Origin of the sequence: Actinoplanes subglobosus (assembly GCF_042650585.1) — a bacterium.
In the GTDB taxonomy this organism is placed as follows: domain Bacteria; phylum Actinomycetota; class Actinomycetes; order Mycobacteriales; family Micromonosporaceae; genus Actinoplanes; species Actinoplanes subglobosus.
In genome coordinates this window covers 340,394-397,234 of record NZ_JBHSBL010000018.1, presented here as the reverse complement: position 1 = coordinate 397,234, position 56,841 = coordinate 340,394, and the positions used below count along the sequence as shown (strand labels likewise).

Annotated in this window: 52 protein-coding genes and 1 pseudogene (2 of these 53 only partly in view); 19 read left to right on the top strand and 34 right to left on the bottom strand. The window is 70.6% G+C overall.

The features are described from left to right. The 10 genes and pseudogenes from ACFO0C_RS23710 to rimP all read right to left on the bottom strand — a co-directional run. Positions 1-823: the 5' portion of an MATE family efflux transporter gene (locus ACFO0C_RS23710; RefSeq protein ID WP_378068848.1), read on the bottom strand. 509 nt of this gene lie to the left of the window's left edge; 823 of the gene's 1,332 nt are visible here — the first part of the coding sequence; the start codon lies at positions 821-823; its stop codon lies beyond the left edge, outside the window. Positions 824-1,247: 424 nt separating this feature from the next. Then, positions 1,248-2,261 carry a DHH family phosphoesterase gene (locus ACFO0C_RS23705; protein ID WP_378068847.1) on the bottom strand — a complete coding sequence of 338 codons (1,014 nt, stop codon included), beginning with the start codon at positions 2,259-2,261 and terminating at the stop codon, positions 1,248-1,250. Then, positions 2,258-2,731, bottom strand: coding sequence for a 30S ribosome-binding factor RbfA (gene rbfA, locus ACFO0C_RS23700; protein ID WP_378068846.1), 474 nt, complete (start codon positions 2,729-2,731; stop codon positions 2,258-2,260). The genes ACFO0C_RS23705 and rbfA overlap by 4 nt, the downstream gene beginning before the upstream one ends. 72 nt (positions 2,732-2,803) lie before the next feature. Next, the gene (locus ACFO0C_RS23695; RefSeq protein ID WP_378068845.1) at positions 2,804-3,097 is read right to left on the bottom strand and encodes a DUF503 domain-containing protein; all 294 of its coding nucleotides are present in this window, start codon (positions 3,095-3,097) and stop codon (positions 2,804-2,806) included. A gap of 33 nt (positions 3,098-3,130) precedes the next feature. Beyond that, positions 3,131-4,156, bottom strand: a complete 1,026-nt coding sequence (locus tag ACFO0C_RS23690) for a TRM11 family SAM-dependent methyltransferase (RefSeq protein ID WP_378068844.1) — start codon at positions 4,154-4,156, stop codon at positions 3,131-3,133. Between the two features lie 65 nt (positions 4,157-4,221). After that, positions 4,222-7,071 carry a translation initiation factor IF-2 gene (infB, locus tag ACFO0C_RS23685; RefSeq protein ID WP_378069135.1) on the bottom strand — a complete coding sequence of 950 codons (2,850 nt, stop codon included), beginning with the start codon at positions 7,069-7,071 and terminating at the stop codon, positions 4,222-4,224. Positions 7,072-7,175: 104 nt separating this feature from the next. Then, positions 7,176-7,326: pseudogene (locus ACFO0C_RS23680) on the bottom strand (translation initiation factor IF-2 N-terminal domain-containing protein); the annotation flags it as partial. Between the two features lie 107 nt (positions 7,327-7,433). Beyond that, positions 7,434-7,820 carry a YlxR family protein gene (locus tag ACFO0C_RS23675; RefSeq protein WP_378069134.1) on the bottom strand — a complete coding sequence of 129 codons (387 nt, stop codon included), beginning with the start codon at positions 7,818-7,820 and terminating at the stop codon, positions 7,434-7,436. Continuing rightward, entirely contained in the window at positions 7,798-8,814 is a 1,017-nt protein-coding gene (gene nusA, locus ACFO0C_RS23670) for a transcription termination factor NusA (RefSeq protein ID WP_378068843.1), read from the bottom strand. The genes ACFO0C_RS23675 and nusA overlap by 23 nt, the downstream gene beginning before the upstream one ends. Continuing rightward, the gene (gene rimP / locus ACFO0C_RS23665) at positions 8,811-9,431 is read right to left on the bottom strand and encodes a ribosome maturation factor RimP (protein ID WP_378068842.1); all 621 of its coding nucleotides are present in this window, start codon (positions 9,429-9,431) and stop codon (positions 8,811-8,813) included. The genes nusA and rimP overlap by 4 nt, the downstream gene beginning before the upstream one ends. A 140-nt stretch (positions 9,432-9,571) precedes the next feature. Here rimP and ACFO0C_RS23660 point away from each other — a divergent pair, with 140 nt between their 5' ends. From ACFO0C_RS23660 to ACFO0C_RS23650, 3 genes are read left to right on the top strand one after another with little or no spacing between them, the layout of a single operon-like run. Next, on the top strand, positions 9,572-10,021 hold the full coding sequence (locus ACFO0C_RS23660; RefSeq protein ID WP_378068841.1) for a twin-arginine translocation signal domain-containing protein: 450 nt from the start codon (positions 9,572-9,574) through the stop codon (positions 10,019-10,021). Positions 10,022-10,040: 19 nt separating this feature from the next. Continuing rightward, the gene (locus tag ACFO0C_RS23655; protein ID WP_378068840.1) at positions 10,041-10,466 is read left to right on the top strand and encodes a ferritin-like domain-containing protein; all 426 of its coding nucleotides are present in this window, start codon (positions 10,041-10,043) and stop codon (positions 10,464-10,466) included. Positions 10,467-10,492: 26 nt separating this feature from the next. After that, positions 10,493-11,218 carry a nucleotidyltransferase domain-containing protein gene (locus tag ACFO0C_RS23650; RefSeq protein ID WP_378068839.1) on the top strand — a complete coding sequence of 242 codons (726 nt, stop codon included), beginning with the start codon at positions 10,493-10,495 and terminating at the stop codon, positions 11,216-11,218. A 54-nt stretch (positions 11,219-11,272) separates the two neighbouring features. Here ACFO0C_RS23650 and map read toward each other — a convergent pair whose 3' ends face one another. After that, positions 11,273-12,130 (bottom strand): type I methionyl aminopeptidase, encoded by an 858-nt coding sequence (map, locus tag ACFO0C_RS23645; protein ID WP_378068838.1) that lies wholly within the window; start codon positions 12,128-12,130, stop codon positions 11,273-11,275. An 82-nt stretch (positions 12,131-12,212) separates the two neighbouring features. Here map and ACFO0C_RS23640 point away from each other — a divergent pair, with 82 nt between their 5' ends. Further along, the gene (locus ACFO0C_RS23640; protein ID WP_378068837.1) at positions 12,213-12,527 is read left to right on the top strand and encodes an STAS domain-containing protein; all 315 of its coding nucleotides are present in this window, start codon (positions 12,213-12,215) and stop codon (positions 12,525-12,527) included. Here the strand turns inward: ACFO0C_RS23640 and ACFO0C_RS23635 are convergent. The 7 genes from ACFO0C_RS23635 to ACFO0C_RS23605 form a co-directional block, all read right to left on the bottom strand. After that, the gene (locus ACFO0C_RS23635; protein ID WP_378068836.1) at positions 12,514-16,053 is read right to left on the bottom strand and encodes a SpoIIE family protein phosphatase; all 3,540 of its coding nucleotides are present in this window, start codon (positions 16,051-16,053) and stop codon (positions 12,514-12,516) included. The two genes, ACFO0C_RS23640 and ACFO0C_RS23635, sit on opposite strands and share 14 nt — an antisense overlap. A gap of 73 nt (positions 16,054-16,126) precedes the next feature. Beyond that, on the bottom strand, positions 16,127-16,861 hold the full coding sequence (locus ACFO0C_RS23630) for a gamma-glutamyl-gamma-aminobutyrate hydrolase family protein (protein WP_378068835.1): 735 nt from the start codon (positions 16,859-16,861) through the stop codon (positions 16,127-16,129). Next, complete coding sequence (locus ACFO0C_RS23625; protein ID WP_378068834.1) at positions 16,846-17,559, bottom strand: gamma-glutamyl-gamma-aminobutyrate hydrolase family protein; 714 nt, start codon at positions 17,557-17,559, stop codon at positions 16,846-16,848. Before ACFO0C_RS23625 ends, ACFO0C_RS23630 begins: the two co-directional genes overlap by 16 nt. Before the next feature lie 171 nt (positions 17,560-17,730). Beyond that, positions 17,731-18,495: a 3-oxoacyl-ACP reductase gene (locus ACFO0C_RS23620; protein ID WP_360324316.1), complete on the bottom strand. Its 765-nt coding sequence runs from the start codon at positions 18,493-18,495 to the stop codon at positions 17,731-17,733. Then, positions 18,496-19,857 carry an aldehyde dehydrogenase family protein gene (locus tag ACFO0C_RS23615; protein ID WP_378068833.1) on the bottom strand — a complete coding sequence of 454 codons (1,362 nt, stop codon included), beginning with the start codon at positions 19,855-19,857 and terminating at the stop codon, positions 18,496-18,498. A gap of 16 nt (positions 19,858-19,873) precedes the next feature. Then, positions 19,874-21,220, bottom strand: coding sequence for a glutamine synthetase family protein (locus tag ACFO0C_RS23610; protein ID WP_378068832.1), 1,347 nt, complete (start codon positions 21,218-21,220; stop codon positions 19,874-19,876). 13 nt (positions 21,221-21,233) lie between these two features. Next, the gene (locus tag ACFO0C_RS23605; protein ID WP_378068831.1) at positions 21,234-22,730 is read right to left on the bottom strand and encodes an amino acid permease; all 1,497 of its coding nucleotides are present in this window, start codon (positions 22,728-22,730) and stop codon (positions 21,234-21,236) included. A 586-nt stretch (positions 22,731-23,316) separates the two neighbouring features. Here ACFO0C_RS23605 and ACFO0C_RS23600 point away from each other — a divergent pair. The 6 genes from ACFO0C_RS23600 to ACFO0C_RS23575 all read left to right on the top strand — a co-directional run bounded on the left by ACFO0C_RS23600 (position 23,317) and on the right by ACFO0C_RS23575 (position 28,686). Further along, complete coding sequence (locus ACFO0C_RS23600) at positions 23,317-23,643, top strand: MerR family transcriptional regulator (RefSeq protein ID WP_378068830.1); 327 nt, start codon at positions 23,317-23,319, stop codon at positions 23,641-23,643. 33 nt (positions 23,644-23,676) lie between these two features. After that, complete coding sequence (locus tag ACFO0C_RS23595; RefSeq protein ID WP_378068829.1) at positions 23,677-24,921, top strand: sensor histidine kinase; 1,245 nt, start codon at positions 23,677-23,679, stop codon at positions 24,919-24,921. Further along, positions 24,918-25,580 (top strand): response regulator, encoded by a 663-nt coding sequence (locus tag ACFO0C_RS23590; RefSeq protein WP_378068828.1) that lies wholly within the window; start codon positions 24,918-24,920, stop codon positions 25,578-25,580. The genes ACFO0C_RS23595 and ACFO0C_RS23590 overlap by 4 nt, the downstream gene beginning before the upstream one ends. A gap of 50 nt (positions 25,581-25,630) precedes the next feature. Further along, positions 25,631-26,524, top strand: a complete 894-nt coding sequence (locus ACFO0C_RS23585) for an ABC transporter ATP-binding protein (RefSeq protein ID WP_378068827.1) — start codon at positions 25,631-25,633, stop codon at positions 26,522-26,524. Next, positions 26,521-27,588 (top strand): ABC transporter permease, encoded by a 1,068-nt coding sequence (locus tag ACFO0C_RS23580; RefSeq protein ID WP_378068826.1) that lies wholly within the window; start codon positions 26,521-26,523, stop codon positions 27,586-27,588. The genes ACFO0C_RS23585 and ACFO0C_RS23580 overlap by 4 nt, the downstream gene beginning before the upstream one ends. A 126-nt stretch (positions 27,589-27,714) precedes the next feature. Further along, positions 27,715-28,686, top strand: a complete 972-nt coding sequence (locus ACFO0C_RS23575; protein ID WP_378069133.1) for an LLM class F420-dependent oxidoreductase — start codon at positions 27,715-27,717, stop codon at positions 28,684-28,686. Between the two features lie 7 nt (positions 28,687-28,693). Here ACFO0C_RS23575 and ACFO0C_RS23570 read toward each other — a convergent pair whose 3' ends face one another. Together ACFO0C_RS23570 and ACFO0C_RS23565 are read right to left on the bottom strand one after the other, a co-directional pair. Next, positions 28,694-30,676 (bottom strand): PAS domain S-box protein, encoded by a 1,983-nt coding sequence (locus tag ACFO0C_RS23570; protein WP_378068825.1) that lies wholly within the window; start codon positions 30,674-30,676, stop codon positions 28,694-28,696. Between the two features lie 217 nt (positions 30,677-30,893). Further along, positions 30,894-31,508 carry a PadR family transcriptional regulator gene (locus tag ACFO0C_RS23565; protein WP_378069132.1) on the bottom strand — a complete coding sequence of 205 codons (615 nt, stop codon included), beginning with the start codon at positions 31,506-31,508 and terminating at the stop codon, positions 30,894-30,896. A 132-nt stretch (positions 31,509-31,640) separates the two neighbouring features. Here ACFO0C_RS23565 and ACFO0C_RS23560 point away from each other — a divergent pair, with 132 nt between their 5' ends. Then, positions 31,641-32,480 carry a GNAT family N-acetyltransferase gene (locus tag ACFO0C_RS23560; RefSeq protein ID WP_378068824.1) on the top strand — a complete coding sequence of 280 codons (840 nt, stop codon included), beginning with the start codon at positions 31,641-31,643 and terminating at the stop codon, positions 32,478-32,480. Positions 32,481-32,749: 269 nt separating this feature from the next. Here ACFO0C_RS23560 and ispG read toward each other — a convergent pair whose 3' ends face one another. Genes ispG through ACFO0C_RS23540 form a run of 4 tightly spaced genes read right to left on the bottom strand, consistent with a single transcriptional unit; the run spans position 32,750 to position 36,912 of the window. After that, complete coding sequence (ispG, locus tag ACFO0C_RS23555) at positions 32,750-33,922, bottom strand: flavodoxin-dependent (E)-4-hydroxy-3-methylbut-2-enyl-diphosphate synthase (RefSeq protein ID WP_378069131.1); 1,173 nt, start codon at positions 33,920-33,922, stop codon at positions 32,750-32,752. 5 nt (positions 33,923-33,927) lie between these two features. After that, positions 33,928-35,187 (bottom strand): M50 family metallopeptidase, encoded by a 1,260-nt coding sequence (locus tag ACFO0C_RS23550; protein WP_378068823.1) that lies wholly within the window; start codon positions 35,185-35,187, stop codon positions 33,928-33,930. Further along, entirely contained in the window at positions 35,187-36,395 is a 1,209-nt protein-coding gene (gene dxr, locus ACFO0C_RS23545) for a 1-deoxy-D-xylulose-5-phosphate reductoisomerase (protein WP_378068822.1), read from the bottom strand. Before dxr ends, ACFO0C_RS23550 begins: the two co-directional genes overlap by 1 nt. Before the next feature lie 34 nt (positions 36,396-36,429). Then, the gene (locus ACFO0C_RS23540; protein WP_378068821.1) at positions 36,430-36,912 is read right to left on the bottom strand and encodes a YcxB family protein; all 483 of its coding nucleotides are present in this window, start codon (positions 36,910-36,912) and stop codon (positions 36,430-36,432) included. Positions 36,913-36,962: 50 nt separating this feature from the next. On the opposite strand from ACFO0C_RS23540, the gene ACFO0C_RS23535 reads away from it, so the two are divergent. Both ACFO0C_RS23535 and ACFO0C_RS23530 read left to right on the top strand, forming a co-directional pair. Further along, on the top strand, positions 36,963-37,826 hold the full coding sequence (locus tag ACFO0C_RS23535) for a YhjD/YihY/BrkB family envelope integrity protein (RefSeq protein WP_378068820.1): 864 nt from the start codon (positions 36,963-36,965) through the stop codon (positions 37,824-37,826). Positions 37,827-37,837: 11 nt separating this feature from the next. Continuing rightward, positions 37,838-39,391, top strand: a complete 1,554-nt coding sequence (locus ACFO0C_RS23530) for a phytoene desaturase family protein (protein WP_378068819.1) — start codon at positions 37,838-37,840, stop codon at positions 39,389-39,391. Between the two features lie 24 nt (positions 39,392-39,415). Here ACFO0C_RS23530 and ACFO0C_RS23525 read toward each other — a convergent pair whose 3' ends face one another. Beyond that, positions 39,416-40,966 (bottom strand): Rieske 2Fe-2S domain-containing protein, encoded by a 1,551-nt coding sequence (locus tag ACFO0C_RS23525; RefSeq protein WP_378068818.1) that lies wholly within the window; start codon positions 40,964-40,966, stop codon positions 39,416-39,418. Positions 40,967-41,096: 130 nt separating this feature from the next. Between ACFO0C_RS23525 and ACFO0C_RS23520 the strand changes: the two genes are divergently transcribed. Then, positions 41,097-41,336 (top strand): DUF2631 domain-containing protein, encoded by a 240-nt coding sequence (locus ACFO0C_RS23520; protein ID WP_378068817.1) that lies wholly within the window; start codon positions 41,097-41,099, stop codon positions 41,334-41,336. Between the two features lie 52 nt (positions 41,337-41,388). On the opposite strand, the gene ACFO0C_RS23515 is transcribed toward ACFO0C_RS23520, so the two are convergent. The 7 genes from ACFO0C_RS23515 to rpsB form a co-directional block, all read right to left on the bottom strand. Next, complete coding sequence (locus ACFO0C_RS23515; RefSeq protein ID WP_378068816.1) at positions 41,389-42,627, bottom strand: DivIVA domain-containing protein; 1,239 nt, start codon at positions 42,625-42,627, stop codon at positions 41,389-41,391. 37 nt (positions 42,628-42,664) lie between these two features. After that, positions 42,665-43,843, bottom strand: coding sequence for a 23S rRNA (adenine(2503)-C(2))-methyltransferase RlmN (rlmN, locus tag ACFO0C_RS23510; RefSeq protein WP_378068815.1), 1,179 nt, complete (start codon positions 43,841-43,843; stop codon positions 42,665-42,667). Between the two features lie 43 nt (positions 43,844-43,886). After that, positions 43,887-44,885 carry a phosphatidate cytidylyltransferase gene (locus ACFO0C_RS23505; protein ID WP_378068814.1) on the bottom strand — a complete coding sequence of 333 codons (999 nt, stop codon included), beginning with the start codon at positions 44,883-44,885 and terminating at the stop codon, positions 43,887-43,889. Between the two features lie 233 nt (positions 44,886-45,118). Beyond that, positions 45,119-45,676, bottom strand: a complete 558-nt coding sequence (gene frr / locus ACFO0C_RS23500) for a ribosome recycling factor (RefSeq protein ID WP_378068813.1) — start codon at positions 45,674-45,676, stop codon at positions 45,119-45,121. Between the two features lie 64 nt (positions 45,677-45,740). Further along, the gene (gene pyrH, locus ACFO0C_RS23495) at positions 45,741-46,451 is read right to left on the bottom strand and encodes a UMP kinase (protein WP_378069130.1); all 711 of its coding nucleotides are present in this window, start codon (positions 46,449-46,451) and stop codon (positions 45,741-45,743) included. Between the two features lie 159 nt (positions 46,452-46,610). Then, entirely contained in the window at positions 46,611-47,441 is an 831-nt protein-coding gene (gene tsf, locus ACFO0C_RS23490; RefSeq protein WP_378068812.1) for a translation elongation factor Ts, read from the bottom strand. 29 nt (positions 47,442-47,470) lie between these two features. After that, positions 47,471-48,325, bottom strand: a complete 855-nt coding sequence (gene rpsB, locus ACFO0C_RS23485) for a 30S ribosomal protein S2 (RefSeq protein ID WP_378068811.1) — start codon at positions 48,323-48,325, stop codon at positions 47,471-47,473. Positions 48,326-48,659: 334 nt separating this feature from the next. Between rpsB and ACFO0C_RS23480 the strand changes: the two genes are divergently transcribed. The 3 genes from ACFO0C_RS23480 to dprA all read left to right on the top strand — a co-directional run bounded on the left by ACFO0C_RS23480 (position 48,660) and on the right by dprA (position 52,278). Beyond that, entirely contained in the window at positions 48,660-49,019 is a 360-nt protein-coding gene (locus tag ACFO0C_RS23480; protein ID WP_378068810.1) for a YraN family protein, read from the top strand. Then, positions 49,019-50,554, top strand: a complete 1,536-nt coding sequence (locus ACFO0C_RS23475; protein ID WP_378068809.1) for a YifB family Mg chelatase-like AAA ATPase — start codon at positions 49,019-49,021, stop codon at positions 50,552-50,554. The genes ACFO0C_RS23480 and ACFO0C_RS23475 overlap by 1 nt, the downstream gene beginning before the upstream one ends. A gap of 566 nt (positions 50,555-51,120) precedes the next feature. Then, positions 51,121-52,278: a DNA-processing protein DprA gene (gene dprA, locus ACFO0C_RS23470; protein WP_449191239.1), complete on the top strand. Its 1,158-nt coding sequence runs from the start codon at positions 51,121-51,123 to the stop codon at positions 52,276-52,278. Between the two features lie 315 nt (positions 52,279-52,593). Here dprA and ACFO0C_RS23465 read toward each other — a convergent pair whose 3' ends face one another. Further along, positions 52,594-52,779 carry an AlpA family phage regulatory protein gene (locus ACFO0C_RS23465; protein WP_052164533.1) on the bottom strand — a complete coding sequence of 62 codons (186 nt, stop codon included), beginning with the start codon at positions 52,777-52,779 and terminating at the stop codon, positions 52,594-52,596. Between the two features lie 1,116 nt (positions 52,780-53,895). Next, positions 53,896-54,357 (bottom strand): pyridoxamine 5'-phosphate oxidase family protein, encoded by a 462-nt coding sequence (locus ACFO0C_RS23460; RefSeq protein ID WP_378068807.1) that lies wholly within the window; start codon positions 54,355-54,357, stop codon positions 53,896-53,898. Positions 54,358-54,430: 73 nt separating this feature from the next. Here ACFO0C_RS23460 and ACFO0C_RS23455 point away from each other — a divergent pair, with 73 nt between their 5' ends. After that, positions 54,431-55,639, top strand: a complete 1,209-nt coding sequence (locus tag ACFO0C_RS23455; RefSeq protein ID WP_378068806.1) for a tyrosine recombinase XerC — start codon at positions 54,431-54,433, stop codon at positions 55,637-55,639. A gap of 18 nt (positions 55,640-55,657) precedes the next feature. Beyond that, positions 55,658-56,841, top strand: the 5' portion of a protein-coding gene (locus ACFO0C_RS23450) for an aminotransferase class V-fold PLP-dependent enzyme (protein WP_378068805.1). Its footprint extends 10 nt past the window's final position; the window shows 1,184 of its 1,194 coding nt (coding positions 1-1,184); it begins with the start codon at positions 55,658-55,660; the stop codon falls past the right edge of the window.

The window sequence follows — 56,841 nt, the reverse complement described above, 5'->3', positions numbered from 1 at the left end:
GCAGCCCGATCTGGTGGGCGCCCACGGCGGCGACCCCGAAACGGGAGGCGACCGCCGTCGCGGACAGGAAGCAGGCCTGGAAGGCCGCGCCCCGGATCAGCAGGTCACGGCCGAGCACCACCTGCCGCACGATGATCGACGGCACCGGCCGCAGCGCCCGGGTCTCGCGGATCAGCGCGGTCAGGAAGAGCGCGCCGCCGAGGGTCTGCGCGGTGACGTTGGCGATCGCCGAGCCGGTCAGGCCGAGACCGGCCGGATAGACCAGGACCGGGCAGAGGATCGCGGACAGCACGTTGGCACCGAGGACGATCCGGAGCGGGCGGCGGGTGTCCTGGACGCCCCGCATCCAGCCGTTACCGGCCGCGGCGAGCAGCAGGCCGGGCGCGCCCAGGGCGGCGATCCGCAGCCACCCGGCGGCGGCCTCGGCGGTCGCCGGGTCACCGGCCAGGAGGCCGGCGAGCGGCCCGGCAGCGACCGTGCCGAGAAGGGCGAGGAGCAGGCCGACGGCGAGGGCCAGCCAGGACGCCTGGACCCCCTCGGCGACGGCGGCGGCCCGGTCACCGGCGCCGAAGCGGCGGGCGGCACGGCCGGTGGTCCCATACGCCATGAGGGTGCCGAACCAGACCGCGAACGACATCACCGTCCCGCCGATCGCGACGGCGGCCAGTGGAAGCGAACCGAGATGGCCGACCACCGCGGTGTCGACGAGCACATAGAGCGGCTCGGCGGCCAGCACCACGAGCGCGGGCAGGGCCAGGCCGGCGATCCGGCGGGCCGTCGCGGTGCGCTGTGGCGGGGCGGGCGCATCGGCAGGCGGGCTCATGGATACCCATGATGCCCGCCCACTGGTAAGGGTTGCAAGGCAACCCGTCACTTACACCTACTGACGCGTGTCCATCGAGGTCTGCAGAGCGCGGCGCGCCTGCTCGGCGGCGTCGTCAGCGGGCTTCGGCTTCGGCTTGGCAGCCATGAGAGATTTCCTTCCAGCACGGATTGGTCGAGCGGGGCGTCACCAGCCGGCCCCGGGATCGCCGCGGCCTCTGGCCCAGGTGACGCGACCCGGGGCGGTGGACCCGGGTGGCTCGAGGGTTCGCGGTGGGCATCGGTGGCAGCCGCGGCGAACCAAATCACCGTTCAGGCCCCAAACTAACGTTCAGTCCCGCCACAGATGGCCTGGATCCCGGGATCCGGGACGAGAAAAGCGGAGGCCACCCGCTCGGGTGACCCCCGCCACGCAGGGACAACGCCTATCGGATCAGGTAGCTGTCGAGAAGCCGACGGACCGTGTCCACCACGTCGGCCGGCTCGCCGTACCCCGTGAAGCCCGCCGCCAGACGGTGACCGCCACCGCCCTGCGAAACCGCCACACCGCTCACGTCGACCGCGCCCTTGCTGCGCAGCGACACCGACCACTCACCCGCCGCCGTCTGCTTCACCACCACCGACACGTCCGCCTCGGCGACCGAGCGCACCGGGTCGATCAGGGTGTCCAGCACGTAGGGCGGCTGCCCGTGCCGCTCCAGGTCGGCCAGCGTCGCATAGGTCCACACCATGCCCCGCCCACCGGCCGCGGCCGGCTCCAGCACCGCCCGCCCGATGACCTCGCCGGTCAGCTTCATCGCCCCGAACGGCTTGCTGTCGAACGTCCGGCGGGAGATCTCCCCCGGCCGGAGCCCGGTGGCGATCAGCCGCGCCGCCAGCTCGTGCACCGACACCGTGGTCATGTCGAACTTGAACGACCCGGTGTCGGTCGCCAGAGCCACGTAGAGGCACTCGGCGATCTCCGCGTCCAGCGGCACGCCGAGCCGGCTCAGCAGCCCCTCGGCGACCACCGACGTCGCCGCCGCATGCGGGTCGACCAGCCGCACCCCGCCGAAACCGGTGTTGGACGCGTGATGATCGAGCACCACGCTGGCCGGTGCCGCGGCGAGACGGCCGGCGAGCGCGCCGAGACGCGACTCGCTCGCCACGTCGAAGACCAGGACCAGGCGCGGGCCGGCGAAGGCGTCCGGCTCCGGCACGAGCAGATCGACACCCGGGAGCCTCTGGTACGGCGTAGGCACCTCGAAGTCACCCGGGAACGTCGCCCGCACCCGGGTGAACCCCAGGCGCCGCAGGCCGAGCCCGAAACCGAGCATGCTGCCGAGCGCGTCCCCGTCGGGGTTGACGTGGCAGATCAGCTGGATCTCGTCATCGGGACCGGTCGAGCGGACCGCCGCCACGGCGGCGGCCCACTGATCCGCGGACGGGCCGTCGGTCACCCGTTGTCCTCGCGGGCGCCCACCCGTTCGGGCTCGTCGCCGTCAAACTCGTCCTCGTCCTCGCTCTTGTACGGGTCCGGATCGCCGGCATACGTCGCACCCGCCGCGATCTGCTGGACCTCCTGGTCCCGATGCCGCGCCTCGGCCAGAAGATCGTCGATCTCCTTGACGTGCTCCTGGACGTTGTCCAGCACGAACGTCAGGCTCGGCGAGTGCCGCAGGGCGAGCGCGTGGCCGACCCGGCTGCGCAACATGCCCTTCGCGCTCTCCAGAGCCGCCGCAGTGGACGCCTGCTCGGTCACGTCACCCAGAACCGTGTAGAAGACCGTCGCCTCGCGCAGGTCGCCGGTGATCCGGGCGTCCGTGATCGTCACCATGCCGAGGCGGGGATCCTTGATCTCCCGCACCAGCCTGGCCACCAGCTCCTTGATCCGCTCCGCGTGACGGCGCGTCTTGGCTGGGTTGGACATATCGCCCACCTCCGACTGTGTATCCCGCGGGTCGTACCGCCCCCGCCCAACTGCTGAAGCGTACCCAGGCGCTCAATCCTCGTCGCCGTACAGCCTTCGCTTCACGGACAGCAGCTCGATCTCGGGCCGGCCGGCCACCTGGTTCTCACAGGTGTCGACGACGGCACGCGCCTGGGAAGCCTCCGCCGCCACCACGGCTACCCCGATGAGGGCACGGCCATGCCGGTCGTGCAGGCCCACCTCCGCGACGCTGACGTCGAACTTCTTCAGCATCGCGATGATCGGCCGGACGTAGGAACGCTTCTGCTTCAGCGATTGCGAGTCACCGGGCAGGAGCAGGTCGAAGATCGCGGTCTCGGTATACATCAGCGAGCAGGCTACTGGGGTTCCGGAGAAGGATCAGCTGTATTTCCGGGCCACCAGCACGTCACGCTCGATGCCCTGGTCCACCCGGTGTGCCAGGGGCTGGAACTCGATCGGCCTCAGCCCGTTGGCCACCAGGATGTCCTCGGCCAGCTCGCGCTTGGCGACCTTGGTGTTCCAGGAGATGCCGACCGCGCCACCTGGGCGCAGCAGCTTCAACCACTCGGGCACGGCCCGCTCCAGCAGGTCCAGCGGGCGGCGGGTGATGCCGCCACCGTCCTCGTCGTAACTGCCGTGGGCGACCCCGTACGGCAGGTCGGTGACGATCAGGTCGGCGACGTTGCCCTTGATCAGCCCGTCGAGGCCGGTGGTGTCGGCGTTCAGCACGATGATCTTCTGCACCGCGCCGGCCTTGTGGTCGTCCTTGCTCGGCGCGAGGGTCACCTCCAGCCGCCGGGCGGCCCGGCGGCCCTGCCTGCGCACCGGGATCAGGTCGGCGGTGTGCTTGAGCCGCTTGCGCTTGAGCCAGGTCTGCAGGAACAGCTTGTACGCCTCGACGTCCTTGCCGTCGATCTCCACGCCGATGCCGTCGTACCCATACATCAGGGCCTGGTTGAGCGTGGTGCCGCGGCCGCACAGCGGGTCGAGGACGGTGAGGCCGCCGTCGAGCATCCGCCGGGCGAAGGCGGAACCGAGCAGGGTGAGGTTCAGCACCAGCTTGGTGAACTGCTCGTTGGTCTTGCCGGCGTATTTCGGGATGGTGATCAGGTCGCTGTCGTAACGGGCCAGCGGGGTGAGCACGAGCGGCCGCAGCAGGTCGCCGACCCGCTCGAACAGGGCGTAGGCCGACGACATGTTCGACAGGTAGGCGATGTCCGTCTCGGCGAGCTCGGCCTCGAACGTCAGATACTCCACCCCGCCGATCTCGTCGGTGGCGATCTCGCCGAGACCGGAGGAGAGCACCGGAGCGAAAGCGGCCAGCTCCGCCTGAGAGATCCGGGCCGCCTGATCGGCGTAGACGCGGTTGGCAGAGGGAGCGAGCAGCAAGGCATACCGGGACATGCCGCCATTGTGCCGAGACGGCCCCCGGCGCACATGCACCGGGGGCCGTCATCGAGCTGTGCGGGTTATGCGCGCGGCTTCTCGCGCATCTCCCACGTCTCGATCGTGTCGCCGACCTGAGGCGAGCCGTAGCCGCTCAGGGTCAGACCACACTCGAAGCCCTCGCGGACCTCGGTGGCGTCGTCCTTGAACCGCTTCAGCGAGCTGATCGTGACGTTGTCCGCCACGACCGTGCCGTCCCGGATGACCCGGGCCTTGGCGTTCCGCTTGAGCAGGCCCGACCGGACGATACAGCCGGCGATGAGACCGATCTTGGACGAGCGGAAGACCTCGCGGATCTCCGCCGTGCCCAGCTCGACCTCTTCGAACTCCGGCTTGAGCAGGCCCTTGAGCGCCGCCTCGATCTCCTCGATGGCCTGGTAGATCACGCTGTAGTAGCGGATCTCCACGCCGGCGCGGTCGGCCATCTCCTTGACCTTGTTGGAGGCCCGGACATTGAAGCCGATGATCGTCGCGGTCTGCTCGGACGAGGCCGACGCCAGGTTGACGTCGCTCTCGGTGATCGCACCGACGCCGCGGTGGATGACCTTGAGCTGGATCTCGTCCGGGATCTCGATCTTGAACAGCGCCTCTTCGAGGGCCTCGACCGAACCGGAACCGTCGCCCTTGATGACCAGGGTGAGCGAAGCCTTCTCGCCCTCCTTGATGTCCCGCATCATCTCGTCGATCGTCTTCGGGCGGCTCGAGTTGGCGAAGGTCGCCGCACGACGGCGAGCCTGCCGCTGCTCGGCGATCTGCCGCACCGTGCGGTCGTCCTCAGCCGCGAGGAACGTGTCACCCGCACTCGGCACCGAGGTGAGACCGAGCACCAGGACCGGACGCGCCGGAGCCGCCTCGGACACCTGGTTGCCGTGCTCGTCGAGCATGGCCCGGACGCGACCGTGCGCGCCACCCGCCACGATCGAGTCGCCGGCCCGGAGCGTGCCCTTCTGCACCAGGACGGTGGCCACGGCACCGCGACCCTTGTCCAGGTGCGCCTCGACCGCGACACCCTGGGCGGGGCCGTCGATCGGGGCGGTCAGCTCGAGCGCCGCGTCGGCGGTCAGCAGGACGGCCTCGAGGAGGTCGTCGATGCCGATGCCGGGCTTGGCCGCGACGTTGACGAACATCGTGTCGCCGCCGTACTCCTCGGCGAGCAGGCCGTAGTCGGTCAGCTGCTGCCGGACCTTGTCCGGGTTGGCGTCCGGCTTGTCGACCTTGTTCACCGCGACGACGATCGGCACGTCGGCCGCCTTCGCGTGGTTGAGCGCCTCGACCGTCTGCGGCATGACGCCGTCGTCGGCCGCGACGACCAGGATCACGATGTCGGTGACCTTGGCGCCACGGGCACGCATGGCGGTGAACGCCTCGTGACCCGGGGTGTCGATGAAGGTGATCGCCCGGTCCTCGCCCTGGTGGGGAACGACGACCTGGTAGGCACCGATGTGCTGGGTGATGCCACCCGCCTCGCCGGCGACCACGTTGGTCTTGCGGATCGCGTCGAGCAGCTTCGTCTTACCGTGGTCGACGTGACCCATGACGGTCACCACCGGCGGACGGGTGACCAGACGGTCCTCCGCCACCTCGGCGTCCAGGTCGATGTCGAACTGCGCGAGCAGCTCACGGTCCTCGTCCTCGGGGCTGACGATGACGACCTCGAAGCCGAGGTGCACACCGAGCAGCTTGAGGGTGTCGTCGGAGACCGACTGCGTGGCGGTCACCATCTCACCCAGGTTGAACATCTCCTGGACGAGCGAACCCGGGTTGGCGTTGATCTTGTCGGCGAAGTCGGAGAGCGACGAGCCGCGCGAGAGCCGGAGCTCCTGGCCACTACCGCGAGGAGCACCGGAGCTCATCTGCGGGGCGGACAGGTTGTCGAACTCCTGACGCCTCTGCTTCTTCGACTTGCGGCCACGCGTCGGCCGGCCGCCGGGACGCCCGAAGGCACCCGCCGCGCCGCCGCCACGACCGCGGCCACCGGGACCACCGCCACCGGGACGACCGGGAGCACCGGCGCCGACCGGGCCACCGGTCCCGCCGCCGGGGCCGCCACGGTAACCGCCGCCACCACCGGCGCCACCGCCGCCACCGGGACGGAAACCGCCACCGGCGCCGCCGCCACCACCGCCGGGACGGAAGCCACCGCCGCCGCCACCACCGGGACGGAAGCCACCGCCGCCGCCACCGGGGCCGCCACGGCCGCCACCGGGACCGCCGGGACGACCGGCACCGCCGCCGGGGCCACCACGGCCGCCGCCGCGACCGGCGGGACGCTGCGAGGGCATGGAGGCGGGGCTGGGCCGCGGCGGCATCGAGGCAGGGCTCGGCCGCGGCGGCATGCCGGGCTGGTTCGGACGCGGCATCGAGGCCGGCGAGGGACGCTGAGCGCCGCCGCCGGAGACACCGAACGGGTTGTTACCCGGGCCACGCGCGGGCGGGCGCGGAGCGCCGCCGGCCGGACCGGGACGGGGGCCACCGGGAGCACCGGGGCCACCCTGGCCACCGGAACGACCGGCGGCGGGCGAACCCGGACGGGGCGGAACACTGCCGGGACCCGGCCGCGGGCCGCGCGGAGCGCCACCCTCGGTCGTGCCCTGACGACGCTCGGCGTCCCGCGTGCGGGCGGCCTGAGCGGCCTTGACCGCGGCCTCCTGCTCAGCCTTCAGCGCCGAGGCCCGCGCCGCGGCCGCCGCCACCTCGATGTCGTGCGCGCTGGCCGGCTTCGCGACCGGACCGGGAGTCGGGCCCGGACGGCCGGGAACGGCCGGCTTGGGGCCCGGCCGGAACGGACCGGGGGTGGGCGCGGGGGAGGTAGGGCTGTTGGTGGGCGCGGCCGGTGCCGGACCCGGACGACGCGGCGGCTGCGGCCGCCCCATCGGGGGACCCGGACGCGGAGCGCCGGACGGGCCGGGGCCACCGGAGGTGGGCGCACTCGGCGCCGGAGCCGACGAGGACGCCGGAATGGCGCCACCCTGCTCCAGGGCGCCACGCAGCCGGCGGGCCACGGGGGCCTCGACGGTGCTGGACGCGGACTTAACGAACTCGCCCATCTCTTTCAGGGTGGCGAGAACGGTCTTGCTGTCGACCCCGAGCTCTTTGGCGAGCTCGTGTACGCGGGCCTTGCCTGGCACTGCACTCCTCACTTCGAGGTCGTACGAGCAGCGCCCGCACAGACCTCACTCGTGCACTAGAAGCCTGGTCATTTCAGGGACTTCATCGTGTGCTCATCTGGGTCGTCCTACCTTGCTGGGTCGTGACGGGGCGGCGACGCCTCGTCATCGGTGGATCCGCACGGCATGGAGACCATGCGGATGTGCTCCGCAAGCAGTTCTGGGTTAGCAAGTCCAGTGAGACGCAACGCACGCCCGAAAGCGCGACGTCGCTCCGCCTGCGCGAAGCAGGCCGGATCGGGATGCAGGTGAGCTCCCCGCCCCGGCAGTCGGCGGGCCGGATCGGGCAGAAGCCGGAGGTCACCCTCCGAATCTGCCGCGACGAACCGCAGCAAACTATCGGCCGGCGCGCGTTTGCGGCAGCCGACGCAGGTTCGCGTCGGGCCGACCGAGAGCAAGTCTACCTCTCGTTCGCTCCGCACGCGTATCCGGTCAGTTCCCCGCCTCGGCCGCATCACGGTCCGAGACCCCGGCGGGCTCGCTGTCCGGACGGATGTCGATGCGCCAGCCGGTGAGACGCGCGGCCAGACGGGCGTTCTGCCCCTCCCGGCCGATCGCCAGCGACAGCTGGAAGTCCGGCACCGTCACCCTGGCCGTACGGCTGGCCGCGTCGACCACCTCGACCCGCAGCGCCTTGGCCGGGGAGAGCGCGTTGCCGACGAACTGGGCGGGGTCGTCCGACCAGTCGATGATGTCGATCTTCTCACCGTGCAGCTCGCTCATGACCGCCCGGACCCGCTGACCCATCGGGCCGATACAGGCACCCTTCGCGTTCACGCCCTGAACGGTCGACCGCACCGCGATCTTCGTACGGTGACCTGCCTCACGGGCGATCGCGGCGATCTCCACGGTCCCGTCGGCGATCTCCGGCACCTCGAGGGCGAACAGCTTCTTCACCAAGGCCGGGTGCGAGCGGGACAGGGTGATCTGCGGGCCGCGGAAACCCTTGGCCACGTGCACCACGATGCAGCGGATCCGGGTGCCGTGCGGGTACGTCTCGCCGGGCACCTGCTCGGACTGCGGCAGCACCGCCTCCAGCTTGCCGAGGTCGACGGTCACGATGTGCTTCTCGGCACGGGCGGCGTCGGCCTGCACCACACCGGTGACCAGGTCGCCGTCGCGCCCCGCGTACTCACCGAAGTGCTGCTCGTCGGTGGCCTCCCGGAGCCGCTGGAGGATCACCTGCTTGGCGGTCATCGCGGCGATGCGGCCGAAGTCGTGCGGGGTGTCGTCCCACTCGCGCACCAGCGAGCCGTCGGCGTCGAACTCCTGTGCCATGACGGAGGCCACACCGCTCTTGCGGTCGATCTCCACCCGGGCGTGGCCCTCGGCACCGTCGGTGTGCCGGTAGGCGGTGAGCAGTGCGGTCTCGATGGCCGCCAGGATCGTCTCGAACGGGATCTCCCGCTCGCGCTCCAGGGCGCGCAGCGCCGCGAGGTCGATGTTCATTCCTCGCCCTCCCCTTCGTCGTCGTCTTCTTCGTCATCGGACTCGTCGAACTCGGCTTCGTCCATGCGCTTGAACTCGATCTGGACCTTGCCCGCCCCGAGCTCGGCGAACGCCAGCTCACGGATCGTGCCGTCCACATCCAGCGTGACGCCGGAGTCGCCGACCGAGATCACCCGGCCGGTCAGCCCGTTCACCGCGACCAGACGGCTGATGTTGCGCCGCCAGTGCCGTGGCTCGGTCAGTGGCCGGTCCACCCCCGGGGAGCCGACCTCCAGCTGATACTCCCCCTCGAGGAGCTCGCCGCCGCGCTCCTCGGCAGCGTCGAGCGCCTCGGAGATCGCCCGGGAGACCACCGCCACATCGTCCAGGCTGATGCCGCCGTCGGTGTCGACCATCACCCGGACCACGTGCCGGCGGCCGGCCCGGGACAGGGAGAGATCCTCCAGGTCGTAACCGGCCTCGGCGATGACCGGCTCGATCACCTCGCGGACCCGGGCGCGGGCGGCGGCCAGATCGACGCGGGGAAGTGTGGGATTACGGGTCTCCGGCTCGGGCCGGGTGCGGCGGGCGCCGGGGCGACCACCGGGCCGGGCCCCGGCGCGACCACGCTGCGTCATCGGGCTCGACCTCTCGCTAGCTTTCTCGCAGGAACGACTATATGCCGCCGGGCAGTCCGTGGCCCCGCGGCTGACGCGAAGCGTAACGTGCCGACCGCCGGGGCGAAGCAGCGCCGCACCGAATGGTGTTGACTGGCACCGTGCTGACGAACTCCCGCCGGGCCTTCCTCGGCGCCCTGGCCGGTTCCGCCGCGCTCGCGGGCTGCGGCGTCCTCGACGACGAGCCGGAGCCCGTACCGCAACCGGATCCCTTCCAGCCCCTGCTCGACGAGGCTGTCGCGCTGGCCGCGGCGTACGACCGGGTGATCGTCGCCCAGCCCGGCCTGGCCTCCCGGCTCACCCCGCTGGCCGAGGACCACCGGGCGCACGCCGGTGACCTGGCCCGGCTGATCGGTGCCGCGGTGGCATCGGTGGCGCCGTCGGCCTCGGCCCCCTCGGCGGCCGGCGACACCACCGCCACGTTGCGTAAGGCCGAGCAGGCCGCACAGAAGAACGCGGCCGCCGCCTGCAAAACCGCGCCGGCCGATCGCGCGGCACTGGCCGGATCGATCGCCGCATGCCGTGCCACACACGCCGAAGCGCTGCGCTGAAAGCGCTACTCTTCGCGCCGTGACGGAACAACTCGCCGCCGCCCTCGCCGCCGAGGAGGCGGCCATCTATGCCTATGGCGTGATCGGCGTGCACCTGGAGGACGCCGACGAGGTGGCACGCGCCCGATCCGCCGATCTGGAGCACCGGGCCCGGCGGGACACGCTGATCGCCCACACCGACGAGGTCCGGGCCAGTGTGGCGCCCGCCCCGGCGGCCTATCAGCTGCCGTTCGAGGTGACTGATCGTGAGGGCGCGCTGAAACTGGCCGTCCACGTGGAGGACGGGGTGGCCCAGGCCTGGCGGGCACTGCTGCCGGTCACCGAGGGCGACGAGCGCGTCGACGCACTGTCGCATTTGACCGACTCCGCAGTTCGCGCGACCCGGTGGCGGCGGATCGCCGAGGTCACACCGCTGACAATGGCCTTCCCGGGCCGCCCGGGCTGATGATCGGGCCCACCCGGCCGAGGTGGATGCCCGAGAATGAGGACGTGATCGTCGAGCTCGACACCACCACACCCCGAGGGTCGCTCGCGATCCGCCTCCGCGACGCCATCCAGGAGCGCTGGTCGGCCGAGGTGCAGGCGATCGGGCTGTGCGGGTCGATGGCGCACGGTGACGACACCGACAGCAGTGACGTCAATCTGGTGGTGATCACCTTCCGCCCGCGGACCGGTCCGAAACCGGCCCGGCGCAAGGTCGACGGGATCCCGGTCGATCTGCGGGTGACGACCGCCGAGGAGGGGATGGGCCAGGCCCGGCTGCTGACCACGCACTGGCCGATGCAGGCCGACACCTACATCACGACCTTCGCGCTGCACGACCCGCAGGAGTGGTTCAAGACCCGGCGGGAGGCGCATCTGAGCCTGCTGGCCGAGGCCCGGCCGATGGAGTTCACCGGCCTGGCCCGGCAGAACTGGGCGGTCGCCAACAGCGCGCACGCCCGGGCCGTGCGGCTCACGCAGTGGTACGACACCGACGCCGCCCTGATCCTGATGGCCGAGGCCCGCCTGCACGCCGCGCTGGTCGCCGGTTTCCTGACCCGCACCTATTTCCGCAACACCGCGGACGCGGTCAAGCACACCGGGGTCGCCGCGGCCGACATGCAGGAGCTGGGCGCGATCCTCAAATACCAGGCCGAGGAGCTGACCGCCCGCGGCCGCCCGGTCGACGGCCGCCTCGGCGCCCTTTTCGACTGACCGGGTCCGGGCCCGACCGGCCGGGCCGGACCGATCAGGCCCGACCGAGTGGGTTCAGGGCAGGGTCAGGATCTCGAAACCGTCGTCGGTCACCACGAGCGTGTGCTCGAACTGGGCGGTCCACCGGCGGTCCTTGGTGACGACGGTCCAGCCGTCGCGCCACATCTCGTACTCATGGGTGCCCAGGGTGATCATCGGCTCGATGGTGAACGTCATACCCGGCTCCATGACGGTGGTGAGCTGCGGGTTGTCGTAATGCGGGATGTACAGCCCGGAGTGGAAGGTCTCGCCGATCCCGTGGCCGGTGAAGTCACGGACCACGCCGTAGCCGAACCGCCGCGCGTACGCCTCGATGACCCGGCCGATCGCGTTGATCGGCCGCCCCGGCGCGACGGCGCGGATGCCCCGCATCATCGCCTCGTGGGTGCGCTCGACCAGCAGCCGGGCCTCCTCGCTCACCTCGCCGACGCAGAAGGTGGCGTCGGTGTCGCCGTGCACACCGTTCAGGTACGCCGTGACGTCGACGTTGATGATGTCGCCGTCCTCCAGCACGGTGGAGTCGGGGATGCCGTGGCAGATCACCTCGTTGAGCGACGTGCAGCAGGACTTGGGGAAGCCCTTGTAGCCCAGCGTCGAGGGGTAGGCGTTGTGGTCGAGCAGGAACTCGTGCACCACCCGGTCGATCTCGTCGGTGGTCACCCCCGGTTTGCAGTGCTCGCCGGCGAGCTGGGTGGCCTGCGCCGCGATCCGGCCGGCGATCCGCATCTTCTCGATGGTCTCGGCGGTCTGCACGTGCGAGCCGCGCCACTGCTGGGGGCGCTTCTTACCGACATACTCGGGGCGGACGATCTGAGCCGGGACCGATCGCGCACGCGATTGCTTTCCCGGCACGAGTGGGGCACGTACGGTCATGGCACACAGCCTAACCGGCGGTGACCGCACCGATCGGGCCCGTCCTTGCCGCTGCCCGGACGGCTGTGAAATCGTGTTCGGCGTGGATCAAGAGGGTGCGGACCCCGGTTTCTCCGCGGTCGGCGAGGTGGCCGGCGACCGCGTCACCGTCACGGTGACCGGCGAGGTCGACATGGCGACCGCCGGCGCGCTCTTCCAGACCGCCACACCCGACGGCGTGTCGGCCGCGACCGTCGACCTGCGGGCGGTCACCTTCTTCGACTCGGCCGCCATCCACACGCTGGTCCGCCTGGTGGACCACTACGCGGGGGCGATCGAGGTGTTCCCCTCCGACCGGGTGCGGCGGGTGCTCGACATCTCCGGTCTCGGCGGGCAGCCCTGGCTCAGGGCCGGCTGAGCGGTCTCCGCAGGGTCACCTCGGTGCCCTCGGTGGAGCGGTGCACCGACAGTTCGGTGAGCGCCCCGATCAGGGCCAGCCCGCGGCCGCGGAACCCGGCGTCGCCGGCGGGCCGCCAGCCACCGGTGTCGCGGACCGACACGAGCACCGCGTCCTCCAGCAGCGACGCCGTCACGGTGATCACTGGCTCGGCCGGGTCGACCGGGTGCTCGATGGCGTTCGCCGCCGCCTCGGAGACCGCCACCACCAGGTCGAAGGCGTCGGCCTCGGGCACCCGGTGCGCGGCCAGGAAGTCCTCCAGCCGCCGCCGGAGCACGGACAGCCGGCCCGGTTCGGCGGGCAGCCGCAGCACGAACTCGCGGGGTTCGGTCACCTCGAGCGCGACCAGGGCGATGTCGTCCCGCCGGACCTGCTGGGCCGCCTTGGCCAGCAGCGCGTCCAGCAGGTCGTCGACGTGCCCGGCCGGTTCTGCGACGTCGGCGGTGAGCTCGGCGAGACCACTGTCGATCCCCTGCCGGCGGTCCTCGATCAGGCCGTCGGTGTAGAGCAGGAGCCGCGCCCCGGCGGTCAGTTCGGTCACCCGTGTCGGGTATTCGACGACCCCGAGGGCGCCGATCGGCGGGCCGAGCGCGGAGCCGTACAGGAAGGTGCCCTGTGCCCCGGCCGGGATCAGCACCGGTGACGGGTGCCCGGCAGAGGAGTAGCTCATCCGCCGGGTCCGCGGGTCGAAGCCGACACAGAGGACCGTCGCGAACTGCCGCCGGCCCAGCGTGTCGACGAGCCGGTTGAGGCGGCTCAGCGCGGTGCCGCAGTCGAAGCCCTCCAGCAGATAGGCGCGCAGCGCGTTGCGCAGCTGACCCATGCCGGCCGCGGCCTGCACGCCCTTGCCCACGACGTCGCCGATGACCAGGAACAACTCGCCGTCCGGGCCGGCGATGACGTCGTACCAGTCGCCGCCGACGCGGGCCTCGCTGCTGCCCGGCACATACCGCCCGGCCACGATGGCGCCCGGCACCCGCGGCAGTGACTGCGGCAGCAGGCTGTGCTGCAGGGTGGAGGCGATCCGGTGCTCGGTCTCGTAGAGGCGGGCGTTGGCCAGACGGAGCCCGACCAGGCGGGCCAGCTGGGTGAGCACCACCGGCTCAGCCGGTACGCCCGGACCGGCCCACACCCGCAGCTCGCCCAGTGGCGGGCCGGTGGTGGCCGGCAGCGGCAGGATCAGGTCGGGCGGCACGGATCCCGCGGCGCCGCCGTCCCGTTCGGCCCGCCCGTCCGGGGTGGTCAGCACGACCCGGCCGGCCGACGTCATGGCCAGCACGTGCCGGGCCGCGACCTCCAGCACCTCGGTCGTGGTGGACACGGCGTTGAGGGCGGCGGCCGCGTCGACCAGCCCCCGCAGCCGGCTGACGGTCTCCCGGCGCAGCTGGCCGAGCTCCAGGTTGGCACGGACCCGGGCGGTCAGCTCCCGGGTGGAGAACGGCTTGGCCAGGTAATCGTCGGCGCCGGCGGACAGACCCTCGACCGCCGACTCCTCGCCGGCCCGGGCGGAGAGCACGACGATCGGGACATCCCGGGTACGTGGATCCGCGCGCAACCCCGCGATGAGGCCGAATCCGTCCAGCCGGGGCATCATCACATCGGTCAGCACCAGGTCGAACTGCTGCTCCCGGGCCAGTTCCAGGGCGTCGGTCCCGTCCACCGCGGTGACCACGTCCCAGTACGGCCCGAGCAGCCGGGCCACGTGCTCCCGCAGGTCGGCGTTGTCGTCGGCGAGCAGGATCCGCCCGCCGGTCCCGCGGTGCACCGGCTGTGGGGCGGCCGGACCGTCCCCGGCCCACCAGGTCGCCTCGTCGACCCAGAGCCGTGGCTCGACCGGGTCGCCGGACGGTGCCGGGTCGTCGCTGAGCCGCTCCGGCGGCAGGTGGGCGGTGCCGAACGGGATCCGCACGGTGAACTCGCTGCCGCGGCCCGGACGGCTGCGCACCCCGACCGAGCCGCCGTGCAGCCGGGCCAGCTCGCGGACCAGCGCCAGACCGATCCCGGTGCCCTCGTGGCTGCGTGACCAGGCCCCGGTGACCCGATGAAAACGGTCGAAGAGCAGGGTCTGCTCGGACTCGGGGATGCCGACGCCGGTGTCGCGGACGGACAGCACGGCGTGGCCGTCCTCGGCGCCCACCCGGACCTCGACACCACCGGCGCGGGTGAACTTGACCGCGTTGGAGAGCAGGTTGAAGACGATCTTCTCCCACAGCTCGTGGTCGACGTGGACCGTCTCGTCCAGCGGCGGGGCGTCCACGGTCAGCGTCAGCCCGGCCCGTTCGATGGCCGGCCGGAAGGTGCCCGCCAGCCGCGCGGTGTGCCGCGCCAGGTCGGTGGGCCGGTAGACGGCCGCCATCCGCCCGGACTCCATCCGGGAGAAGTCGAGCACGGTGTTGACCAGTTTGAGCAGCCGCAACGCGTTACGGTGCATCGGCTCCAGGCGGTCCCGCAGCGACCCGTCCGGAGCCGGGTTCTCGATCAGATCCTCCAACGGCCCGAGGATCAGGGTCAGCGGGGTACGGAACTCATGGCTCACGTTCGAGAAGAAGTCGGTCTTCGCCTGATCGAGGGCGGCGAGCTCGGCGGCCCGGCGGCGCTCCTGCTCGTAGGCCCGGACGTTGGCCACCGCCCGGGAGATCTGCGCCGCCGCCAGGTCGAGGAAGTCGCGGTAGCCGCCGTCCAGTGCGAGGTAGCGGCTCACGCCGAGGACCAGGGCACCGACCGTTTCCGCGCCCACGCCGATCGGCAGCGCCAGGGCCTCGGCCGCCGCGGCCGGCGCCGGTGTGGTCAGCTCGGCCAGCGGGACCGGGCCGGGCCGCCCGCTGGTGATGACGGCCCGGATCGCCGGATGGGTGTCGTCGTCGAGGACCAGCGCGGCGTAGGGCACGTCCTCGGCGTTGCCGGTGAGCACGGCAGCCGCCTCGGCGGCGAGGGCGGCCTGATCAGGCGAGTCGGCGAGCCGGCGGCCCAGAGCGCTGAGGGTCCGCACCCGGCGCTCGCTGAGGACCCGGGCGGTCGTCTCGGTGACGATGCACAGCACGCCGCCGGGTACCCCGTCCTCGGAGCGGATCGGGTCGTAGGAGATGTCGAAGTAGGTCTCCTCGACGAACCCGTACCGCTCGATCATGAACAGGTGATCGCCGGCGTAGAACGACCGGTCGCCCGCGATCACCCCGTCGAACAGCTCGTGCAGCACGTCCCAGACCTCGGCCCACAGGTCGCGGCCGGGCCGTCCGAGGAACCCGGGGTGTTTGCCGCCCAGCACCCCGGCGTAGGCGTCGTTGTAGAGCACCACGTACTCCGGGCCCCAGAAGACGATGATCTGGGCACGGGAGGCGAGCATCGTGGCAACCGCGTCGACCAGCTCCGGCGGCCAGGACGACGGATCACCCAGCGGGGTGCCGGCCCAGTCCAGAGAGGACATCCGGGCGCCCATCTCGCCGCCCCGATCGAAGGCGTTGCGGAGCCGCCTCGGCAGGGCGCCCATACGCATGCCTCCTAGACGTCCCACACGTCCCGCTTCCGGTGGCACGTTAACACCGGTCCGGTGCTCCCGCTCGTCAGGCGGCGATCACGCGGGCCCGGGCCGACGCCTCCGCCAGGGCGGCGAACGAACGCAGGTCGGAGGTGCGCTCCGGGTGCCACTGCACGCCGAGGGCGAAGGCCCGGCCGGGGTGCTCGACGATCTCGATCACCTGGTCGTCGGGGCACCAGCCGACCGGCAGGAACTCACCCGGGTCGGCGATCGCCTGATGGTGGAACGAGTTCACCGTGAGGGTGCGGCCGAAGAGCCGGTGCGCCGCACTGCCCTCCTCGAGGACCACGTCGTGCCGGCCGTAGTCGGAGGCTCCGGCGGCCAGCGGGTCGGTGCCGGCCGCGGCCCGGTGGCGCTCGTGACCGACCAGGTCCGGCAGGTGCTGGTGCAGCGAGCCGCCGGTGGCCACGGCCATCATCTGCATACCCCGGCAGACGCCGAGCATCGGCAGGCCGGCCTCCAGCGCGGCACGCATCAGCATCAGCTCGGAGGTGTCGCGGACGGTGTCGACCTCGGTCGCCGGGTGCCGCGGGGCGCCCCAGAGGGCCGGGTCGATGTCGCCGCCGCCGCAGAAGACGATGCCGTCCAGCGAGTCGAGCACGTCGGTGCCCGGATCGTCCGGGGTGATCAGGACGGCCCGGCCGCCGGTGGCGTGCACCGCCTTCACATAGTTCATCGGCAGCATCGCGGCCATCAGGTCGTTCCGGCCGTGGTGGATCTGCTCGGCGTAGGCGGTGAGTCCGATCAGCGGTCTGCGCATGCTTGTGTGAGCTCCTTCGATGCCGCCGCCACCAGGGCCCCGAAGAGCCGCCGGTCCCGGCTCACCTCCGGATGCCACTGGACACCGAGCACGAAACGCCGCTCCGGGTCCTCGACCACTTCGGGCAGGCCGTCGGCGGCCCGCCCGGTGACGGTCAGCGAGCCCGGATCGGCGACGCCCTGGTGGTGGAAGCAGTTGATGGTCAGGTCCTCGCCCATCAGGGCGGCGATCCGGGTGCCCGGGTCGAGCACGACCTGCTGCGAGCCGTAGACGCCCGGCGCCGGCCGGTGCTTCTCGTGGCCGAGCAGGTCGGGCAGGTGCTGGTGCAGGGTGCCGCCGGCGGCGACGGTGAGCAGCTGCATGCCCCGGCAGACACCGAGGACCGGCAGGTCCCGGTCGAGGGCGACGCGGAGCAGGGTCAGCTCGCCGGCGTCCCGGTCCGGCTGGGCGACGGTGTGCGGGCCCGGCTCCTGGCCGTACAGCGACGGCTGGAGATCGGCGCCACCGGCCAGCACCAGTCCGTCCAGCCGGTCGAGCACGTCCGCGTCGAGATCGTCCGGCGGCAGGATCACCGCGCGGCCACCGGCGAGCCGGACCGCCTCGGTGTAGTCGTACGGGACCAGCGCGGTCGGGAGATCGGTCCAGACGCCCCAGCCGGCGGGCAGCACATAGGACGTTATGCCGATGATCGGACGCATCGCACCACCGTAATCACATGCGCGCGGCGCCGGAGAACCGGCGCCGCGTCACGGGCCCATCTGTCCCACCTACACGGGGATCGACCCGTGCCGGCGGGGATTCGACCCCTAACACCTCGTTTGAACTGGGTGTATAGGGCTTCCATCTCCACCGTAGCGGGTCGGTAAACATCACAGCGGAGTTACGTACGCTCCGGTGATACCGCCGTCGACGACGAACTGCGAAGCGGTCATGAACGACGCGTCGTCACTCGCCAGGAAGGCGACGGCCGCGGCGATCTCGTCCGGTTCGGCGAACCGGCCCATCGGCACGTGCACCAGCCGGCGGGCGGCCCGCTCCGGGTCCTTGGCGAAGAGCTCCATCAGCAGCGGGGTGGCCACCGGTCCCGGGCAGAGCGCGTTGATCCGGATGCCCTCGCGGGCGAACTGCACGCCCAGCTCCCGGGTCATCGCCAGCACACCGCCCTTGCTGGCGGTGTAGGCGATCTGCGAGGTGGCCGCACCGAGCAGGGCGACGAACGACGCGGTGTTGATGATCGAGCCCTTGCCCTGCCGCTGCATGTGCGGGATCGCGTACTTGCAGCAGAAGAAGACGCTCGTGGTGTTGACCTTGAGGACACGCTCCCACGCGTCCAGGCCGGTGACCAGGATCGAGTCGTCGTCCGGCGGCGAGATGCCGGCGTTGTTGAAGGCGATGTCGACCCGGCCGTGCCGCTCCGCGACGCCGTCGAAGAGAGCCTTGACCTGCTCCTCGTCGCTGACGTCACAGGCCACGAACTCGCCGCCGACCTCCTCGGCGACCGCTTTGCCAGCTTTGTCAGAAATATCAACACAGACTACGAAAGCACCCTCGGCGGCGAAGCGCCGCGCGGTGGCCAGCCCGATTCCACTGCCGGCGCCGGTGATCACGGCGACCCGGTCCTGCAAACGCTCCACTTAGTCTCCCGTAGCCAGGAACACGTTCTTCACGTCGGTGAAGGACAACAGGGCGTCCGGACCCAGCTCACGGCCCAGGCCGGACTGTTTCATGCCACCGAACGGCGTCCAGTAGCGCACCGAGGAGTTGCTGTTGACGCTCAGCGCGCCGGTCTCCAGAGCCTGCGAGACGCGCAGCGCCCGCCCCACGTCCCGGGTCCAGAGCGAGCCGGACAGGCCGTACTCGGTGTCGTTGGCCAGCTCGATCGCCTCGGCCTCGTCGCGGAACGGCAGCACGCTGACCACCGGCCCGAAGATCTCCTCACGCCAGTGCCGGTCCGTCGTCGACCCGGCCAGCAGCACGGTCGGCGGGAACCACCAGCCGTCACCCGATGGAGCCGATCCCCGGAACGCCACGTCCGCGCCATCCAGGAAGGACGCGACGGAGTCCCGCTGGCCGGAGGAGATCAGCGGTCCCATCTCGGCCGCGTCGTCCGCCGGGTCCAGGACACGGAACGAGCGGACCGCGGGCTCCAGCAGCGCGAGGAACTTGTCGTAGACCGAGGCCTCGACCAGGATCCGGGATCGCGCGCAGCAGTCCTGGCCCGCGTTGTCGAAGACCGCTCCGGGCGCGGCGGCCGCGGCGGCCTCCAGGTCAGCGTCGGCGAAGATCACGTTGGCGCTCTTGCCGCCCAGCTCCAGGGTCACCCGTTTCACCTGGTCGGCGCAGCCCGCCATGATCGACTTGCCGACCTCGGTGGACCCGGTGAAGCAGACCTTGCGGACCGCCGGGTGGGTGACGAACCGCTGTCCGACGATCGAGCCCTTCCCCGGCAGCACCTGGAACACGCCCTCCGGCAGACCGGCCTCCAGCGCCAGCTCACCGAGCCGGATCGCGGTCAGCGGGGTCAGCTCGGCCGGCTTGAGCACCACCGTGTTGCCGGCCGCCAGCGCGGGGGCGAAACCCCAGCCGGCGATCGGCATCGGGAAGTTCCACGGCACGATGATCCCGACCACACCGAGCGGCTCGTGGAAGGTCACGTCGACGCCACCGGCCACCGGGATCTGCCGCCCGGACAGGCGTTCCGGCGCGCCCGCGTAGTAGTTCAGCACGTCGCGGACGTTGCCGGCCTCCCACCGGGCGTTGCCGATGGTGTGACCCGCGTTGCGTACCTCCAGCTGTGCCAGCTCTTCGAGATTTTCCTCGACCACCGCCGCGAAGCGCCGCAGAAGCCGGGCCCGGTCCCCGGGCGACACCCGGCGCCACTCACCGAAGGCTTTCCGGGCACGGTCGATGGCGGCATCGGTCTCTTCCAGACCCAGCGACGGTACGGTCGTGAAGACCTCTCCCGTCGAGGGGTTGATCACATCTGTAGTCCCCACGCCAAGATCCTCACACTCAGAGGCGCTCGAATCCACGGCGCAACTCCCAGTCGGTCACCGCCGCGTCGTAGGCCGCCAGTTCCACCCGCCCCATGTTCGCGTAGTGGGCCACGACGTCCGCCCCGAACGCGGTATCCGCCACCGAACTGTCCTCCCAGAGCGTGGTCGCCTCCCGCAGGGTCCCGGGCACCCGGCCGGCGCTCTCGTCCTGGTAGGCGTTGCCGCGGAACTCGTCCTCCAGCGACAGCTCGTTCTCGATGCCGTGCAGCGCGCCGGCGACCAGGGCGGCGATCGCCAGGTACGGGTTGACGTCCCCGCCCGGCACCCGGTTCTCCACCCGCATGCCCTGCCCGTGCCCGGCGATCCGCAGCGCGCAGGTCCGGTTGTCGACGCCCCAGCGCAGCGCGGTCGGCGCGAAGGAGCCCGGCTGGTAGCGCTTGTACGAGTTGATGTTCGGCGCGAAGAGCAGGCTGAACTCGCGCATCGTGGCGAGCAGCCCGGCCAGCACCCGCTGCCCGGTGACGCTGAGATGGGCCGGCCCGTCGCCGAGCATCGCCGACCGCCCGTTCTCGTCGCGCAGCGAGAAGTGGATGTGACAGGAGTTGCCCTCGCGTTCGTTGGGCTTGGCCATGAAGGTGAGCGCCATGCCCTCCTGGGCGGCGATCTCCTTCGCCCCGTTCTTGTAGATCACGTGGTTGTCGGCACTGGTCAGCGCGTCGGCGTAGCGGAAGGCGATCTCGTGCTGGCCGAGGTTGCACTCGCCCTTGGCGCTCTCCGGGATCAGGCCGGCGCCGTACATGTCGTTACGGATCCGGCGCAGCAGCGGCTCGACACGGGCGGTGCCGAGCAGCGAGTAGTCCACGTTGTACTGGTTGGCCGGCGTCAGGTCGCGGTAGTTCCTGGTGAACGCCTGCTCGTAGCTGTCCTTGTAGAGGACGAACTCCAGCTCGGTACCGGCGTAGGCGGTCAGTCCGTGCGCCGCCAGCCGGTCGAGCTGGCGGCGCAGGATCTGCCGGGGTGACACGAGCACCGGCTGCCCGGCGGTGTCGAGCAGGTCGGCGAGGACCAGCGCGGTGCCGGGCTGCCACGGGACCCGGCGCAGCGTGCTGAAGTCGGGCTTCATCACGAAGTCGCCGTAGCCGGTGGACCAGGAGGACATCTCGTAGCCGTCGACGGTGTTCATGTCCACGTCGACAGCGAGCAGGTAGTTGCATCCCTCGCTGCCGCCGGAGACCACCTCGTCCAGGAAATACCGTCCGTGCAGCCGCTTGCCCTGCAACCGGCCCTGCATGTCGGTCAGGGCCAGCACCACGGTGTCGATGCTGCCGTTGTCGACGGAGACGTCGAGCTCCTCGAGATCCATGTGTTCAGTCCTATCAGTCGGTGGACTCGCCGTGGGCGGCCTTCTCCAGGAGGTTCTGCTTCGGCCCGGTGAACCACTTCCGGGCACTGGCGAACCACCAGATCGCGGCCGCCCCGAGCACCACCGCCACGGCGACGATCGTGTAGTTGAACGTCTCCGCGTTGATCGGGCTGCTGGGCGGCAGCACGAAGAGCACGCAGATGATCCCTACCCAGACGATCGCGATCCAGCCGATCGGGGCGCTCCATTTCCCGAGATTCCACGGGCCGGGCTGGAAGTCCGGGTTGAGCCGGCGCAGCAGGACCGGACCGACGTAGGCGATGTAGAGGCCGATCACCGCGATCGAGGTGGCCGCGAAGTACGCGACGGTGTTCCAGAGCGACGGCAGCACCAGGATCGTGGAGAGGGTCACGCACAGCCAGATGGAGTTGGTGGGCGTACCGGTGCGGGGATTGACCTTCTTCCAGATACTCGATCCGGGGATCGCGTCGTCACGAGCGAAGGCGTAGGACATCCGGGAGTTGGCGGTGACCGACGCCATGCCACAGAACCACTGCGCGACCATGCAGATGAAGAGCAGGAACACGCCCAGGTCGTGGCCGACCGCGTCGATGAAGATCTGCGCCGGCGGCAGGCCGAGCTCGGTGCCGAGCGCGCCCTCGTAGTCCTGAATGGACCAGGTGATCGCGACCAGGAGCACGAAACCGGCGATCACCGAGACGATCACCGACATCACGATGCCCCGGGGCGCGGCGTTGGCGGCGTCGTGGGTCTCCTCGGCGACGTGCGCGGAGGCGTCGTAGCCGGTGTACGTGTACTGCGCCATAAGCAGGCCCATGAGCACCGCGTAGACGCCCGCCCCGGCGAAGGTGAACCCGGTCGCGTTGTAGACCTCGGTGAACACCTCGGAGATGGGTTTGTGCTGGTCGGGGACGACCGCGAGGATGCCGACGATCACCGCGACACCGATCAGGTGCCACCAGGCGCTGACGTCGGAGAGGACCCGCACCAGGTTCACGCCGAAGGTGTTCAGCAGCCCGTGGACGACGATGATGACCAGGAAGAGCAGGAAGGTGGAGGTCGCCGTCACCTCCAGGCCGAAGGTCAGGCTGAGGAAGGCCGCGGTGGTGATCGCCGCGCCGAAGTCGATGGCCGCGGTGACCGCCACCTCGCCGAGGAAGTTGAACCATCCGATGAACCAGGCCCAGGCCGGCTTGTTCCTCTTGGCCAGCGCGGCGGCCCACCAGTAGAGGGCGCCCGCGGTCGGATAGGCCGAGCAGACCTCGGCCATGGCCAGCGCCACGAAGGTCACCATGACGCCGACGAAGAGCCAGCCCAGGGTGATCGCGACCGGGCCACCGGCCTTCATGGCGATGCCGTACGAGGTGATCGCCCCGGCCAGGATCGAGATGATCGAGAACGAGACGGCGAAGTTGGAGAAGCCGGACAGCCGGCGGTGGAGTTCCTGTTTGTAGCCGAGTTGGGCGAGTCTTTCCTCGTCGGTGCTCATCGGGATGCCCCCTACACACGAAGGACTGTGACCTGAGCCACTGCTGCGGTCATGATCGCTCCGCCGTGTTACGGCAGTCAATGCACAGGGTTAATTGCGTTGCCGCGTCCGGCCCGCGGGGCGATCCTTGATGAGAGCGATCCCTCGGCCGGGATCCGCTGTGGACACCTCTCCGCCGATGGCGGTGCGGGGCGCGGTCACCTCTCTCTTCCTCAGCGCCCGCCCCGTGCCGCCATCGCATCGATGCAAGTGTTTTCGCAGCTCGGCAGGCCTTTCATCTAAAAAATCTACAGCGGCGACTCTAGAAATTTCGCTGGCGGAGGCCTACATTGGGTTTGTCGGTCACGGCCGACAAGCAACTGGCACAGTCGCTGAGTTGGAGAAGGAGGACGAGATACCGCAGCAACGCGTAATCACGTTGTCCCCGACCCGACAAGAGGTGATCGCAGCCGATGCCCATCACTCTGGTCGACTGCTAGCGGCACGCAGCCGGTCGACCACATGCGCCGGCAGAGTCCGGCACCAGAATTGAAAAGCCAGGGCCCCGGTTACCCGCCGGGGCCCTGGTCTGTGGCTGGATAGACACATGGACCGCGACAGTCCGGTGTTCAGCATGGGCCGCGCCGCCGAGACACTCGGGGTGACGGCCGCTTTTCTGCGCAGTCTCGACGAGGCCGGCCTGATCGAGCCGGAGCGCTCGGCCGGGGGCCACCGCCGCTACTCCCGCCACCAACTCGACCTCGCCGCCCGCGTCCGGGTGCTGCTCGACCAGGGATTCCTGCTCGCCGCCGCCTGCCGGATCGTCACCCTCGAGGACCGCCTCGAAGCCGCACACCACCACATCCGCGAGCTCGGCGGCACGATCACCCCCGATCAGGACGCGAGCATCCCCACACAGACCCGGCGCGGCTGACCCGTTCTTGCCCGTTCGTGACATGGTCTGCCCATGCCATCGGTGAACCTCGACGACTGGGTACGGCCCGGCCCGACCGCGGCCCAGCGGCGCACGGATGTGTGGATCGGGCTGGCCGTCGGCGCGGTCGCCCTGGTCAACCTCTTCCTCACCCGCCACCTCAACACGCTCGACCCCGGCCGGGTGGCTCCCGTGCCCGAGCAGATCTGCTGGGTGCTGGCCATCACGCTGCCACTGGCGCTGCGACGGGCGTACCCCGATGTGATCGCCGTCGTGATCGGCGCCGCCTTCATCGGTGGTCAGGTCCGCGGCTCGCAGGAGCAGCAGGTCACCATCGGTGTGCTGTTCGCGGCGATCTACGCGCTGGGCGCCTGGGGCCGCAACCGGAACCGGGCCCGGATCCTGCGGCTCGGCATCATCGGCGCCATGTTCGCCTGGCTGGTGATCGTCTTCGTGTTCTTCGCCGGCGGCATCGGCGGCCCCGCCGAGCGGGCCTCGCTGGCGTTCAACTGGTTCGTGGTGAACTCGGCGTTCTTCGCCTTCAGCTACCTGATGGGCGACGCCGCCTGGCAGCACGTGCGGCGCAGCCATGCCCTGGAGGAGCAGGCCGCCGAGTTGCGGGCCACCCAGGAGATCGCCGCCGAGCGGGCGGTCCTCGGCGAACGTGTCCGGATAGCGCGTGAGCTGCACGACGTCGTCGCCCACCACGTCTCGGTGATGGGAATCCAGGCGTCGGCCTGCCGCCGCGCGCTCGACAAGGACCCGGCCCGGGCGCGGACCGCGCTCGCCGCTGTCGAGGAAGGTGCCCGCACCGCCGTCGACGAGCTGCGCCGCATGCTCGGCGCCCTCCGGGCCAGCTCCGCCACCACCGAGGAGGTGGTGCCCAACGCCGGCGTCGACCGGCTGGAGGAGATCACCGACCGGGCCCGGGAGGCCGGGCTCACGGTGCGCTACGCCGTCTACGGTGAACCGGTGCCGCTGCCCGAGTCGCTGTCCCAGGCCGCCTACCGGATCGTCCAGGAAGCGGTCACCAACACGCTGAAACACGCGCACGCGCACACCCTCGACGTCCGGATCCGGTATCTCAGCGGCGGGATCGAGCTCGACGTCACCGACGACGGGCGGGGCGGGTCCGGATCCGGGTCCGGCGGGATGGGCCTGGTCGGCATGCGGGAGCGGGTGGCGGTGCACGACGGCGCCCTCGAGCACGGGCCGCATCCCGACGGCGGCTACCGGGTGCGGGTGCGGTTCCCGTACCAGGCGGGAGCGGTCCGGTGACGGTCACGGTCCTGCTCGCCGACGACCACCAGCTCGTCCGGACCGGCTTCCGGGTCATCCTCGAGATGGAGGACGACATCACCGTCGTCGGCGAGGCCGCCGACGGTGCCCAGGCGGTCGAGATGGCCCTGCGGCTGCGGCCCGACGTGGTGCTGATGGACGTCGAGATGCCCGGTGTCGACGGTCTGGAGGCGACCCGGCGGATCGCCGCCGACGGCGGCCCGTCGGTGCTCATCCTCACCACCTTCGACCGCGACGACTACCTGTTCGCGGCGCTGCGGGCCGGTGCCAGCGGCTTCCTGCTGAAGAACGGCACCCCGGAGGCCCTGACCGAGGCGGTACGGGTGGTCGCCTCCGGTGAGGCGCTGCTCGCCCCGGCCGTCACCCGGCGGGTCATCTCCACCTTCACCACCCCCAACACCACGGGGGTACGCCTCGACCAGCTGACACCCCGCGAGCACGAGGTGCTGGTCCTGCTCGCCGGAGGGGCCACCAACGCGGAGATCGCGACGACCCTGCGCCTGGGCGAGACGACGGTGAAGACGCACGTCAGCCGGATCCTGATGAAGGTCGGCGCCCGCGATCGCACCCAGGCCGTGGTGCTGGCGTACGAGCTGGGGGTGGTCCGTCCCGGCGGCGAGGGTCCTTCTGGAGGATGACGTCCCCGAGCCGGACGACGCGACATCGATGCTGATCTAGCGTCATGGTCATGACAACCGTCCTGAACGTGGAGGCCGTGAACCGGTCCTTCGGGGAGCGACAGGTCCTCAAGGACGTGTCGTTCACGGTGGACTCCGGCCGGCTCACCGGCTTCGTCGGTGCGAACGGTGCCGGCAAGACCACCACCATGCGCATCGTCCTGGGGGTGCTCGCTCCCGACAACGGCACGGTGACCTGGCAGGGCTCGCCGGTGACACGGGCCGCGCGGCAGAGCTTCGGCTACATGCCGGAGGAGCGCGGGCTCTACCCGAAGATGACCGTCGGCGAGCAGGTCGTCTACCTGGGCCGTCTGCACGGCCTCAGCCACGCCGACGCCAAGCGCCGCACCACCGCCCTGCTGGAGCGTCTGGAGCTGGGTGAGCGCGCCGGCGACCCGGTGGAGAAGCTGTCGCTCGGCAACCAGCAGCGGGCCCAGATCGCCGCGGCCCTGGTGCACGACCCGGAGCTGCTGGTCCTCGACGAGCCGTTCTCCGGCCTCGACCCGATCGCGGTGGAGACCGTGCTGGCTGTCCTGCGTGAGCGGGCCCGTACCGGTGCCGCCGTCCTGTTCTCCAGCCATCAGCTCGAACTGGTCGAGCGCCTCTGCGACGACCTGGTGATCATCGCGGACGGCACGATCCGCGCCGCCGGCGCCCGGACCGCGCTGCGCGAGCAGTACGCGCTGCCCCGCTTCCGGATCGAGGTGGACGGTGACGCCGGCTGGCTGCGCGACGAGCCCGGCGTGACGCTGCTCGAACTCGACGGGGCGACGGCCGTCTTCGACCTGACCGCCGGAGCCGATGAGCAGGCCGTGCTCCGGTCCGCACTGGACCGTGGCCCGGTCCGTGCCTTCGGCCCGGTCCGCCCGTCGCTCGCAGAGATCTTCCGAGAGGTGATCCGATGACCACGCTCCAGGCCGCCCGGCTCGTCTTCGGCCGGGAGATCCGCGCCAAGCTCCGGGACAAGGCGTTCATCTTCAGTACCGTGTCGTTCCTGGTAATCCTGATCGGCTCGATCGCGATCCCGGCCATGCTGGACAGTGGCGCGACGAAGGTGGCGGTGGTCGACAGCACGTTCGCGCCGCCGTTGCGGGCGGCCGAGCTGGACGTCCGTGAGGTCACCGACGCGGCCGTCGCCGAGGAGCAGCTCCGCGCCGGCGAGGTGGACGCCGTGGTGCTGCCCGGTCCCAGGGTGCTGGCCATGGAGGAGGCGCCGGACGACGTGGTCGGCGCCCTGAGCACGACCCCGGCGGTCGAGCTGCTGAACCCGCCTCCGTTCAACGAGGCGATCGCGGTGCTCGTACCGCTGGCGCTGGCCATGCTCTGCTACATCACCTCGCTGCTCTTCGGGATCCAGATCGCGCAGAGCGTGGTGGAGGAGAAGCAGACCCGGATCGTCGAGATCCTGGTCTCCAGCATCCCGGCCCGGGCACTGCTGGCCGGCAAGGTCGCCGCGATGTCGGTGCTGGCCTTCGCCCAGATAGCGCTGCTGACGGTGATCGCCATGATCGGATCGACGGTGGCCGGGCTCGACTCCGGTGTGATCGCCGCGCTCCGCCCGGCCCTCGGCTGGTTCCTGCCGTTCTTCATCCTCGGCTTCGTCATGCTGGCCACCCTGTGGGCGGCGGTCGGCGCGCTGGCCGCCCGGCAGGAGGACCTGGGCAGCACGTCCGGGTCGGTGCAGATGGTGGTGCTCATCCCGTTCTTCGCGGTGATCTTCCTGCGGGACAACGCGGCGGCGCTGACCGCGCTCTCGTACTTCCCGCTCTCGTCGCCGATGGCCATGCCCATCCGGATCTTCGAGAACGGGGCGGCCGCCTGGGAGCCGTTCGTCTCGCTGGCGGTCCTGGCCCTGAGCGCGGTCGGCATGCTCCTGATCGGCGCCCGGATCTATCAGGGCTCGCTGCTGCGGACCAACGGCAAGACCTCGTTCATGACCGCCTGGCGCACCCGCACCACCGTCGGCTGACCCGTGCGGGCGGCCCGTCCCGATCGGGGCGAGCCGCCCGCGTGGGATATCCCGCACCTCGGCCGAAGTGTTGGACATCACGCCGATCATCCCGGCAGGATCGAGGGCATGTCGATGCGATGGGGCATGACCGTGCCGTTCGGCGGCGTTCCGCTCTCCGAGCACGCCGCCGTCTTCTCGGCGCTTGCCGATGCGGGTTTCACCGATGTCTGGTCGGCCGAGGTCGCCGGCACCGACGGTTTCACCCCGCTGACCCTGGCCGCCGCCTGGGAGCCGCGACTGCGGCTGGGCACCGCGATCGCCCCGGCCTTCACCCGCGGGCCGGGCCTGCTGGCGATGACCGCCGCCGCGCTGGCCGAGGCCGCGCCCGGCCGGTTCCAGCTCGGCATCGGCGCGTCGTCCCCGGTGGTCGTCGGCGACTGGAACGCCGTCGACTTCGACCGGCCGTTCGCCCGCAGCCGTGACGTGCTCCGTTTCGTGCGGTCGGCACTGGCCGGCGAGCTGGTCGACGGCGACTTCGACACCTTCTCGGTGCGCCGTTTCCGGCTGGAGCGCCCGCCCGCGACCCCGCCGCAGATCCTGCTGGCCGCGCTGCGTCCCGGCATGCTGCGCCTGGCCGCGGCCGAGGCCGACGGCGTGATCCTCAACTGGCTGTCGGCGTCCGACGTGACCACCGCGCTGGCCGAGACCAAGGAGGCGCCGTCCGGATTCGAGGTCGCCACCCGGATCTTCGTGGTCCCGACCGAGGACGTCGCCTTCGCCCGCACCATCGGCCGGCGCATGATCACCGCCTACCTGACGGTCCCCGCCTACGCGGCCTTCCACCGCTGGCTCGGCCGCGAGGATCTGCTCACCCCGATGTGGCAGGCCTGGCAGTCCGGCGACCGCAAGGGCGCCCTGGCCGCGATCCCCGACTCCCTCGTCGACGAGCTGATCGTGCACGGCTCCCCCGCCGAGTGCCGGGCCCGGGTCCAGGCCTACGCCGAGGCCGGCGTGACCGTCCCGATCATGGCGCTGACCCCGACCCCCGAGCTGGAGCGGGGCGGCCCGCCCGCCCTGCTCGACCTGATCGCCGCCCTCGGGCGTACCACGTCGTAACGGCCGGTCAGGCCTGGTCCAGGGCCTCGCGCAGGCGCTCCAGCAGCTCCGCCTGGGTGAACGGCTTCGTGATCAGGATGGTGTTGGGTTCCAGGGTGCCCTCGCCGGTGATGAACGGCTGGGCGTACCCGGACATGTAGACGACCGGCAGGCCGGGGCGCTCCCCGCGGACGTACTCGGCCAGTTGGCGCCCGTGCATGTGCGGCATGACCACATCGGTGAGCATCAGGTCGATGTGCCGGGTCGCGTCCTGGATGATCTTGAGTGCCTCCGGGCCGCCGCCGGCGCTCAGCACGTGGTAACCGTTGCGTGTCAGGATCCGCTCGGTGACTGCGCGCAGGGCCTCCTCGTCCTCGACCACCAGGATCGTCTCGCCACCACGCCGGAGCTGAGCGGGAGCGGCGGACACGGCAACGGTGGCCGGGAGTTCCTGGGTGACGGGGAGCAGGGCGGTGACGACGGTGCCGGCACCGACCGTGGAGTGCAGGCCGGCATAGCCGCCGGCCTGGGTGATGATGCCGTAGACGGTGGCCAGACCGAGTCCGGTGCCCTCGCCGGGCGCCTTCGTGGTGAAGAACGGCTCGAAGACGCGTTCGAGCACCTCGGGTGGGATGCCGGTGCCGGTGTCGGCGACCCGCAGGCGCACGTACCGGCCGGGCGGCGGGGGCGGCCGCATCCAGGTGGCCTCGTCGGCGGTCACTTCCTGATTGCCGGTGTGGACGATGAGGGTTCCCCCGCCGGGCATCGCGTCGCGGGCGTTGACGGCGAGGTTGACGAGCACCTGCTCGATCTGGCCGGGGTCGGCGAGGACCGGCCACAGCCGCGGCTCCAGGTCGGCGTGCAGCTGGATGTGCTCGCCGAGGGTACGCAGCAGCAGTTGCTCGACCTCGCGGATGACCACGTTGAGGTCGAGGACACGCGGCCGGACGACCTCCCGGCGGCCGAACGCGAGCAGCTGATGGGTGAGTTCGGTGGCCCGGTGGCCGGCCCGCAGCACCTGCTGCAGATCGAGCGACGCCTGCGGCCAGACACCGGCGGGATCGGCCTCGGCGGCCTCCTGGATCTGCTCGGCGACGAAGCCGGCGTAGTTGAGCATCACCGCGAGCAGGTTGTTGAAGTCGTGGGCGACCCCGCCGGCCAGCTGCCCGAGGCTCTCCAGGCGCTGGGACTGCTGGAGCTGGGCCTCGAGACGTTCCCGTTCCGCGGCCGCGGCGAGGCGTTCCCGTTCGGCTTCCAGGCGCTGGCGTTCGGCCTGGGCCTCGATGCGCTCGCTGACGTCACGGATCGCGGCGGAGACGATCAGTCCGTCCTCGGTCTCCAGCGCGGAGAGGCTGATCTCGGCGGGGAACTCGGTGCCGTCCCGGCGCCGGGCGCGGAGGGCCGCACCGGAACCCATCGGCCGTGGCCGGGGATCGGCGAAGTAGCGGTTCCGCAGATCCGGATGACGGGCCCGCGCCGACTCGGGGACGAGGGCTTCGATGGGCTGGCCGAGAAGCTCGCTGCGCTGATATCCGAACAGCCGCTCGGCCTGCGCGTTGACCAGGGTGATCCGGCCGTCGGCGGCGACACCGACGATCGCGTCGGGCGCGGCTTCGAGCAGGCCCTGGAACTTGGCCTCGCGACGGATCCGGTCGCTGACGTCACGGACCGCGGCGACGATCATGCCGCCGGAGGCGAGCGCGGAGAGGGAGATCTCGGCGGGGAACTCACTGCCGTCCCGGCGCCGGGCGGTGAGCGGCACACCGGCGCCCATCGGGCGAGGGCGGAGATCACGGTGGTACGCCTGGCGGTGCTCCGGATGGTGCTGGCGGAATCGTTCGGGAACCAGGAGTTCGATGGGCTTCCCGAGGAGCTCGGCCCGCTCGTAGCCGAACATCCGGACCGTCTGCGCGTTGACGAGGGTGATGTGCCCGTCCCGGTCGACGGCGATGATCGCGTCGGGCGCCGCCTCCAGCAGCCCGATCACCACGGCGTCCGAGGGTTCGCTCAAGCCGCACCTCGCCCCCGTTTGCCGCCTGGATAGCCAGCTTCATCGAGGGTAGGTGGCCACGGTTCCCGCGGTGGGGGGTTTACGCAGGTCAGAGCGGGGAATGCGGCGGCTCGCGAGGTTCTTGCCCCCCGAGGGACGCGCCCGATCTGGTCGAGCGCGTCCCTCGGGAAGCCACTGCCGGTTCCACTCCGCGGCGGGCGCCACCGGTGCGGCGGAATCACTCGCTTTCGGCGAGGATGGCGTAGAGCTTTCGCTTCGTCTCGTTGAGCACCTCCAGCGCCTTCTGGCGCTGCTCGGCGGTGCCGCTGAAACCGACCTGCTTGAGGGCGCCCATGATGCCGACCGCCGCATCGCGGAAGTCCTGCACCTGGGACATGGTGTCGGCGCCGATCTGGGACCACGGCGGGTTCTGTGCGGCGGTCTCGGCCTCGGGCCGGCCGTCCTCGGTGAGCCGGTAGCTCTTGCGACCGCCCTCGGCGGTCACCTCGATCAGGCCCTCGTCCTCCAGCAGCTGGAGGGTCGGGTAGACCGAACCGGGGCTCGGCCGCCAGATCCCACCGGTGCGGGCGTCGAGCTCCTGGATCATCTCGTAGCCGTGCATCGGCCGCTCCAGGAGCAGCGCGAGGATCGCCGGACGAACATTCTGCCGCCCGCCCCGACCACCGCGCCGCGGGCCGGACCGGCCGAACTCGGGCGGCGGGAAGCCGGGCCCGCCCGGGCCGCCGGGTCCCCCGAAGGGAAATCCGGGCGGGAACCCGAAGCCGCGCCTGCGGAACTCGCCGTGCCATCCGTGGCCGCCGTGCCCGCGCTCATGTCCACGCTCTCCATGCATGTGCCTCATGACCTTCTCCGTTCTGTCGTCGATAGTTAGACGATATATCGGCAACGTGTCGGCGGCAAGGGTTTCTGGGATCGCGGGGTTGCGGTACGTGTCGACGGCCCACTATCTGGCAATGTGGTACCTGTGTTGACGGTGCCCATTCGCCAGCTCGGTGAGCCCGAGCGCGCGGCCGTCGAGCGGATCCTCGACGCCGATCCCTACGCGGGCGCCCAGATCGCGGAGCGCGTGGCCGCTCACGGCCTGAACTGGTGGCGTTCCGACGGGCGGATCTACGGTTATGAGCCGCGCCGTCAGATCGAGTCGATCATCTGGTCCGGGGCACACCTGGTGCCGGTCGGTGCGACACCGCCGGCGACAGCGGCCTTCGCCGATCTACTCGGCGCCGAGCCACGGATCTGCTCATCGATCATCGGCCGATCGGAGGCGGTGCTGGACCTGTGGGACCGGCTCGCCGGCAACTGGGGACCGGCCCGCGACGTGCGTCCGCAACAGCCGCTGCTGGTGACCGATCGTGACTCGGTGGTGCGCCCCGACCCGGCGGTGCGCCTGGTCCGATCCGGCGAGGTCGATCAGCTTTTCCCGGCCGCCGTGGCGATGTATACCGAGGAGGTCGGCGTCTCGCCGATGCAGGACGACGGCGGCCGCGGTTACCGGCGGCGGATCGCCGAGCTGGTGAAGGCGAAACGGGCCTACGCCCGCTTCGACGGCGACCTGGTCGTCTTCAAGGCCGAGCTGGCGATCGTCACCCGCCGGACCACCCAGGTCCAGGGCGTCTGGGTGCACCCGGCCTACCGTGGTCGAGGCCTGGCCACGAGCGCGATGGCGGCGGTGGTGGCCGACGCCCTGCGGCGGGTCGCCCCCACCGTCAGCCTCTACGTGAACGACTACAACACCTCGGCGCGCCGCGTCTACGCGAACTGTGGCTTCGTCTCAGCCGGCAGCTTCGCCACCGTCCTGTTCTGAAGCCCTCCACACACAGCCGGTCCCCTGCAGCCCGAACCACTCGGTCGCCACGCGAATTGACCTCACCCGGCCCGTCGGCCCGGCCCACAGCTCACCACGCCGCCGGCCTGACACCGCGGCCACCACCCGGCCCGTCGGCCCGGCCAAAATGCCGCCGGTGACGAGGCACCTGAGTCCCGCCCACCCGCGAACCCCGCGGGCGTCGAGAATCAGGTGCCTCGTCACCGGATAAGGCGTTCCGCCCGCGGCGCGAAGCGGAGCAATCAGACTCAGTGCACGGTCACCGTCGGGCCGGGGAGCAGCTCGCGCAGTTCGTCGGGGAGGTCGGCGCCCATCTCGTCGGCCAGGCGCAGCGCCTCCTCGACCAGCGTCTCCACGATGATCGACTCGGGCACCGTCTTGATGACCTTGCCCTTCACGAAGATCTGGCCCTTGCCGTTGCCGGAGGCCACACCGAGGTCGGCCTCGCGCGCCTCGCCCGGGCCGTTGACGACGCAGCCCATGACGGCCACCCGCAGCGGCACCGGGAACCCGTCCAGGGCCGCGGTGACCTGCTCGGCGAGGGTGTAGACGTCGACCTGGGCGCGACCGCAGGACGGGCAGGAGACGATCTCCAGGCCGCGCTCGCGGAGGCCCAGCGACTCCAGGATCTGGTTGCCGACCTTGATCTCCTCGACCGGCGGCGCGGACAGCGAGACCCGGATGGTGTCGCCGATGCCCTCGGCCAGGAGCGCGCCGAACGCGACAGCGCTCTTGATCGTGCCTTGGAACGCCGGGCCGGCCTCGGTCACGCCGAGGTGCAGCGGGTAGTCGCACTGCTCGGCGAGCTGCCGGTAGGCCCGGATCATGACGACCGGGTCGTTGTGCTTGACCGAGATCTTGATGTCGCGGAAGCCGTGCTCCTCGAAGAGCGAGCACTCCCAGAGCGCCGACTCGACGAGCGCCTCAGCGGTGGCCTTGCCGTATTTCTCCAGGAGACGCTTGTCGAGCGAGCCGGCGTTGACGCCGATCCGGATCGGGACACCGGCGTCACCGGCGGCCCTGGCGATCTCCTTGACCTTGTCGTCGAACTGGCGGATGTTGCCCGGGTTGACCCGGACCGCTGCACAGCCGGCGTCGATCGCGGCGAACACGTACTTCGGCTGGAAGTGGATGTCGGCGATGACCGGGAGCTGCGACTTCTTGGCGATCGCGGGCAGCGCCTCGACGTCGTCCTGGGACGGCACGGCGACCCGGACGATCTGGCAGCCGGACGCGGTCAGCTCGGCGATCTGCTGGAGGGTGGAGTTGACGTCCGAGGTGAGGGTGGTCGTCATCGACTGGACGCTGACCGGGGCGCCGCCACCGACCAGCACTCCCCCGACGTTGATCTGGCGGCTCTTCCGGCGCGGGGCCAGCGGCGGCGGGGGTACCGCGGGCATACCGAGACTGATCGCAGTCATCTCACTCACTTGAAGATCGTAATCGGGTTGATGATGTCGGCGGTGGCGGTCAACAGGGTGAACGCGCCACCGATGAGGATGACCGCGTACGTCAACGGCATGAGCTTGTAGTAGTCCACGCGGCCGGGATCGGGCCTCCGGAGCAGCCGGTACAGCCGGGAGCGGAGGGCCTCGAACCAGGCGATGGCGATGTGACCGCCGTCGACGGGCAGAAGTGGCAGCAGGTTGAACAGGCCGATGAACACGTTCAGCGAGATGAAGACGCCCCAGAAGACCTCGGGCACGCCCTTCTCCAGAGCCTCACCGCCGATCCGGCTGGCGCCGATGACGCTGATCGGGGTGTCCGGATCGCGCTCGTCGCCGGTGATCGAATTCCACAGGGCGGGGATCTTCTCCGGGATCCGGGCCATGGCCCTCATCGAGTTCTCGACGAGGAACCAGTTGTACTCCCCAGAGGCCGGAACGGCGCTGAGAGCGTTGTAGTGGATGACGCCCGGCTGATCGGTGGTCCAGTTGATGCCGGCCACGGCGACCGTCGAGATCGGGCCGGACGGGTCACCGATCGGTCGTCGCTCGGCGGGGATCAGATTGACCGTCGCCTGTGCCGCCTGGCCGTCACGTGTGTACTCGAAGACCGTGGCTCCGGGTGGCGTGGCCCGGATCGCGTCGGTGAGCTCCCCGTAGTTGGCGATCGGGGTGGCACCGACCTTGGTGATCACGTCCCCGGTCTTCAGGCCCGCGGCCCCGGCGGGACCGACCGCCGCGCTCGCGACGCCGGGTTTGCACTCGGTGCTGGTGTCGCTCAGGGAGGTCAGCAGGCAGTCGGCCACCTTGACCATGGCCGGCGCGGCCCGCTCCTCCTCGCTGGTGCGCGGCAGCGACATGTTGGGCAGGCCGATGGCCCACGCCATCACCCAGGCGCCGATCAGGGCGAGCATGAAGTGGGTGATCGAGCCGGCCGCCATCACGACGGTCCGCTTCCAGACCGGGAAGCGCCACATGGCGCGGTGCTGGTCCTCCGGGGCGACGTCGTCGTCCTGCGGCGTCATGCCGACGATCTTGCAGAAGCCGCCGAGCGGGATGAGCTTCAACCCGTACTCGGTCTCTCCGCGGTGGAACGAGAAGATGGTCGGGCCGAAGCCGACGAAGTACTTCGTGACCTTCATCCCGAAGCGCTTGCCGGTGATCATGTGTCCCAGCTCGTGCAGGCTCACGGAGATCAGAATCGTCAGCGCGAAGGCTGCGCACCCCAGCCAGAACAGCATCAGGCTCCCTCAGCCACAGTCTCGATGGTCCGCTGCGCCTGGGCTCGGGCCCATGCCTCGGCGGCAAGCACGTCCTCGACGGTACTCGGCTCCGCGAAATCCGGGGCCGCCGCCAGCACCTCTTCAAGCGTGTCGACGATGCCTAGGAAAGGTAGCCGACCGGAGACGAAAGCGGCCACACACTCCTCGTTGGCGGCGTTGTAGACGGCCGGCAGACAGCGCCCGGCCCGCCCGGCCTGCTTGGCCAGCTCGACCGCCGGGAACGCCTCGTGGTCCAGGGGCCGCAGCTCCCAGTTGTGTGCCTCGGTCCAGTCGACGGCGGCAGCCGCGGCCGGCACCCGCTCCGGCCAGGCCAGGGCGAGCGCGATCGGCAGCCGCATGTCCGGCGGGCTGGCCTGTGCCAGCGTGGACCCGTCGGTGAACTCGACGAGCGAGTGCAGCACCGACTGCGGGTGGACCATCACCTCGATGTCGTCGTACGGCACCCCGAACAGCTCGTGCGCCTCGATCACCTCGAGCGCCTTGTTCACCATCGTCGCCGAGTTGATCGTGACGACCGGGCCCATGTCCCAGGTCGGGTGCTTGAGCGCCTCCTCCGGTGTGACCTTCGTCAGCTCCTCGCGGCGCCGCCCGCGGAACGCCCCGCCACTGGCGGTGAGCACGAGCCGCCGCACCTCGGCCGCGGTGCCGCCGCGCAGGCACTGGGCCAGCGCCGAGTGCTCGGAGTCGACCGGGACGATCTGCCCCTCCTCGGCGATCCGCCGGACCAGCGGGCCGCCCGCCACCAGGGACTCCTTGTTGGCGAGCGCGAGGATCCGGCCCGACTCCAGCGCGGCCAGGGTGGGTGCCAGGCCGAGGCTGCCGACGACGCCGTTGAGGACCACGTCACAGGGCCACCGGGCGAGCTCGGTCATGGCCTCCGGCCCGGCCACGATCTTGGGGAGCTTGAAGTCGCCGGTGGCCCAGCCGCGCTTCTGTGCCTCGGCGTAGAAGGCGAGCTGGAGGTCCTGGACGACCGAGGCGCGGGCCACCCCGACCACCTCGACGCCCAGTTCGAGGGCCTGGGCGGCGAGCAGCGCGATGTTGCCGCCGCCCGCGCCGAGGGCCACCACACGGAACCTGTCCGGGTTGCGCCGGACGATGTCGATGGCCTGGGTGCCGATGGACCCGGTGGAGCCGAGCAGTACGAGGTCTCGCATACCGGCCATTCTCGCGGACGGACTCACGGCGGGCGGACGGCCCTCAGCTCCGGACGTGCGCCCGCACGAACTCGGTGACCTCGGCGGCCGTCTCCGGCGGGAGCCCGCCGGTCGGGATGGCGTAGAAGCCGGTCTGCCCGGTCCGGGCGATCAGCAGGCCGGGCGCCTCGTCGAGCCGGTCCACGGCCACCCAGCGGACGAAGAACTCGGTCAGGTCGTTCGTCATCCGGACGCCCTGCTCGTCGATCCGGTACTCGGTGGGACGGCTGAGCATCCCCTGGATCTTGCGGACCACCGTGCGGACCGTCAGCTCCGGCACCACCAGGATGCAGGCCAGGCCGAACAGCACCGTGAAGATCCGCAGCAGGTGCTCCTCGTCCAGCGAGAACACCAGCCCGAAGACGATCAGGAGCACCCCGGCCAGCCGGAAGAGCCGGGCCTGCCCGCGGATGAACCGCCGGATCGAGACGATCAGCTGGGCGCGGGTCGGGTGCGCGGAGAACGCGAAGACGGTGTCGGTGTCCACGGTTGCGAGATCTTAGTGATCCCCGGTATCGATCGGGGTATCGATTCGGCGTGCGAGAGATTCTGCGGCCGCTCCGGGGGAAGGACGTCGCGCTGCATGCGGCGGCGATCACCTTCTACAGCGGGATCGCGGTGGTGCCGGCGGCGCTGCTGGCGGTCTGGGTCACCGGGCTGGCGGTGGGCGCGGAGCGCGTACGCCGGCTGACCGGAGGCACCCTCGACGCCCTGCCGGACGAGATCGGCGCACCTCGCGCGCTGGCCGCGCTGATCGACGCGGGCCTGACGCTCACCCCGACGCTCGCGCTGGCCAGCCTGCTGCCGGCAACCCTGTACGGCGAGGGCCTGCGCCGCGCCTTCGCGTCGATAGCCCGCCCCGGCGAGAAGTCGGCAGCCCGCCCCGGCGAGAAGTCGACAGCCCGCCCCGGCGAGAGGCTGATCGGCTGGCGCGGCCGGGTGCTGTGGCTCCCGCTGCTGGCCGCCACCCCGGCCCTGCTGCTGTCGCTGCTGCTGGCCCTGCCGACCACGAGCGGCCTGTGGGTACGGGGCGGCTGGTGGTCGGTGCTCGCGGTGGCGCTGTCGTTCCTGGCGATCTGGCTGCTGCTGACCCCGGTGGTGATCTGGGTGTTCCGGTACGTGGCACCGGGCCGCCCGCCCTGGCTGCCGACGGTGCTGATCGGCTCGTTCACGGCGGCGAACCTGTCCGGCTTCCTGCACGGGTTCGTGCTGTTCACGGCGCTGCCGCTGGATCTGGGAGTGCCGTTCGGCGGTCTCGACGAGGTGGGTGCGGTGGTGGCGATCGGGCTGTGGCTCTACCTCTTCCACGTGGTACTGCTCACCGGTTTCGCGGTGACCCGGACCGTCGAGTCGTATTTATCGGATGATTCGGCGAGGTCACCGAACGCGACCACAAGATAGCCTCGCGAACCATGACCCCCATTCCGGACCGTGCCGACGTGGTGATCATCGGAGCCGGTCACAACGCCCTCGTCTCCTCGATCCTGCTCGCCCGCGCCGGGCTCGACGTCGTCGTGCTCGAAGCAGCGGGAGTGATCGGCGGCGCCACCCGCACCGAACACCCCTTCCCCAAGGTTCCCGGCCTCGGCCAGTCCACCGGCTCCTACCTGCTCGGGCTGATGCCGCCGGAGCTGCTGCGGACCCTCGACGTGGACATTCCGGTGCTGCGGCGCGACCCGCACTACTTCCTGCCGGGTGTCGGGGCCGGCTCGCCGTACCTCCTCTTCGGCAGCGACGGCAAGGCCAACCGTGCGCAGCTCAGCGACCGTGACGCGAAGGCCGACGAGGCACTGTCGGTCGAGATCGGCGCGATCCGCGCCGATCTCGCGCCGGCCTGGCTGGAGGAGCCGGCGCCGGTGGAGGAGATCGCCGACCGGCACATCCGGCCACAACTGCAGAGCACATTCCTTGATCTGGTACGAGGTTCGGTCGCCGGCTACCTGGGCCGGTTCGGGTTCGCCAGTGAGCTGCTCGTGGCGATGTATGCGGTCACCGACGGCCTGTCCGGGCTCAACGCCGGGCCCGACGACCCCGGAACCGGGCACAACTTCCTGGTGCACAACATGTGCCGGCTGCCCGGCTCGGACGGGACCTGGCTGATCGCCGAGGGCGGCATGGGCACCGTGTCGCGGACCTTCGCCGAGACGGCGCGGGCGGCCGGGGCGCGGATCTTCACGGATGCCCGGGTGGCGTCGGTCACCGTCGACGGCGGGGCCGCCAGTGGGGTCGTTCTCGCCGACGGGCGGGCGGTCTCCGCCACTGTCGTTCTCGGCGGCTGTGACCCGTACCAATTGATGGGTCTTGTCCCTGATGGGGTTTTGCCCTCGGCGCTGACCGAGCGGATGGCCGCGGTCAAGCGGCCCGGCAGCACCCTCAAGGTCAACCTCGCACTGCGGGACCTGCCGGTCTTCGACTGCCTGCCGGCCGGTGCGCCGTCGCCGTTCGGGTCGACCATCCACCTGCTGCCCGGCGAGGGCTCGCCGATGGCGAACCTGCGAGGCATGTGGGCGGACGTGCAGGCGGGTGTCCTGCCCGCCGAACCGACCATCGAGTGGTATCTGCACACCACCGTCGACCCGTCGCTGCGCGACGAGGCCGGACATCATTCCTCGGCGCTCTTCGTGCAATCGGTGCCGTTCGAGCCGTCCGGTTCGTCGTGGGACGAGGAGCTTCCGGGGTACGTGGACAGGCTGCTCGCCATCTGCGACAGGTACGCGCCCGGCACCTCGGATCTGGTCGCCGACGTGTTCCCGCTCACTCCCCAGGGGATCGAGCGGCACTTCGGGATCACCGGCGGGCACATCCACCACGTCGACAACACTGTCGCCTTCGACCAGCGGATGCCCTATTTCACCGGGCTCGACGGGCTCTACCACGGCTCGGCCGGAGCACACCCGGCCGGCAGTGTGATCGGCGCGGCGGGCCACAACGCGGCCCGCCGCATCCTCAAGGACCTGGGGCGCTAGCCCCTTTCGCCGGCCCGGATCCGGTCAGCTCTCCTTGCTGGCCCGGATCTTGTGGCCGACGCCGGTGAGGCACCGGCCACTGGGCAGGTCGAACTTCCAGCCGTGGAGCTGGCAGGTGAGGACGTTGCCGTCGAGGACACCGAAACGCGACAGGTCGGCCTTCAGGTGCGGGCAGCGCCGCTGAACCGTCCAGTCGCCGAACTGGATGTCCTCGGCGTCGACGGACTTCTCGTGCTCGTCGTACCAGCCCTCGGCGTACTGCAGGCGCTCCTCGGACAGGCACTTGAAGAAGGCGTAGACGAACTCGTTGTACTGCCCGATCCGGGCCGCGGAGAAGCGGCAGGACAGGAACAGCGAGTTCACCCAGTCGCCCTCGTCGATGAAGATGAGGTGCTCGATCAGCTCCCGCTGCGTGCGGAACCGGTAGCGGACCTTTTCATCGGCATACGCCCGGACCTGCTTGCCCGGGAAGTCCACCACGATCGACTCGACCTCGGCGCCGTCGTAGGAGACCAGGTCGAAGCGGACCGGTCCGCCCACGCCCTTGGCCAGGTAGATCGACTCCTCCAGCAGCGGCTCGATCCGCTTCTTCAGCTCCTTGAGGACGTCGATCTCCGGGTGCCGCCACGACGCCTTCTCCGCCTCGATGATCGGGCGCTTACGCTCCCGCATCTCCTCCAGGTGAGCGCGCTTGTTGGCGAAGAACTCGTCGACCGGCGTCGGGTGCGTCGTCGACTGCTTCGTACCGCCGTCGGTCAGCTCGGTGACGCTGCCCGGCAGCTGGACGACCGCGTTGGTGCCGCCGACCTTCGCATACTCACTCAGGAACACCGACTGGTCGGGGAAGATGTTGCCCTCGTCACCGTGGATGTCGTTGAACTGCCACAGCTCGTCGTCGAGGAAGCACGGCGGGCCGGCGATCGGGAAGACGAAGTCCGCCTTCAGGTCGTCGATGTAACGCCAGGTGCGGTCGAACTGCCGCTCCCGCTTCTGCTTGCCGAACGCGGTCTTCGCGTTCTCCGGGAGCTCGTAGACCATCGGGTACCAGATCGCACCGGAGAACTGCAGCATGTGCGCGTGCACGTGGCCCAGCTCGTTGAACCGGCTCAGGTCGGACGGACGGGCGTCGTTCTGGTTCAGCACGCGAATGCCGTCGTACTCCACCCAGAGCGACGAGTCACCGATCGGGCCGTCGGTGGGGCTGATCAGCGCCTGGATCATCACCTTGAGGCCACCGTCGAGCTCGTGCACCTCGTCCGACTTCGTCCGCAGGAAGCTGGTGAAACCCAGCTCGCGCAACTCGTCCTCCAGCTGGGAGGTCGGGTACTCCGGCAGCAGGACGGTCGCCTTCTTGCTGATGAACCTCTTCAGGTGCTCCGCGTCGAAGTGGTCCCGGTGCAGGTGGGAGACATACAGGTAGTCGACGTCACCCAGGGTCTCCCAGTCCAGCTGGGAGTTGTCCGGGAACGGGAACCACGAGGCGAAATATGCCGGGTTCACCCACGGATCGCACAGAATGCTGCCGGCAGCGGTGTCGATCCGCATGCTCGCATGGCCGGTGCCCGTGATCCGCACTTGATCGCTCCTCTGCTAACTGCCTAGCGGTTTCTTGACCGCCTCGAAAGTACAACCGGGTTGCTGCGCTTCGCCCGTCGACCCCGTGACAGACTGTTTGGCGATTCAACATCGACTAGGAGGTCGCCACGTGGCTGCGGAAGAACACCACGAGGAGGTCTACGCGCCCGACCAGCTGAAGCCCGGCAACCGCAAGCGGGCTCAGAAGGGCGCGATCATCTCGGCCGCGATCATGCTGCTCTTCTTCTGGGGCAACCAGCAGGGCAACACCGAGAAGGTGTGGCTCGCCGTCATCGCGGTCGGCCTCGTCGCCGTCATCATCGGTGACGCGATCCTGCGCCGCAGCGGCCTGCGCCCCAACGACCAGTAAGACCCTGCACAGCAAAAGAGGGGGCCTAGGCCCCCTCTTTTGACATGCGGGATCACCGGCGGCGCAGCAGGATGTCCTTCACCTCGCGCAGCGCGGCGTCGACCTCGGCCTCGAAATAGCCGTTCGGCACCAGGCCGAACTGGAGCATGTCGAGGTCGTTCTCGTTGACCGGCATCGGGCCGCGGCCCGTCATCGCCTGCAGAATGCCCTCGAACAGCCGGTCCACCTGCATCGGGTCGTAGCCGCTGCCGAACCGGCGCGGCTGGAACGTCCGGCGCAACTGGTCCACCCGGTAGAGCTCGCCACCCGGCTCACCCAGCGGCGGGCCGAGCTGAGGCTGCTGCTGCTGCGGCGGCTGGCCGTAACCACCGCCACCGCCGTAGGGCGGTCCACTCATCGGCGCGCCCGGCATCGGCGAACCCGGCATCGCCATCGGGGAACCCGGCATGGGGGCGCCCGGCATCTGCTGCCCGTAGCCGCCGCGCGGGTCCCGGTCCGGCATGCGGATCTCGGCGGTCATGTCCGCCTTACCGTGCCGGCCCGCCTCGAAGCCGTCGTAGCCGCCCTGGTCGTAACCGCTCGGGTCGTAACCGGGCGGCGGGCCGGGACGCTGCGGCAACTGCGACGGCGGCTGCTGCTGGCCATACCCGGTCGGCTCGTCATAACGCCCGTAGGGGTCGGGGCCGGGCGGCAGCTGCTGCTGTTGCTGGCGCTGCGGCATCTGCGGCGGCATCATCCGGTCGTCGCGCACCGGGGCGGGAAGCCGCTCGGTCGGCGGCGAGGCCATCCGGGCCGCCGGGTTCATCCCCGGAGGGCCACCGAACCCGCCCTGGCCGGGCATCCCCTGCGGCTGCAGGCCGGGACCGGGCGGGAAGCCACCCTGGCCCTGTGGGAAACCCTGCACCTGAGGACCGGGGCCGGCCGGGCCGCGGTCGAAGCCACCACGGTCGAAACCGCCGCGGTCCATGGCCGGCGGGCCGGAGACCGAACCGGCGGTGAGACCGCTGCGCATCGAATCGCGCATCGGATCCGGAGCCGGCCGGCCGCCCCGCTCCTCGAACTCGGCGAGCTGCCGCTCGACCCGGTCGAGGTGCAGGTCGACCTGCCACTCGTCGTAGCCGCCGAACCGCACCCGGAAGACGACGTCGTGTACTTCCTGCGCGCCGACCGGCGGACCGACCTGCTCCCCGGCCAGGGTCGCCTCGACCCGGTCCAGGAAGGCGTCGACCTCGTCGACCTTGTAGCCACGCCGCAGCGCACGCCTTCGGAAACGCTGCCCCTGACTCGTCACAACGTCTCCCACTCCGCTCGCTGGGACCTGAGCCCAGTCACTGTGCCACCTCCGCGTCGGCTGCGGCGCCCCCTGCGCTCGCGTCCGTCAGCTCACCCGCGGCCAGCTGGCCGCACGCGCCGTCGATCTCCCGCCCCCGGGTATCGCGTACCGTCGTCGAGACACCGGTCTCCTGCAACCGGCGGACGAACTCGCGCTCGACCGGTTTCGGGCTCGCATCCCACTTGCTGCCCGGCGTCGGGTTCAGCGGGATGAGATTCACATGGGCCAGCTTGCCTTTCAGAAGGCGGCCCAGCAGGTCGGCACGCCAGGGCTGATCGTTTACGTCCCTGATCAGGGCGTATTCGATGGAAACCCGACGGCCGGTCTGTGCCGCGTAATCAAACGCGGCATCGAGCACCTCGGCCACCTTCCAACGCTGGTTGACAGGCACAAGCTCATCGCGCAGATCATCATCGGGGGCGTGCAGTGACAGCGCAAGAGTCACGGAGAGCTGTTCGGCGATCAACCGCCGCATAGCGGGCACCAAACCCACCGTGGACACCGTGATGTGCCGTTGTGAGAGCCCAAGGCCCTCCGGAGCGGGGGCGGTCAGCCGCCGCACCGTCTCGATGACGCGAGGATAGTTGGCCAGCGGCTCGCCCATCCCCATGAAGACCACCCGGGACAGGCGGGGCGGCGAACCGGTCACCGCGCCCGACGCGGCCACCCCGGCCAGATAGACCACCTGGTCCACGATCTCGGCCACCGACAGGTTGCGGGTCAGGCCCTGCTGGCCGGTCGCGCAGAACGGGCACGCCATGCCACAGCCGGCCTGGCTGGAGACACAGGCCGTCACCCGATCGGAGTAGCCCATCAGGACGCTCTCCACGAGCGCGCCGTCGTGCAGCCGCCACAGTGTCTTGCGGGTCGCCCCGTCGTCGCAGGCCTGCTCGCGGATCGGGGTCAGCAGCGTGGGCAGCAGGTCGGCGGTCAGCCTGTCCCGGGAGCCGGCCGGAAGGTCGGTCATCTCGGCGGCGTCGCGCACCAGGCGGCCGAAGTAGTGGGTGGAGAGCTGCTTGGCCCGGAAGGCCGGCTCGCCCAGGCTCGTGACCGCGCTCTTGCGGGCCGCGAGATCCATGTCGGCGAGATGGCGTGGAGGCATGCTGGGTCGGCGGCGTGTCGCCACCGCGTCGGGTTGATCGGGACTGATCGGGATGACCGGAAGAATCGTCATGGCGTATCCAGTCTCCCACGTCCGCCGAGTAGGTCGCCCACAGCTAGCTCGGGGTGATGATCGAGAAGAGCAGGTACGCGGTCGGGACGGCGAACAGGATCGAGTCCAGCCGGTCCATCAGGCCGCCGTGCCCGGGCAGCAGGTTGCTCATGTCCTTCACTCTCAGGTCCCGCTTGAGCATCGACTCGGCCAGGTCACCCAGGACCGCCACCACCGAGATGACCGCGCCGAACAGCAGGCCCCAATGGACCGGCACGTCCAGCAGGAAGAAGAGCAGCGCGCCGCTGCCGATCGCGGCGGCCGTCACCGAGCCGGCGAAACCCTCCCACGACTTCTTCGGACTGATCTTCGGAGCCATCGGGTGCTTGCCGAGGAAGACACCCGCCGCATAACCGCCGGTGTCCGAGAGCACCACGGCGACCAGGGTGCAGACCACCATGAGCGGACCGTCGGTCTCGTCCATCCGCACCAGCATCGCCGCGAAGCTCAGCAGGAAGGGGCCGTAGACGGCGATCAGCACGCTCGGGGTGAAATCGCGGCGCACCGCCGCCGGCCCGTCGGCCAGGCGCCACAGCACCGCCGCGCCGACCGTCACGAGCAGGCCGAGAACCAGGGCGTCGGCCCCCTCGAACCAGGCCAGGCCGGTCATCAGCACGCTGCCGGCGATCAGCGGGATCAGCGGCGGGTTGGCGCCGGTCGTGGACAGCGCGCGGGCCATCTCCCAGGCACCGACACCGGAGGCGACCACCAGCACCGCCAGCAGTGCCACCGGCTGGATCAGCAGCGAGGCGAGAACGATCAGGCCGAGGCTCACCCCGACCGCGATGGCGGCCGGCAGGTTACGGCCGGCACGGCCGCCGCCTTGCGGCTTACGGCCCCGGCCGGCCCGGCGACGGCCCTTGCCACCCTCCACGGGGGCGGGGTCGCTCATCGGCTCCGGCCCGGCATACGCATTGGGGTCCTCTGACTCATGGAAGTACGGCGCCGGCACGCTCGTGTCGTCGCCGGGGATCTGCCGGATGCGGGGATCGACGTAGGACATCAGACCTCGTGCGGGGTGGTGGGCGGGAACGCCGCCGAACGCACTGACAAAGCCGGACCCCTACCTGCCGGAAAATCTACATCTCACTGGAACCGTGCAGAGCGTACTGCAAAGGTGACGCCGGAACAGCTGTCGAGGTGGCGGGCAATTTAACCGCCCGTGAACCGGCACCGGCCGAACAGGGGAGAAGCCCGGGCCCCTCCGGGGGAGGCGCTCCGGGCTTCATCCGATTCTCAGACCTCGAGGAGCTCGGCTTCCTTGTGCTTGAGCAGCTCGTCGATGGAGGCGACGTAGCGATGCGTCACGTCGTCGAGCTCCTTCTCCGCACGGCGGCCGTCGTCCTCGCCCGTCTCGCCGTCCTTGACCAGCTTGTCGATCTGGTCCTTGGCCTTGCGGCGCACGTTACGGATCGCGACACGCCCGTCCTCGGCCTTGCCACGTGCCACCTTGATCATCTCGCGGCGGCGCTCCTCCGTCATCTGCGGGAGGTGGATGCGCAGTTGCGTACCCTCGTTGTTGGGGTTGACCCCCAGGTCCGAGTCGCGGATCGCCCGCTCGATCGGGCCCAGCTGGGACGCGTCGTAGGGCTTGACGATGACCATGCGCGGCTCCGGGACACCGACCGACGCCATCTGCGTCACCGGCGTGGGCGCGCCGTAGTAGTCGACCAGGATCTTGGAGAACATCGCGGGAGTAGCCCGGCCGGTCCGAATGGCGGCGAACTCCTCCTTGGCGTGCTCGACCGCGCTCTCCATCTTCTCCTCGGCCTCGAAGAGGGTTTCCTCGATCACCGGCTCTTCTCGCCTCCTTGCTGTCTTCGGTGGTGCGGGATGTGGGGACGTATGGATGCGGCCGTCAGTCGGCGGTGATCAGGGTGCCGATCCGCTCGCCGGCACACGCACGCACGATGGTGTCGTCGCCCTCCGCGCCGAAGATCAGCATCGGCAGCTTGTTCTCCTGGCAGAGGCTGAAGGCGGCCTGGTCGGCCACCCGCAGACCACGCAGCAGGACCTCCTGGAAGGTGATGGATTCCAGCTTCTTGGCGTCCGGGTCGACCCGCGGGTCCGCGGTGTAGACGCCGTCGACGCCGTTCTTGCTCATCAGCACCATGTCGGCACGGATCTCCAGCGCCCGCTGGGCGGTGACCGTGTCGGTGGAGAAGTACGGCATACCGGCGCCGGCGCCGAAGATGACGACGCGGCCCTTCTCCAGGTGCCGGATGGCACGCAGCGGAAGGTAGGGCTCGGCGACCTGGGCCATCGTGATGGCGGTCTGCACGCGCGTCTCGATGCCCTCCTTCTCCAGGAAGTCCTGGAGGGCGAGGCAGTTCATCACCGTGCCGAGCATGCCCATGTAGTCGGCCCGGTTGCGGTCCATACCGCGCTTCTGCAGCTCGGCACCGCGGAAGAAGTTGCCGCCACCGACCACGACCGCGACCTGGATGCCACGCCGGATGACCGTGGCGATCTGCCTGGCCAGCGACTGCACCACGTCGGGCTCGACCCCGACGTCACCGCCGCCGAAGACCTCGCCGGAAAGTTTGAGGACGACCCGCCGCGGGCGCATGGTCGGCAGGTTCTGATCGTCAGCCGTGGCGGACTGCTCGGTCACCATCGTCATGAGACCCGCCTTCCCTTCTCCATCTGTCAAGAGACCTTATGCGACCGGGAGGCCGGGCGCTCAATCGCGTACCCGACCTCCCGACGCATTGCTTTCGGTGCTGCCTTACTCCTGGCCGACCTCGAACCGGACGAACCGGGTGATCTCGATGCCCGCCTCGGTGGCGATCTGCTTCACCGTCTTCTTGTTGTCGACGACCGAAGCCTGCTCCAGCAGGACGAAATCCTTGAAGAAGGAGTTCACCCGACCCTCGATGATCTTGGGCAGCGCCTGCTCGGGCTTGCCCTCCTCACGAGCGGTCTGCTCGGCGACGCGGCGCTCGGTCTCGACGACCTCGGCCGGCACCTCCTCCCGGCTCAGGAACTTCGGCCGCATCGCGGTGATCTGCATGCCGATGCCGCGGGCGTCCGAGTCGGCCGCCTCGTCGTTCTTGCCGGAGTACTGCACCAGGACACCGACCTGCGGCGGCAGGTCCTGCGCCTTGCGGTGCAGGTAGACCGCGACGGTGCCGTCGACGATCGTGAAGCGGTTCACGACGATCTTCTCGCCGATCTTCGCGGCGTACTCCTCGACGGTCTCGGCGACGGTCTTGCCGTCCTCCAGCGTCGAAGCGAGCAGCGCGGCGGCGTCGGCCACCTTGTTCTGCTCGCCGAACTCGACGAAGCGCTGGCCCAGCGCGACGAAGTCGGGGGTCTTGGCGACGAAGTCGGTCTCGCAGTTCAGCTCGAGCAGCGCGCCGCCCGAGTGCGCGACGATGCCGTTCGCGGCGGTACGACCGGCCCGCTTGCCGACGTCCTTCGCACCCTTGATGCGAAGGAACTCGACGGCCTTGTCGAAGTCGCCCTCGGACTCCTCCAGCGCCTTCTTGCAGTCCATCATGCCGGCACCGGTGAGGTCGCGGAGCTTCTTCACGTCCGCGGCGGTGTAGTTAGCCATGACTCTTCTCTCGATGTCAGTCGGTTGACTTACTCAGCGGCGACAGCGGCGGGAGCAGCGGCAGCGGCGGCCGGCTCCTCGGCCTTCTTCTCGGCACCCTCGTAGAGGTCCCGCTCCCACTCGGGCAGCGGCTCACCGGCGGCGACGGTGCCCGCCTCGGGCTTCTCGTCGGCGGCGGCACCACGGCCACGGCCGGAGCGAGCGATCAGACCGTCGGCGACCGCGGCGGCGATGACCTTGGTCAGCAGCTCGGCCGAGCGGATCGCGTCGTCGTTGCCCGGGATCGGGAAGTCGACCTCGTCCGGGTCGCAGTTGGTGTCCAGCACGGCGATGACCGGGATGTTCAGCTTCCGGGCCTCGTCGACCGCGATGTGCTCCTTCTTGGTGTCCACGACCCAGATCGCCGACGGCGTCTTGGTCATGTCACGCAGACCACCGAGGGTCTTGGTGAGCTTGGTCTTCTCGCGGAAGAGCTGGAGGGTCTCCTTCTTGGTGTAACCCGCGGCGGTGCCGGTCAGGTCACCCAGGGCCTCGAGCTCCTTCATGCGCTGAAGACGCTTGTACACCGTCTGGAAGTTGGTCAGCATGCCACCCAGCCAGCGGTGGTTCACGTACGGCTGGCCGACCCGCGTCGCCTGCTCGGCGATGGCCTCCTGGGCCTGCTTCTTGGTGCCGACGAAGAGGATGTGGCCACCCTCGGCGACGGTGTCACGCACGAAGCTGTACGCCTTCTCGATGTAGTCGAGGGTCTGGCGCAGGTCGATGATGTAGATGCCGTTGCGCTCGGTGAAGATGAAGCGCTTCATCTTCGGGTTCCAGCGCCGGGTCTGGTGCCCGAAGTGGACACCGCTTTCCAGCAGCTGACGCATGGTCACGACGGCCATGGTTGTTACTCCCTGATCTACCCTGGTTGTCACGCTCACCGGCGGTGAGCGTCCTGGCGCCCGGTCGGTGGCCGCAGTAGGGCCCGACGGAATCGGGACCAGGGAGGGCCGCCGCCTGCGACCGGCGCTGACGAACAGCACTCGGAACCGTAGGAGGGCACGCGAGGTCGACCGCGCAGGCGGTCGCCGTCGACCAGCATACGCCAAGCCGCCCGGCGACCCGGCCCGGCCTCGGTCTAGCACGAGGGGAACGCGGGCGCCCGCTCGTCCACATCACCGCGCTCTCCACAGTCCGGCCCGCGGGCGCCTCGGATTCCTGTGACGGTGCCGGGTCATGACGACTCAGCGACGGGCGGTCGGCGCCTACGGCGAGCGGCTGGCCGCCCAGCACCTCCAGGAGATCGGGCTCACACTGCTCCAGCGCAACTGGCGCTGCGCCGACGGCGAGATAGATCTCATCCTGCGTGACGGCGGCGACCTGGTCTTCTGCGAGGTGAAGACCCGGCGCACGGTGGCCTTCGGCACACCGGCGGCAGCTGTCGATCACCGCAAGGTGCGCCGGTTGCGGCATCTGGCCGCCAGGTTCCTCAACGACTCGGGGGTACGAGCGGAGCGCATCCGTTTCGACGTGGTGGAGGTCCTGCCGCAACGCCGCGGGGCCACCCGCCTGGTGCACATCCGGGACGCGTTCTGATGAGCTACGCACGGGTCCTCTGCGCCGGGCTGGTCGGCGTCGCCGGTCACCTCGTCGAGGTCGAGGCCGACCTCTCCAACGGGTTGCCCACCCTCCTGCTCACCGGCCTGCCCGACACCGCCCTCAACGAGGCCCGGGACCGGGTGCGCGCCGCGATCGTCAACTCCGGCCGCGACTGGCCCAACCGGCGGATCACCGTCAACCTGCTGCCCGCGGCCCTGCCGAAACATGGCAGCGGCTTCGACATGGCCATCGCGGTCGCCGTGCTCGCCGGTGCCGGTGATCTGCCGCTGGAGCGGCTCGACGGGGTCGCCCTCATCGGCGAGCTCGGCCTCGACGGGACGGTCCGGCCGGTGCGCGGCGTGCTGCCGATGGTCGCCGCCGCGGCACAGGCCGGGATCAGCCGCGTCGTCGTGCCGGTGGCCAACGCCTGCGAGGCGGCGGTGGTGCCCGGCGTCACCGTGCTGGCGGTGGACTCGCTGCACCGGCTGGCCGGCTTCGCCCATGGGACCGGGAGCCTGCTGGACCCGCCGGTCGTGCCGCCGTCGCCACCGCCGCCCGGCCCCGACCTGGCCGACCTCGCCGGCCAGGAGACCGGGCGTCATGCGCTGGAGATCGCCGCGGCCGGCGGTCACCACCTCGCCCTCTTCGGGCCGCCCGGCGCCGGCAAGACCATGCTCGCCGAGCGGCTGCCCTCGATCCTTCCGGAGCTCGACGACGAGGCCGCCCTGGAGGTGACCGCGCTCCAGTCGATCGCCGGGATCCTGCCGGCCGACGGGCGCCTCGTCCGGCGGCCGCCGTTCCAGGCCCCGCACCACAGCTCCACCCTCGCCTCACTCGTCGGCGGCGGATCCGGGCTGATCCGGCCCGGCGCGCTCTCCCTCGCCCATCGCGGGGTCCTCTTCCTCGACGAGGTGCCGGAGATGAGCCGGGCCACCCTGCAAGCCCTCCGGCAGCCCCTCGAGAGCGGGCGGGTCGTGCTGTCCCGGGCGCGCGGCACCACCGAGTACCCGGCGCGGGCCCAGCTGGTCGTCGCCGCCAACCCGTGCCCCTGCGCCTCCCCCGCCGGCGACCAGGCCTGCCACTGCTCACCCGTCGTGCGGCGGCGCTACCTGGGGCGGCTGTCCGGGCCGCTGCTCGACCGCATCGACATGCGGGTCAACCTGCTCCCGGTACGGGCGGTGCAGCTGATGGCCGACTCGGCGCCCGCCGAACCGTCCGCGGCCGTCGCCTCCCGGGTGGCCCGCGCCCGGGACTCGGCCGCCGCACGCTGGGCGCCCGGCGGCTGGCGGGTCAACGCCGACGTACCCGGCCCGGTCCTGCGCCGCCCGCCGTGGCGGTTGCCGTCCCGCGACACCGCCGTCCTGCACCGTGCGCTGGACCGGGGCACGCTGTCGGCCCGCGGCTACGACCGCTGCCTCCGGCTCGCCTGGACGGTGGCCGACCTGGACGGACGGTCCCGACCGGCGGAGGGCGACGTGTGCGAGGCCTACCAGCTGCGGATGGGGGAGGCGGCCGCCCGTGTCCCGAAGTGACTGCCTGCTGGCGTACCCCTTCCTCCCGGCTCGTCTCCCCTGCCACACCCGCCTGCCCGCCGCCGGTCTCCCGTCCTTCCCCCGTACGCCGGTTCCTCGCTCTCTCGCCTGCCTCCCGCCTCGACCCGGCGTTCCTGACGCAGGCCCCGCCGAGCTCCATGCCGGAGCCCTCCCTCCTGCCGCGGCCCGTGCCTCCGTCACCGCCCGGCCGGGTCCCGGTGGCCATCCGGCCCCGCAGGGCCGGGTCCGGTCGGGTTCCGGGTCCTCCGGCACGTTCCGCCGCCTTCTGCGGTGGCCGGTCGCCCTGCTCTTCCTTCTTGAGCGGAGCGTCGCGTGAACAACCTCCTCCGCCTTCTCCGATGGCCGGTCGCCCCGCCATTCCTTCTTGATCGGAGCATCGCGTGAACAACTCGGTATCCGCCGCGGATCCGTCCGGCGAGACCGCGCCTGATGGCCCGGCGCCCGACGGCCCCTCGGCCGGCGGGACTGCATCTGGTGGGTCGGCTTTCAACAGCACCTCGGCCGGCGGGACTGCCGACGGTGGGGATACGGATCGGGCCGCGCGGGTGGCGTTGACCTGGCTGGCCGAGCCCGGGAATCGCGCTGTCTGGGCCCTCGTCGAGCAAGCCGGCGCCCCGGAGGCACTGGATCGGCTGCTCAGCGGGGACGCTCCGGAGCCTCGGCTGCGAGCGGCCGTCGCTGCCCGTACCGCTGCGGGGGATGCTCGCCGGATGGCGGAGATCGCGATGCGCCGGGCCGACCGCCTCGGTGCCCGCCTCGTGGTGCCGTCCGACAGGGAATGGCCGCGCCGGGTCGCCGACCTGGCCACCCTCGAACTGGACTCCGGTGGCCGGATCAACAACGACACCCGCCCACCCCTCTGTTTCTGGGTGCGCGGGGCGTGGCCGCTCGGCGACACCCTGGAACGGTCGGTGGCGATCGTCGGAGCGCGGGCCGCCACGAACTACGGGATCCACGTCACGGCCGGACTGGCCCACTCGATCAGCGAGAGCGGGTGGACGGTTCTGTCCGGCGGGGCGTTCGGCATCGACGCGGCGGCCCATCGCGGATCACTGGCCGCGGGAGGTCCCACCGTGGCGGTCCTCGCCTGTGGAATCGACCGCCCGTACCCGGCCGGGCACACGGCGCTGTTCAACGAGATCGCCGAGTCCGGCCTGCTGATCAGCGAGTGGCCACCCGGCGCCGAACCCCTGCGGCACCGGTTCCTGATCCGGAACCGGGTCATCGCCGCCGCCACCGCGGGCACGGTCGTCGTGGAGGCGGCCGCACGCAGCGGCGCGGCACAGACGATGAGCCGCGTGCTGGCGCTGAACCGGCCGGCGATGGTCGTTCCCGGGCCGGTGACATCGGCGATGTCGGTCGGATGCCACGAGATCCTGAGGAACAATCCGTATGCACGGGTCGTCACCAACGCGTCCGACGTGCTGGAGGAGGTCGGCCGGATCGGCGAATACCTCGCCGACGTGCCTCGCGGGCCGGAACGCCGGCACGATCACCTCGACGAGGAGGCCGCCCTCGTCCTGGAGGCGGTCCCGGCGAACGGCTCGTCCACTCCGGAGCGGCTCGCGGCCGAGGCACGGCTCAGCCTGCGCACGGTGCTACGGCGACTGTCTCTTCTCGAGGTCGCCGGATTGGTGGTGCGCAACAGCGACGGTGTCGCGCTCGGCCCCGCCTCGAAGCGGGACCAGCACGATGCCGATTGATCACGCAGTCGGCTCCGCGCCGGACCGCGGCTCCATGCCGGACTGCGGCTTCAGGCCGGGCAACGGCTTCGGACCGGGCAACGGCTTCGAGTCGGGCAACCGCTTCGGGCTGGACCGTGGCCTCAGGCCGGACCGCGGCTTGGAACCGGGCAACAGCTTCGGGCTGAACCCCGGCTTCAGGCCGGACCGCGGCTTGGAACCGGGCAACGGCTTCGGGTCGGGGGCATGGCAGGGACCGGCCCGTCGCCTCACGGCCGTCGCATCAGCGACAACCGGCGCCGAGCCGGTCCGAGGTCACCGCGGTGACCGGGCGAATCAGTCCTCTGACTCGTCCAGATCCCGGCGGTGGACCTTCATCCATGCTTCGACGTCCTCCGTCAGCCATACCTTGCCCTGCGCAAGATCTGCGACGGGCTTCGGAAAGTCGGCACGGCTGGTGATCTGGTACGCCCGCTGTCGGCTGACTCCGCCCAGACGGATACGGATCTCGTGCGCGCCCATGAGGCGGATCGGCTTCACTCCCACATGATCGACCGTAGGCGCGGGACTATTAGTCTCTTACCAAGTTGTTAGGAGACAGGTTGTCAGCTGTCAACTATGGTGGTCGCATGTCTAGACGTCACCGGACCAGTAAGCCGGTTCCTCATTTTCTCCAGCATCGCCGCGACTGGCGGACCTTCTGGCGACGCTGTATCTGTGGGCTCTCGGCTCCTTGCATCGACCGGTTCCCTCCGATACCGCCACCGCCCTATCCACGGCCCGTCATCCCTGACCAGTACAAACGGGGGCGTGGGCGGATCTATCGCTCGCGCTACGCCCCACTCGGCGCGAGCCAGCCGACCGTCGCGGACGACTCTTCACGGCCGGTGCGTCCCGACGCGCGCCGACCGGTGTATCCCGACACGAACCGGCCCGCGCATCCGGGCTCGAACCCGTATCGATCGGCGAATCCCGACCTGAATGCGAGCCGGCCGCCGCATCCGGATTCACATGTGGGCCGCGCCGGACGCCTGACACCGGCACAGCAACACCGGGTGAATCAGAGTGCCCGGCTGCGATCCCGTCGCCCCCGTAGCCATTGACCGCCACTTTCGGGGGAACCCGTTGTCCATCACACCGGAATTCGAGCACCTGCACGACCGGCCCCATTGGGATTGCCGTATCTGCGGTCACCCGTGGCCGTGTCCCGAGGCGAAGACTCGTCTCCTCGATGAGTACCGCGCATACCCGTCTCTGTTGAAGATCTATCTGTCCGCGCACATGTACGAGGCTCTGGACGACTTGACCACTCGCGGCGAGTCTCCCCCGCTGAACCTGTACGAGCGTTTCCTCTCCTGGGCCCGGCCCCGGCCACTCTCTTGACCTTCAGACCTGGGTACCGGACAGCAGGTGACCCGCCAGAAGCACCGGCGCGCAGAGCGGGACCACCGTTGGGGCGGGGCGAGCTGGACGAACAGCAGACCACCCCCACACGGCCGGACGAGGCCTAACGAAGACCAGACCACCGCCACCGCCAGACAAGGTCTAACGAAGACCAGACCACCGCCACCGCCGGACGAGGCCTAGCGGACGCCTGACCACCTCCGCGGGTGGACGGGGGCGAGCGAAAAGGTTGGGTCACGTGCGGGTCCGGCGGGTGTGGCCTCGGCCGGTGTGCCAGGACTCGATCACCAGATGGTCGGCGGGGGTGCCCACGTAGGTCAGGGCCACCTCGTCGATGTCGAGGCGGAAGAACGCCGCGTCGACGTGTGGGGTGTCCGGTGGGGGTGGGATCTCGACTGCCCGGCCGGAGAGTTTGGCGTCGCCGGGGCCCGCTGACGGGTTGTCGGCCGGTGGCTCCAGCGTGGGGCTGTGCATCGCGATCCGGGGGTCGCGGCGGAGATCTCGCAGCTTCACCGCGTCGGGCATCGACCCGAACGTCAGATCGCCGCCGGTGAACTGGGCCTCCGAAGCGCTGATCCGGGGTGAACCGTCTCGGCGCAGCGTGGCGATCGTCTTGTTGGTCCCGGCGTCGAAGAGCGCCCGCACCCGGGCCGCGAACTCCGGGGCGTCCTTCTCGATTTCCTCCCAGCGAGCCATGCCTCAGACGCTAGCCCCCGGGTACGACAGAAATGCTTGACTGACGCTCCACTTCGATGGACGGTCTGAGGCGATGGGGACACGGGAACTGCACGAACGACTGCCGGCGCCTCTGCGCGGGGCGGTGGACGATTTCAGCCGGCACCTCGCCGGTGTGGAAGGGCGGTCGGAGCACACCGTCCGGGCGTATGTCGGGGATGTCGTGTCGCTGCTCGACCATGCGGTGTCCGAGGCCCGGAGCACCGTCGCCGACCTCGACATCACGATCCTGCGCGGATGGCTCGCCGCCCGGATGGGGTCGGGTGCGGCTCGGTCCTCGCAGGCCAGGCGGGCGGCGGCGGTCCGGGCTTTCACCGGCTGGGCGCACCGGACCGGTCTGTCACCCGAGGACCCGGGGGCCCAGCTGGCCAGCCCCCGCGCCCACCGGAGCCTGCCCACCGTCCTGCGCGCCGACCAGGCGGCCACCCTGATGACTCCGGCCACCCGTCACCGCGACCCCGACGCTCCCGCGCCGACCGACGACCCGGCGGGCCAGAACGCCGACACGGACGATGCCACAACGGGCAACGACGGAACGGGCAACGGCGGAACAGGCGACAGCGGAGCAAGCGATGCCAGAACAGGCAACGACGGAACAGGCGATGCCAGAACGGGCGACGGCGGAGCAAGCGATGCCAGAACAGGCAACGACGGAACGGGCGACGGCGGAAGCACCCCGGAGGGGTCGGCAGGTGAGCCGACGGCCACGAGCGGGACCGACGATCAGGGCGGCGGGGATGTCCTGGAGATACGGGACCGGGCGGTTCTCGAACTGCTCTACGCCACCGGCATCCGGGTCGGCGAGCTGTGTTCGCTGAACCGGGCCGACGTCGACCACGCCCGCCAGGTGGTGCGGGTCTTCGGCAAGGGGGCGAAGGAGCGGGCCGTCCCCTACGGTCATCCGGCCCGGCGGGCACTGGACACCTGGCTGCGCCGGGGCCGCCCGGCGCTGGTGAACCGTACGAGCAAGGACGCTCTGTTCCTCGGGGTCAAGGGCGGCCGTCTCCAGTCGACCGTCGTGCGGCGGATCGTCGCGAACGCCGCCCGGGCCGCCGGCCTGCCGCACACCAGCCCGCACGATCTGCGGCACTCGGCGGCGACCCATCTGCTGGACGGCGGCGCGGATCTGCGGGCGGTGCAGGAGCTGCTGGGGCACAGCTCGCTGGCGAGCACCCAGATCTACACACATGTGTCGACCGAGCGGCTGCGTGCGGCCTTCAATCAGGCGCATCCACGGGCCTGACATCGTACGATCCACTGCATGAGCGCCCCGGTTGGAGAGCCACCGCCCCCGATTCCCGGCGCTCGGCTCCTGTTCTCGCTGGATCCGTCGGTGTCCTATCTCAATCACGGCTCGTTCGGCGCCCTGCCGATCAGCGTGCAGCGCGCCCAGCAGCGGCTCCGTGACGAGGTGGAGTCGAACCCGCTGCGGTTCTTCGCGGTCGGGCTGGAGGACCGGATCGTCCACAGCCGACGTCATCTGGCGGCCTTCCTCGGAGCCGACCCGGACGGCAGCGCGTTGATCCAGAACACGACGTCCGCGGTGTCGATGATCCTCCAGTCGATGCGGTTCGGCCCGGCTGACGAGGTGCTGCTGACCGACCACTCCTACGGCGCGGTCGCGATGGCGGTCCGCAGCCGGTGCCGGCGGTCGGGGGCAAGCGCGCGGACCGTGGCGCTGCCGCTGGGCCTGCGGAACTCCGAGGTGGTGGCGCGGATCCGGGCGGCGCTGCGGCCCGGCCGGACCAGGCTGCTCGTCGTCGACCAGCTGACTTCGGCGACGGCGGCGCTCTTCCCGGTGGCCGAGATCGTCGCCGCCGCCCACGAGCACGACATCCCGGTCCTGGTGGACGCCGCCCACGTGCCGGGGATGCTGCCGGTCGACGTGTCGGCGATCGGCGCCGACTTCTGGGTGGGCAACCTGCACAAGTGGGGCTGGGCGCCCCGGGGCACGGCTCTGATGTCCGTGGCGCCGGCCTGGCGCCGCCGGATGGAGCCACTGATCGTGTCGTGGGCCCATGACGAGGGATTCCCGGGGGCGTTCGAGTTCCAGGGGACCATCGACTACACGCCGTGGCTGGCCGCCCCGGCGGGCGTCTACACGCTGCGGACGCTCGGCCCGGAGGCTGTCCGGCAGCACAACGAGGCTCTCGTCGCGTACGGCCAGAGGGTTGTCGGTGCGGCCCTCGGTCTCGCGCCCGCCGACCTGCCGCACCCCGGCGGACCAGGGGTGGCCATGCGGGTGGTGCCGTTGCCGGCCGGGCTGGCGACGACCTTCCCGGAGGCGCATGCGCTGCGGCAGCACATCGCCGACAAACTGGCCACCGAGGTCGCGGTGAACGCGTGGGGCGGCCGGGGGCTGCTGCGGCTGAGCGCGCAGATCTACAACCGCCCGGAGGAGTACGACGTGTTCGCCGAACGGCTGCCCGGGCTCCTCCACGAGTA

Bases quoted from the DNA above. Each gene is read 5' to 3' on its own strand.
- rbfA (WP_378068846.1), bottom strand. From the start codon at position 2,731: ATGTCCAACCCAGCCAAGACGCGCCGTCACGCGGAGCGGATCAAGGAG.
- ACFO0C_RS23695 (WP_378068845.1), bottom strand. From the start codon at position 3,097: ATGTATACCGAGACCGCGATCTTCGACCTGCTCCTGCCCGGTGACTCG.
- ACFO0C_RS23690 (WP_378068844.1), bottom strand. From the start codon at position 4,156: ATGTCCCGGTATGCCTTGCTGCTCGCTCCCTCTGCCAACCGCGTCTAC.
- infB (WP_378069135.1), bottom strand. From the start codon at position 7,071: ATGGGGCGGCCGCAGCCGCCGCGTCGTCCGGGTCCGGCACCGGCCGCG.
- ACFO0C_RS23675 (WP_378069134.1), bottom strand. From the start codon at position 7,820: ATGCGGCCGAGGCGGGGAACTGACCGGATACGCGTGCGGAGCGAACGA.
- nusA (WP_378068843.1), bottom strand. From the start codon at position 8,814: ATGAACATCGACCTCGCGGCGCTGCGCGCCCTGGAGCGCGAGCGGGAG.
- rimP (WP_378068842.1), bottom strand. From the start codon at position 9,431: ATGACGCAGCGTGGTCGCGCCGGGGCCCGGCCCGGTGGTCGCCCCGGC.
- ACFO0C_RS23650 (WP_378068839.1), top strand. From the start codon at position 10,493: ATGCCCGAGAATGAGGACGTGATCGTCGAGCTCGACACCACCACACCC.
- map (WP_378068838.1), bottom strand. From the start codon at position 12,130: ATGACCGTACGTGCCCCACTCGTGCCGGGAAAGCAATCGCGTGCGCGA.
- ACFO0C_RS23635 (WP_378068836.1), bottom strand. From the start codon at position 16,053: ATGGGCGCCCTGCCGAGGCGGCTCCGCAACGCCTTCGATCGGGGCGGC.
- ACFO0C_RS23630 (WP_378068835.1), bottom strand. From the start codon at position 16,861: ATGCGCAGACCGCTGATCGGACTCACCGCCTACGCCGAGCAGATCCAC.
- ACFO0C_RS23625 (WP_378068834.1), bottom strand. From the start codon at position 17,559: ATGCGTCCGATCATCGGCATAACGTCCTATGTGCTGCCCGCCGGCTGG.
- ACFO0C_RS23610 (WP_378068832.1), bottom strand. From the start codon at position 21,220: ATGGATCTCGAGGAGCTCGACGTCTCCGTCGACAACGGCAGCATCGAC.
- ACFO0C_RS23605 (WP_378068831.1), bottom strand. From the start codon at position 22,730: ATGAGCACCGACGAGGAAAGACTCGCCCAACTCGGCTACAAACAGGAA.
- ACFO0C_RS23600 (WP_378068830.1), top strand. From the start codon at position 23,317: ATGGACCGCGACAGTCCGGTGTTCAGCATGGGCCGCGCCGCCGAGACA.
- ACFO0C_RS23595 (WP_378068829.1), top strand. From the start codon at position 23,677: ATGCCATCGGTGAACCTCGACGACTGGGTACGGCCCGGCCCGACCGCG.
- ACFO0C_RS23585 (WP_378068827.1), top strand. From the start codon at position 25,631: ATGACAACCGTCCTGAACGTGGAGGCCGTGAACCGGTCCTTCGGGGAG.
- ACFO0C_RS23580 (WP_378068826.1), top strand. From the start codon at position 26,521: ATGACCACGCTCCAGGCCGCCCGGCTCGTCTTCGGCCGGGAGATCCGC.
- ACFO0C_RS23575 (WP_378069133.1), top strand. From the start codon at position 27,715: ATGACCGTGCCGTTCGGCGGCGTTCCGCTCTCCGAGCACGCCGCCGTC.
- ACFO0C_RS23565 (WP_378069132.1), bottom strand. From the start codon at position 31,508: ATGCATGGAGAGCGTGGACATGAGCGCGGGCACGGCGGCCACGGATGG.
- ispG (WP_378069131.1), bottom strand. From the start codon at position 33,922: ATGACTGCGATCAGTCTCGGTATGCCCGCGGTACCCCCGCCGCCGCTG.
- ACFO0C_RS23550 (WP_378068823.1), bottom strand. From the start codon at position 35,187: ATGCTGTTCTGGCTGGGGTGCGCAGCCTTCGCGCTGACGATTCTGATC.
- dxr (WP_378068822.1), bottom strand. From the start codon at position 36,395: ATGGCCGGTATGCGAGACCTCGTACTGCTCGGCTCCACCGGGTCCATC.
- ACFO0C_RS23530 (WP_378068819.1), top strand. From the start codon at position 37,838: ATGACCCCCATTCCGGACCGTGCCGACGTGGTGATCATCGGAGCCGGT.
- rlmN (WP_378068815.1), bottom strand. From the start codon at position 43,843: ATGACGATTCTTCCGGTCATCCCGATCAGTCCCGATCAACCCGACGCG.
- ACFO0C_RS23505 (WP_378068814.1), bottom strand. From the start codon at position 44,885: ATGTCCTACGTCGATCCCCGCATCCGGCAGATCCCCGGCGACGACACG.
- pyrH (WP_378069130.1), bottom strand. From the start codon at position 46,451: ATGCGCCCGCGGCGGGTCGTCCTCAAACTTTCCGGCGAGGTCTTCGGC.
- tsf (WP_378068812.1), bottom strand. From the start codon at position 47,441: ATGGCTAACTACACCGCCGCGGACGTGAAGAAGCTCCGCGACCTCACC.
- rpsB (WP_378068811.1), bottom strand. From the start codon at position 48,325: ATGGCCGTCGTGACCATGCGTCAGCTGCTGGAAAGCGGTGTCCACTTC.
- ACFO0C_RS23480 (WP_378068810.1), top strand. From the start codon at position 48,660: ATGACGACTCAGCGACGGGCGGTCGGCGCCTACGGCGAGCGGCTGGCC.
- ACFO0C_RS23475 (WP_378068809.1), top strand. From the start codon at position 49,019: ATGAGCTACGCACGGGTCCTCTGCGCCGGGCTGGTCGGCGTCGCCGGT.
- ACFO0C_RS23465 (WP_052164533.1), bottom strand. From the start codon at position 52,779: ATGGGCGCGCACGAGATCCGTATCCGTCTGGGCGGAGTCAGCCGACAG.
- ACFO0C_RS23460 (WP_378068807.1), bottom strand. From the start codon at position 54,357: ATGGCTCGCTGGGAGGAAATCGAGAAGGACGCCCCGGAGTTCGCGGCC.
- ACFO0C_RS23455 (WP_378068806.1), top strand. From the start codon at position 54,431: ATGGGGACACGGGAACTGCACGAACGACTGCCGGCGCCTCTGCGCGGG.